Annotated in this window: 54 protein-coding genes, 1 tRNA gene and 2 pseudogenes (2 of these 57 cut by a window edge); 43 read left to right on the plus strand and 14 right to left on the minus strand. The window is 71.3% G+C overall.

All coding sequences use genetic code 11. The features are described from left to right. Positions 1 to 598: the 5' portion of a serine hydrolase gene (locus ACZ7L7_RS04855; RefSeq protein WP_285510939.1), read on the minus strand. 242 nt of this gene lie to the left of the window's left edge; only the first 598 of its 840 coding nucleotides appear in the window; the start codon lies at positions 596 to 598; its stop codon lies beyond the left edge, outside the window. A 225-nt stretch (positions 599 to 823) separates the two neighbouring features. Between ACZ7L7_RS04855 and ACZ7L7_RS04860 the strand changes: the two genes are divergently transcribed. Together ACZ7L7_RS04860 and ACZ7L7_RS04865 are read left to right on the plus strand one after the other, a co-directional pair. Then, positions 824 to 1624, plus strand: a complete 801-nt coding sequence (locus ACZ7L7_RS04860; RefSeq protein WP_285510938.1) for an endonuclease I family protein — start codon at positions 824 to 826, stop codon at positions 1622 to 1624. Positions 1625 to 1797: 173 nt separating this feature from the next. After that, a pseudogene (locus tag ACZ7L7_RS04865) lies at positions 1798 to 2430 on the plus strand (MmyB family transcriptional regulator); the annotation flags it as partial. Between the two features lie 161 nt (positions 2431 to 2591). On the opposite strand, the gene ACZ7L7_RS04870 reads toward ACZ7L7_RS04865, so the two are convergent. Beyond that, on the minus strand, positions 2592 to 4298 hold the full coding sequence (locus tag ACZ7L7_RS04870) for a thiamine pyrophosphate-binding protein (RefSeq protein WP_471591478.1): 1707 nt from the start codon (positions 4296 to 4298) through the stop codon (positions 2592 to 2594). Further along, complete coding sequence (speB, locus tag ACZ7L7_RS04875) at positions 4295 to 5263, minus strand: agmatinase (RefSeq protein ID WP_285510936.1); 969 nt, start codon at positions 5261 to 5263, stop codon at positions 4295 to 4297. Before speB ends, ACZ7L7_RS04870 begins: the two co-directional genes overlap by 4 nt. A gap of 141 nt (positions 5264 to 5404) precedes the next feature. On the opposite strand from speB, the gene ACZ7L7_RS04880 reads away from it, so the two are divergent. The 4 genes from ACZ7L7_RS04880 to ACZ7L7_RS04895 all read left to right on the plus strand — a co-directional run bounded on the left by ACZ7L7_RS04880 (position 5405) and on the right by ACZ7L7_RS04895 (position 10443). After that, complete coding sequence (locus ACZ7L7_RS04880) at positions 5405 to 6985, plus strand: helix-turn-helix domain-containing protein (protein ID WP_471591479.1); 1581 nt, start codon at positions 5405 to 5407, stop codon at positions 6983 to 6985. A gap of 97 nt (positions 6986 to 7082) precedes the next feature. Beyond that, entirely contained in the window at positions 7083 to 7874 is a 792-nt protein-coding gene (locus ACZ7L7_RS04885; protein WP_285510934.1) for a phosphatase, read from the plus strand. A 78-nt stretch (positions 7875 to 7952) separates the two neighbouring features. Next, positions 7953 to 9755 (plus strand): choice-of-anchor A family protein, encoded by a 1803-nt coding sequence (locus ACZ7L7_RS04890; RefSeq protein ID WP_471591480.1) that lies wholly within the window; start codon positions 7953 to 7955, stop codon positions 9753 to 9755. Positions 9756 to 9768: 13 nt separating this feature from the next. Continuing rightward, on the plus strand, positions 9769 to 10443 hold the full coding sequence (locus ACZ7L7_RS04895) for a L,D-transpeptidase family protein (protein ID WP_471591549.1): 675 nt from the start codon (positions 9769 to 9771) through the stop codon (positions 10441 to 10443). A 16-nt stretch (positions 10444 to 10459) separates the two neighbouring features. Here ACZ7L7_RS04895 and tesB read toward each other — a convergent pair whose 3' ends face one another. The 3 genes from tesB to ACZ7L7_RS04910 form a co-directional block, all read right to left on the minus strand. Further along, entirely contained in the window at positions 10460 to 11326 is an 867-nt protein-coding gene (gene tesB, locus ACZ7L7_RS04900; protein ID WP_471429081.1) for an acyl-CoA thioesterase II, read from the minus strand. Between the two features lie 8 nt (positions 11327 to 11334). Next, positions 11335 to 12492 carry an acyl-CoA dehydrogenase family protein gene (locus ACZ7L7_RS04905; RefSeq protein ID WP_250750144.1) on the minus strand — a complete coding sequence of 386 codons (1158 nt, stop codon included), beginning with the start codon at positions 12490 to 12492 and terminating at the stop codon, positions 11335 to 11337. A 96-nt stretch (positions 12493 to 12588) separates the two neighbouring features. Continuing rightward, positions 12589 to 13185 (minus strand): SACE_7040 family transcriptional regulator, encoded by a 597-nt coding sequence (locus ACZ7L7_RS04910; protein WP_285510930.1) that lies wholly within the window; start codon positions 13183 to 13185, stop codon positions 12589 to 12591. Between the two features lie 87 nt (positions 13186 to 13272). Between ACZ7L7_RS04910 and ACZ7L7_RS04915 the strand changes: the two genes are divergently transcribed. From ACZ7L7_RS04915 to ACZ7L7_RS04960, 10 genes and pseudogenes are all read left to right on the plus strand, one after another. Then, positions 13273 to 14889, plus strand: coding sequence for a carboxyl transferase domain-containing protein (locus ACZ7L7_RS04915; protein ID WP_453606716.1), 1617 nt, complete (start codon positions 13273 to 13275; stop codon positions 14887 to 14889). A 6-nt stretch (positions 14890 to 14895) separates the two neighbouring features. Continuing rightward, on the plus strand, positions 14896 to 16827 hold the full coding sequence (locus ACZ7L7_RS04920) for an acetyl/propionyl/methylcrotonyl-CoA carboxylase subunit alpha (RefSeq protein WP_471429078.1): 1932 nt from the start codon (positions 14896 to 14898) through the stop codon (positions 16825 to 16827). Further along, the gene (locus ACZ7L7_RS04925) at positions 16824 to 17768 is read left to right on the plus strand and encodes a hydroxymethylglutaryl-CoA lyase (protein WP_453606710.1); all 945 of its coding nucleotides are present in this window, start codon (positions 16824 to 16826) and stop codon (positions 17766 to 17768) included. Before ACZ7L7_RS04920 ends, ACZ7L7_RS04925 begins: the two co-directional genes overlap by 4 nt. Positions 17769 to 17773: 5 nt before the next feature. Continuing rightward, on the plus strand, positions 17774 to 18934 hold the full coding sequence (locus ACZ7L7_RS04930) for an acyl-CoA dehydrogenase family protein (protein WP_285510926.1): 1161 nt from the start codon (positions 17774 to 17776) through the stop codon (positions 18932 to 18934). A gap of 173 nt (positions 18935 to 19107) precedes the next feature. Continuing rightward, positions 19108 to 20151: an ABC transporter substrate-binding protein gene (locus ACZ7L7_RS04935; RefSeq protein ID WP_471429074.1), complete on the plus strand. Its 1044-nt coding sequence runs from the start codon at positions 19108 to 19110 to the stop codon at positions 20149 to 20151. Positions 20152 to 20157: 6 nt separating this feature from the next. Continuing rightward, a pseudogene (locus ACZ7L7_RS04940) lies at positions 20158 to 20262 on the plus strand (siderophore-interacting protein); the annotation flags it as partial. Positions 20263 to 20699: 437 nt separating this feature from the next. Beyond that, the gene (gene desA / locus ACZ7L7_RS04945; RefSeq protein ID WP_472074786.1) at positions 20700 to 22142 is read left to right on the plus strand and encodes a lysine decarboxylase DesA; all 1443 of its coding nucleotides are present in this window, start codon (positions 20700 to 20702) and stop codon (positions 22140 to 22142) included. Beyond that, on the plus strand, positions 22126 to 23409 hold the full coding sequence (locus ACZ7L7_RS04950) for a lysine N(6)-hydroxylase/L-ornithine N(5)-oxygenase family protein (RefSeq protein ID WP_472074788.1): 1284 nt from the start codon (positions 22126 to 22128) through the stop codon (positions 23407 to 23409). The genes desA and ACZ7L7_RS04950 overlap by 17 nt, the downstream gene beginning before the upstream one ends. Beyond that, positions 23406 to 23939, plus strand: a complete 534-nt coding sequence (locus tag ACZ7L7_RS04955) for a GNAT family N-acetyltransferase (protein WP_285510923.1) — start codon at positions 23406 to 23408, stop codon at positions 23937 to 23939. Before ACZ7L7_RS04950 ends, ACZ7L7_RS04955 begins: the two co-directional genes overlap by 4 nt. Further along, positions 23936 to 25708, plus strand: a complete 1773-nt coding sequence (locus tag ACZ7L7_RS04960) for an IucA/IucC family protein (RefSeq protein ID WP_453605877.1) — start codon at positions 23936 to 23938, stop codon at positions 25706 to 25708. The genes ACZ7L7_RS04955 and ACZ7L7_RS04960 overlap by 4 nt, the downstream gene beginning before the upstream one ends. A gap of 85 nt (positions 25709 to 25793) precedes the next feature. Here the strand turns inward: ACZ7L7_RS04960 and ACZ7L7_RS04965 are convergent, their stop codons facing one another. The 4 genes from ACZ7L7_RS04965 to ACZ7L7_RS04980 form a co-directional block, all read right to left on the minus strand. Then, positions 25794 to 28766 carry a hypothetical protein gene (locus ACZ7L7_RS04965; protein ID WP_472074790.1) on the minus strand — a complete coding sequence of 991 codons (2973 nt, stop codon included), beginning with the start codon at positions 28764 to 28766 and terminating at the stop codon, positions 25794 to 25796. 2 nt (positions 28767 to 28768) lie between these two features. Beyond that, complete coding sequence (locus ACZ7L7_RS04970; RefSeq protein WP_472074792.1) at positions 28769 to 30604, minus strand: HSP90 family protein; 1836 nt, start codon at positions 30602 to 30604, stop codon at positions 28769 to 28771. A gap of 53 nt (positions 30605 to 30657) precedes the next feature. Then, the gene (locus tag ACZ7L7_RS04975; RefSeq protein ID WP_471591487.1) at positions 30658 to 31641 is read right to left on the minus strand and encodes a hypothetical protein; all 984 of its coding nucleotides are present in this window, start codon (positions 31639 to 31641) and stop codon (positions 30658 to 30660) included. A 116-nt stretch (positions 31642 to 31757) separates the two neighbouring features. Next, positions 31758 to 33371, minus strand: coding sequence for a beta-N-acetylhexosaminidase (locus ACZ7L7_RS04980; protein ID WP_472074794.1), 1614 nt, complete (start codon positions 33369 to 33371; stop codon positions 31758 to 31760). A gap of 85 nt (positions 33372 to 33456) precedes the next feature. Here ACZ7L7_RS04980 and ACZ7L7_RS04985 point away from each other — a divergent pair, with 85 nt between their 5' ends. The 3 genes from ACZ7L7_RS04985 to glmS all read left to right on the plus strand — a co-directional run bounded on the left by ACZ7L7_RS04985 (position 33457) and on the right by glmS (position 36660). Further along, positions 33457 to 34344 (plus strand): DUF4429 domain-containing protein, encoded by an 888-nt coding sequence (locus ACZ7L7_RS04985; protein ID WP_471591489.1) that lies wholly within the window; start codon positions 33457 to 33459, stop codon positions 34342 to 34344. Positions 34345 to 34570: 226 nt separating this feature from the next. Further along, positions 34571 to 34828 (plus strand): hypothetical protein, encoded by a 258-nt coding sequence (locus ACZ7L7_RS04990; RefSeq protein WP_285510916.1) that lies wholly within the window; start codon positions 34571 to 34573, stop codon positions 34826 to 34828. Between the two features lie 14 nt (positions 34829 to 34842). Continuing rightward, positions 34843 to 36660 carry a glutamine--fructose-6-phosphate transaminase (isomerizing) gene (gene glmS, locus ACZ7L7_RS04995; RefSeq protein WP_093721227.1) on the plus strand — a complete coding sequence of 606 codons (1818 nt, stop codon included), beginning with the start codon at positions 34843 to 34845 and terminating at the stop codon, positions 36658 to 36660. Between the two features lie 185 nt (positions 36661 to 36845). Here glmS and ACZ7L7_RS05000 read toward each other — a convergent pair whose 3' ends face one another. Beyond that, entirely contained in the window at positions 36846 to 37412 is a 567-nt protein-coding gene (locus ACZ7L7_RS05000) for a GPR1/FUN34/YaaH family transporter (protein WP_472074796.1), read from the minus strand. 151 nt (positions 37413 to 37563) lie between these two features. Continuing rightward, positions 37564 to 38091 carry a universal stress protein gene (locus ACZ7L7_RS05005; RefSeq protein ID WP_285510914.1) on the minus strand — a complete coding sequence of 176 codons (528 nt, stop codon included), beginning with the start codon at positions 38089 to 38091 and terminating at the stop codon, positions 37564 to 37566. A gap of 316 nt (positions 38092 to 38407) precedes the next feature. On the opposite strand from ACZ7L7_RS05005, the gene ACZ7L7_RS05010 reads away from it, so the two are divergent. The 5 genes from ACZ7L7_RS05010 (at position 38408) to ACZ7L7_RS05030 (ending at position 42592) form a co-directional block, all read left to right on the plus strand. Continuing rightward, positions 38408 to 38665, plus strand: coding sequence for a hypothetical protein (locus ACZ7L7_RS05010; RefSeq protein ID WP_453605866.1), 258 nt, complete (start codon positions 38408 to 38410; stop codon positions 38663 to 38665). 377 nt (positions 38666 to 39042) lie between these two features. Continuing rightward, positions 39043 to 40266, plus strand: a complete 1224-nt coding sequence (locus tag ACZ7L7_RS05015) for a helix-turn-helix domain-containing protein (RefSeq protein WP_453605864.1) — start codon at positions 39043 to 39045, stop codon at positions 40264 to 40266. Positions 40267 to 40385: 119 nt separating this feature from the next. Further along, positions 40386 to 40988, plus strand: a complete 603-nt coding sequence (gene orn / locus ACZ7L7_RS05020) for an oligoribonuclease (RefSeq protein ID WP_453605862.1) — start codon at positions 40386 to 40388, stop codon at positions 40986 to 40988. Positions 40989 to 41104: 116 nt separating this feature from the next. Beyond that, positions 41105 to 41177 (plus strand) — tRNA-His (locus tag ACZ7L7_RS05025). Positions 41178 to 41299: 122 nt separating this feature from the next. Further along, entirely contained in the window at positions 41300 to 42592 is a 1293-nt protein-coding gene (locus ACZ7L7_RS05030) for a tyrosine-type recombinase/integrase (protein ID WP_472074798.1), read from the plus strand. A gap of 62 nt (positions 42593 to 42654) precedes the next feature. On the opposite strand, the gene ACZ7L7_RS05035 is transcribed toward ACZ7L7_RS05030, so the two are convergent. Together ACZ7L7_RS05035 and ACZ7L7_RS05040 are read right to left on the minus strand one after the other, a co-directional pair. After that, the gene (locus ACZ7L7_RS05035) at positions 42655 to 42909 is read right to left on the minus strand and encodes a hypothetical protein (RefSeq protein WP_472074800.1); all 255 of its coding nucleotides are present in this window, start codon (positions 42907 to 42909) and stop codon (positions 42655 to 42657) included. A gap of 155 nt (positions 42910 to 43064) precedes the next feature. Then, positions 43065 to 43505: a hypothetical protein gene (locus ACZ7L7_RS05040; RefSeq protein WP_472074801.1), complete on the minus strand. Its 441-nt coding sequence runs from the start codon at positions 43503 to 43505 to the stop codon at positions 43065 to 43067. Between the two features lie 261 nt (positions 43506 to 43766). Between ACZ7L7_RS05040 and ACZ7L7_RS05045 the strand changes: the two genes are divergently transcribed. The 19 genes from ACZ7L7_RS05045 to ACZ7L7_RS05135 all read left to right on the plus strand — a co-directional run. Next, positions 43767 to 44042, plus strand: coding sequence for a hypothetical protein (locus ACZ7L7_RS05045; protein WP_472074803.1), 276 nt, complete (start codon positions 43767 to 43769; stop codon positions 44040 to 44042). After that, the gene (locus ACZ7L7_RS05050) at positions 44039 to 44314 is read left to right on the plus strand and encodes a helix-turn-helix domain-containing protein (protein WP_472074805.1); all 276 of its coding nucleotides are present in this window, start codon (positions 44039 to 44041) and stop codon (positions 44312 to 44314) included. Before ACZ7L7_RS05045 ends, ACZ7L7_RS05050 begins: the two co-directional genes overlap by 4 nt. Before the next feature lie 91 nt (positions 44315 to 44405). Next, positions 44406 to 44918, plus strand: coding sequence for a hypothetical protein (locus tag ACZ7L7_RS05055; RefSeq protein WP_472074807.1), 513 nt, complete (start codon positions 44406 to 44408; stop codon positions 44916 to 44918). After that, on the plus strand, positions 44915 to 45490 hold the full coding sequence (locus ACZ7L7_RS05060; RefSeq protein ID WP_472074809.1) for a hypothetical protein: 576 nt from the start codon (positions 44915 to 44917) through the stop codon (positions 45488 to 45490). The genes ACZ7L7_RS05055 and ACZ7L7_RS05060 overlap by 4 nt, the downstream gene beginning before the upstream one ends. Then, positions 45487 to 45765: a hypothetical protein gene (locus tag ACZ7L7_RS05065; protein ID WP_472074811.1), complete on the plus strand. Its 279-nt coding sequence runs from the start codon at positions 45487 to 45489 to the stop codon at positions 45763 to 45765. Before ACZ7L7_RS05060 ends, ACZ7L7_RS05065 begins: the two co-directional genes overlap by 4 nt. Further along, positions 45756 to 46364 carry a hypothetical protein gene (locus ACZ7L7_RS05070; RefSeq protein WP_472074813.1) on the plus strand — a complete coding sequence of 203 codons (609 nt, stop codon included), beginning with the start codon at positions 45756 to 45758 and terminating at the stop codon, positions 46362 to 46364. Before ACZ7L7_RS05065 ends, ACZ7L7_RS05070 begins: the two co-directional genes overlap by 10 nt. A 328-nt stretch (positions 46365 to 46692) precedes the next feature. Continuing rightward, on the plus strand, positions 46693 to 47241 hold the full coding sequence (locus ACZ7L7_RS05075; protein WP_472074815.1) for a hypothetical protein: 549 nt from the start codon (positions 46693 to 46695) through the stop codon (positions 47239 to 47241). Then, positions 47238 to 48122, plus strand: coding sequence for a hypothetical protein (locus ACZ7L7_RS05080; protein ID WP_472074817.1), 885 nt, complete (start codon positions 47238 to 47240; stop codon positions 48120 to 48122). Before ACZ7L7_RS05075 ends, ACZ7L7_RS05080 begins: the two co-directional genes overlap by 4 nt. Positions 48123 to 48360: 238 nt before the next feature. Beyond that, positions 48361 to 48837 (plus strand): hypothetical protein, encoded by a 477-nt coding sequence (locus ACZ7L7_RS05085; protein WP_472074819.1) that lies wholly within the window; start codon positions 48361 to 48363, stop codon positions 48835 to 48837. Between the two features lie 80 nt (positions 48838 to 48917). Continuing rightward, complete coding sequence (locus ACZ7L7_RS05090) at positions 48918 to 49622, plus strand: VWA domain-containing protein (protein ID WP_472074821.1); 705 nt, start codon at positions 48918 to 48920, stop codon at positions 49620 to 49622. Further along, on the plus strand, positions 49619 to 49909 hold the full coding sequence (locus ACZ7L7_RS05095; RefSeq protein WP_472074823.1) for a hypothetical protein: 291 nt from the start codon (positions 49619 to 49621) through the stop codon (positions 49907 to 49909). The genes ACZ7L7_RS05090 and ACZ7L7_RS05095 overlap by 4 nt, the downstream gene beginning before the upstream one ends. A gap of 12 nt (positions 49910 to 49921) precedes the next feature. After that, positions 49922 to 50320: a hypothetical protein gene (locus ACZ7L7_RS05100; protein WP_472074825.1), complete on the plus strand. Its 399-nt coding sequence runs from the start codon at positions 49922 to 49924 to the stop codon at positions 50318 to 50320. Between the two features lie 25 nt (positions 50321 to 50345). Continuing rightward, complete coding sequence (locus tag ACZ7L7_RS05105) at positions 50346 to 52130, plus strand: zinc finger domain-containing protein (RefSeq protein ID WP_472074827.1); 1785 nt, start codon at positions 50346 to 50348, stop codon at positions 52128 to 52130. An 8-nt stretch (positions 52131 to 52138) separates the two neighbouring features. Then, positions 52139 to 52972, plus strand: a complete 834-nt coding sequence (locus tag ACZ7L7_RS05110; RefSeq protein ID WP_472074829.1) for a DNA adenine methylase — start codon at positions 52139 to 52141, stop codon at positions 52970 to 52972. Beyond that, positions 52972 to 53319, plus strand: coding sequence for a hypothetical protein (locus ACZ7L7_RS05115; protein WP_472074831.1), 348 nt, complete (start codon positions 52972 to 52974; stop codon positions 53317 to 53319). The genes ACZ7L7_RS05110 and ACZ7L7_RS05115 overlap by 1 nt, the downstream gene beginning before the upstream one ends. Beyond that, on the plus strand, positions 53316 to 54467 hold the full coding sequence (locus ACZ7L7_RS05120; protein ID WP_472074833.1) for a WhiB family transcriptional regulator: 1152 nt from the start codon (positions 53316 to 53318) through the stop codon (positions 54465 to 54467). Before ACZ7L7_RS05115 ends, ACZ7L7_RS05120 begins: the two co-directional genes overlap by 4 nt. Next, a complete protein-coding gene (locus tag ACZ7L7_RS05125) occupies positions 54464 to 54676 on the plus strand; it encodes a hypothetical protein (protein WP_472074835.1) in 213 nt (70 codons plus the stop codon). Before ACZ7L7_RS05120 ends, ACZ7L7_RS05125 begins: the two co-directional genes overlap by 4 nt. Before the next feature lie 25 nt (positions 54677 to 54701). Next, positions 54702 to 54899: a hypothetical protein gene (locus ACZ7L7_RS05130; protein WP_472074837.1), complete on the plus strand. Its 198-nt coding sequence runs from the start codon at positions 54702 to 54704 to the stop codon at positions 54897 to 54899. Positions 54900 to 54995: 96 nt separating this feature from the next. Next, positions 54996 to 55065: the 5' portion of a hypothetical protein gene (locus ACZ7L7_RS05135; RefSeq protein WP_472074839.1), read on the plus strand. The gene runs 554 nt beyond the window's last position; the window shows 70 of its 624 coding nt (coding positions 1–70); its start codon is at positions 54996 to 54998; its stop codon lies beyond the right edge, outside the window.

Consider the following 55065-nt stretch of genomic DNA (forward strand, 5'->3'; position numbering starts at 1 on the left):
CCACCTTGCCCATCAGCTCGCGCACGTACTTGCGGGAGGCGTCGGTGAGCACCGTGTTCTTCGCGATGAGCAGCTTCATCAGCTTCTGCTCGTCGGTGACGGTGATCTGGGTCAGGCCCCAGTAGCCGTTGGCACCCGGCTTGGTCTGGGTCATGCCGGCCGCGGTGAGGAACTTCTTCACCTTGGTGACGCCGAGCTGGTTCCACAGGGTGGTGGTCGAGGCGTTGTCCGACTTGGTGATCATGGCCGTGGCGAGGGACTTCTCCCGGCTGGTGAGGGAGCGTCCGGTCTTCTGCGCGTCCCACAGCAGGGTGGCGAGGACGGTGACCTTGACCACGCTGGCCGAGTCGTAGGCGGTCGAGGGGCGCAGGGTGCACGTGGTGTCGGTGGACCGGTCGTAGAGCCCTACCGCGATGGTGCCCTTGCGGTTGGCGAGCGCGGCGGTGATGTCCTTCTTCAGCTTCTCGGCGAGTCCGGCCTTGGCGGACGTGCAGCTGACGGTGGGCGTCGCGGCGCTCGCGGGGGTGACCGCGGCCACGGAGGCGAGCAGCACGCCGCCCGCGACCCAACGGGCCCGTCTGGATATGCGGTGAGTCATGCCCGGTTGACCCGCGGGCGACGGGGGTGGTTGTAGGCGTTGGGCAAGGGTTGTACAAGCCGTTATCGCGCCGTGGCCGTTTCACGTGTCAACTCGCGGGGACAACACCCGATTTGCCGATTCCGGACACCCAATCGACACGTGACGTCCATTTACAGCCCCTCATGTGCATGTCACTCTCACTGGTGCCGCCTTCAATCAACCCGCGTAGATGGGACTCCCCACATGCTGGCGACACGCATACCCCGCGTCCGGCAGGTGGCCCTCGCCACCGCCACCGTCCTGGTCGCACTGAGCGCCCCCGCCCTCACCGCGACCCCCGCCGCGGCGACCACGACCGCCTACGACAGCACGTACTACAAGAACGCGATCGGCAAGTCCGGTACGAGCCTGAAGAGCGCCCTGCACACCATCATCAAGTCCCAGACCAAGCTGTCGTACTCGGCCGTCTGGGAGGCGCTGAAGGTCACCGACCAGGACCCGAACAACAGCAACAACGTCAAGCTGCTGTACTCGGGCATCTCCCGCAGCAAGTCGCTCAACGGCGGCGACGTGGGCGACTGGAACCGGGAGCACGTCTGGGCGCAGTCCCACGGCAACTTCGGCACCTCCGCCGGCCCCGGCACCGACCTGCACCATCTGCGCCCCGAGGACGTACAGGTCAACAGCACCCGTGGCAACAAGGACTTCGACAACGGCGGCAGCAGCTTCACCAACTCCGGCGGCAGCCTGACCGACTCCGACTCCTTCGAGCCCCGCGACGCCGTCAAGGGCGACGTGGCCCGCATGATCCTCTACATGGCCGTCCGCTACGAGGGCGACGACGGCTGGCCCGACCTGGAGCCCAACGACGCCATCAACGGCAGCGTGCGCTTCCACGGCCGCCTCTCGGTGCTCAAGCAGTGGAACGACGAGGACCCGCCGGACGCCTTCGAGGAGCGCCGGAACGACGTCATCCACACCAACTACCAGGGCAACCGGAACCCGTTCATCGACCACCCGGAGTGGGTCGAGGCCATCTGGTGATCCGACCGGCCGCACCGGCCCCGTCTCAGGGCTCCCCAGTGGCCCTGAGACGGGGCCGGTGAACCGTCCGCCACCGACAGAGCGGACGGCGTCGTTCCCGACCGGTCCGACGGAGAGTCTCACCCGCCCCCCGCCCCGCTTTCCACGTGCGGTTATTGCAGATAATGCGAGCCATGCGACTCACCACTGGCGACCGTGCCGCACTGAAGAAGGTGCTTCAGGAGCGGCGGGCTGCGATCGATCCCGCGAGCAAGGGGTTTCCGCGGCGGGCCGGCGGGCCCGGGAGGCGGGCCAAGGGGTTGAGCCAGGAGCAGATGGACGATCTGCTGGCCCGCGCCCGGGGGACGTACAACAGGTTCGAGAACGGTCAACTGCGGCGGCCGCCCGCCGACTTCCTCACCGCGGTCGCGAAGAGCCTGAACCTCAGCGAGCAGGAGTGGATGTTCCTGTGGCAGCTCACCCGCAGGCAGAACCCGCCCCGCGCGCTGCACGACCACTCCGGGACAGCGCTTTCCGGGATGTGGCAGGAACTGCTGGACCGGCTCGGCGGGGCGCTCGCGTACGTCAGTGACGCGGAGTTCGACATCGTCGCGCACAACGAGGAGTTCCGGCGGTTCTTCCCGGCCGGACACATCCCCACCAACGTGATGCGCGGGCTGCTGCTCGACCCCGTGATACGCACCACATCGCTGCGGGACTGGAAGACCACCTGGGCCCCGGCCATCATGCCGTTCCTCAAGCAGGCCGTGCAGTTGCGGCCGGGCAGCGCCGGGCTCGCCGCCCTGGAGCGCGATGTCCTCGCCGACCCGGAGGCCGGCCCGCTCTACCGCGCCTCCGCCTCCGTGCCCCTCCCCCATGCCGACGGCTCCGAACTGCCCGTCAACCACGCGGTGCACGGCCCCGGTTGGCTCGCCACCTGCCTCGCCGAGCCCGTGGTCGCCCCCGGCGCGCGCATCAACCTCAGCTTCTACCGGGCCGACTCCGGCGCCGCATCCCCATGCGTCGGCGCGAACAGCCGCAGCACGGCGGGGAGTACGACGACGGAGGGGCCGGGTGCGGACAGGGCCTTGGACAGGTCGGCCGCCAGTGCCTCCGGGCTTGTGCGTACGGCGGGCACGCCGAAGGACTCGGCCAGCGCCACATAGTCCGGGCGGGTCAGCTCGGTGCCCGTGGTCCGGCCGAAGGCGTCCGTCATGTACTCGCGCAGGACGCCGTAGCCGCCGTCGTCGACGATCAGCCAGGTGACGTCCAGGTCGTACTGGCGGGCCGTGGCCAGTTCCGCGATCGAGTACAGGGCGCCGCCGTCCCCGGAGACCGCCAGCACCGGGCGCGTCGGGTCGGCCACCGCCGCGCCGAGCGCCGCAGGGAAGCCGTAGCCGAGACCGCCCGCGCCCTGCGCGGAGTGCATGTGGTTGGGGCCCTTGGCGTCGAAGGCGGACCAGGCCCAGTACGCCAGGATCGTCATGTCCCAGAACGACGGCGAGTCGGCGGGCAGCGCCTTGCGGACCGCCGCCAGCACCTGCCGCTCCAGGGTGAGTTCCTGCGCCGCGATCCGCGCGGCGACCTTGGCCAGCAGCTCCCGCACCCGCTCCGGCGCCGTGTCGTCGGTGCGCTCGGACACCGTCTCCAGCAGCGCCTGCAGGGCGAGCCGGGCGTCTGCGTGGATGCCGAGCGCGGGGTGGTTGGACTCCAGCTTGCCGAGGTCGGCCTCGATCTGGATCACCCGGCCGCGCGGGGCGAACGTGTGGTAGTTGGAGGAGAGTTCACCCAGTCCGGAGCCGACCACCAGCAGGACGTCCGCGTCCTCCAGGAAGTCGGTGGTGTGCCGGTCCTCGATCCAGGACTGGAGGGACAGCGGGTGCTTCCAGGGGAAGGCGCCCTTGCCGCCGGGGGTCGTGACGACCGGCGCCTTCAGCCGCTCGGCGAGCTGCTTGAGCTTGCCGCTCGCGTCGGCGCGTACGACACCGCCGCCCGCGATGATGGCCGGGCGCTCGGCGCGGGAGAGCAGGTCGGCGGCGAGCGCGGTCAGTTCGGGCCGGGGCGGCAGTTCCTCGGGGAAGGCGTCCACGCCGGTCACCACCGGCAGGGAGGTCTCGGCGTTCAGCACGTCCTGCGGGATCTCCACCCACACCGGACCGTGCGGGGCGGAAAGCGCCGACTTCCAGGCCGCCGCGATCGCGGACGGGATCTGCGACTGGGCGCGCACGGTGTGCACGGACTTCACCACGCCCCGGAACGAGGCCGCCTGGTCGGGCAGTTCGTGCAGATAGCCGCGCCGCCCGCCGCCCAGGCCCGCGGTCGGGACCTGGCTGCAGATGGCCAGCACCGGGGCGGAGGCGGCCGCCGCCTCCTGGAGCGCGGGCAGCGAGGTCAGCGCGCCGGGGCCGGTGGACAGCAGCAGCGGGGCTGCCTCGCCGGTGATCCTGCCGTACGCGTCCGCCGCGAAACCGGCGTTGTTCTCCACGCGCAGGCCGATGTAGCGCAGATCGCTGCGGCCCACCGCGTCGAACAGGCCGAGCGCGTGCTGGCCGGGCAGCCCGAACACGGTCGTCGCGCCGAGCCCGGCCAGCGTCTCCACGACCAGGTCCCCGCCGGTACGCCCGGGCGGCGGATTGAGCGCCGCCTCCGTCTGGGCGGCGGTGGGGCGGAGCACCAGGTCGTGGTCGTGGGTCACTGCGCGCGTGCCTCTGCAATCTGGCGGGACATGATCGTGGTCAGCTCGTACGCCGTGTGGGAGGCGGCGACCGAGGTGATCTCCGCGTGATCGTACGCGGGCGCGACCTCGACGACGTCCGCGGAGACCAGGTTGCAGGAGGCGAGTCCGCGCAGGATCTCCAGCAGCTCGCGGGAGGTCATGCCACCCGCCTCGGGCGTGCCGGTGCCCGGCGCGTGGGCGGGGTCGAGGCAGTCGATGTCGATGGAGATGTACAGCGGGCGGTCGCCGATGCGCTGGCGCAGCTGGTCGGCGACCTCGTCGGCACCGCGGCGGTAGATGTCCGCGGAGGTGACGATGCCGAAGCCCATCTTCTCGTCGTCGGTGAGGTCCTGCTTGCCGTAGAGCGGGCCGCGGGTGCCGACGTGGGAGAGGGCGGAAGTGTCGAGGATGCCCTCCTCCACGGCGCGGCGGAACGGGGTGCCGTGGGTGTACTCGGCGCCGAAGTAGGTGTCCCAGGTGTCCAGGTGGGCGTCGAAGTGGAGCAGGGCTACGGGTCCGTGCTTCTTGGCGACGCTGCGCAGCAGGGGCAGGGCGATGGTGTGGTCGCCGCCCAGGGTCATCAGACGGGCGCCCGTACCGAGGAGCTCGTCGGCGGCGGCCTCGACGGTCTCCACGGCCTCGTTGATGTTGAACGGGTTCACCGCGATATCGCCGCCGTCGGCGACCTGGGCGAGCGCGAAGGGGGAGGCGTCCTGCGCGGGGTTGTAGGGGCGCAGCAGACGGGAGGCCTCGCGGATGGCGTTGCCGCCGAAGCGGGCGCCGGGGCGGTAGGAGACACCGGAGTCGAAGGGCACGCCCACGACGGCGACATCGGCACGGCCGACCTCGTCGAGGCGGGGCAGCCGGGCGAAGGTCGCGGGGCCGGCGTACCGGGGGATGCGCGAGGAGTCGACGGGGCCGCGGGGCGTCTCGTTGCTGCTCATGGGGACTGCCTTCTTTCCTACGCTTTCGGCGCGTATATCCGTCTCAGTCTGCCGGTCCGGACCGACCCTAAGCGGGCGGAAAGCACCTGCGAAGTGTACGTTTTATCCATTGCGGTGGTACGGAATGGAGGGAGTGCACATATGCCGGACCCGTCCGTGCCACCCACCCCACCCGTCCCGCTGTCGGCGCTGCTGGCCCGGGAGGACCTGGGCCTGCGCCCCATCGCCGCCGTGCCCGACCCGGCCGCCGTGCAGATCCACTGGGCGCACGCCTCGGAGATGGCGGACCCGTACCCGTACCTGCTGGGCGGCGAGCTGCTCCTCTCCGCGGGCGTCCACATCCCCTCCCCCGACACCCCGGGCGCGTACTTCGGCACCTACGTCTCCCGGATCGTCGCGGCGGGCGGCGCCGCCCTGGGCTTCGGGCTGGCCCCGGTCCACGACACGGTCCCGCCGGCCCTGGTGGCGGCCTGCGAGACCCACGGCCTGCCCCTCCTGGAGGTCCCGCCCCGGACCCCGTTCTCGGCGGTGGCCCGAGCCGTCTGGCAGCTCATGGCCCAGGCCCGCCTCTCCGAACTCCGCCGCGTGACGGAGGCCCAGCAGAGCCTCGCCGCAGCGGCGTCCCGCCCGGACCCGGTCCCGTCGGTCCTCCGCCAGCTGTCGCAGCGGGTCGGGGGGTGGGCGGCGCTGTACGGGCCGGACGGCACCGCACTGTCAACAGCGGGCCGCAGTCCGAGGCCGGAGGCGAGGAAGGCCCTGGCGGAACTGACGGGGGTGGTACGGCCTTCTGACAGAGCTGTGGGCAGTCGTGCCGCTGGGGCAGCCCCCACAGCCAGAGAGGCGGCACCCCGCAAGCGCGGGCAAGCGAACCCCACCCCGCCCCCAGCCACCGGCGCCGCCGCACCGGCACCCGCCTCGGCCACCGACACAGTCGCCGGCACCCACCTCGCCGCATACGCCCTCGGCCCGACCCCCGGCTTCGTACTCGGAGTCGCGACCACCCACACCGACCAGGCCACCCACACCATCGCCTCGGTGGCCGCCGTCCTCCTCACCCTCCTCACCGGCGAACAGCAGACCGGCACCGGCGCCGCCCGCACCTCCGCCCTGGTCCGCCTCCTCCTCGGCGCCGAACCGAAGGACGTCGCCCCCCTCCTGGGCCCCGGCGCACACGTGGTCGTGCACGCCCGCCCCGACCCCCACACCACCCCCGACCCCCTCACCGCCTCCGCCCTGGGCACCGCCCTCGGCTCCCCCCTCGTCGACCTCGCCCCCGAGACGGACGTCGTCCGCGTCCTGGTCCCCGCCGACCGCGAGATCACCCCCCAGCCCGGCTGGACCCTGGGCGTCAGCGACCCGGTGCCCCCCGACCAGTGGCCCGCCGCCGACACCCGCGCCGCCCGCGCCCTCGCCCGCGCGAAAGCGACCCGCACCCCCCTGGTCCGCCACGGCGCCCGCACCGGCCTCGCCCATCTCGTCCCCGACGACGCAGTCGAGGCGTACGCCCGTACCCTCCTCCAACCGATCGCCGACACCCCCGCGCTGGTGGAGACGCTGGGCACCTGGCTGTCCCTGCACGGCAGTTGGGACCGCACCGCCGTGGCCCTCGCCGTGCACCGCAACACCGTCCGCCAGCGCATCGCCCGCTGCGCCGCCCTGCTCGGCACCGACCTCGACGACCCGGACGTCCGCATGGAACTCTGGTTCGCCCTACGGCAATGACCGGGCCATGGCCTCGGCCACGACCCGGCAGTGACCCACGTCCCAGCACCCAGGGTCGCCCCGCGCGCCCGCGGGGGTCTGCCGCACAATGGGACACATGCCGATACCCGGGACACCCAGCCGCGCCGAGCTCGTCGAACACCTCGTCAGAACCCGTATCGCGGGGGATGTCGCCACCCCCCGTGAGAACAACCTCTCCCACTACCGCAAGCTCGCGAACGGCGACCGCAACTTCTGGCTCGGCCTGGAGCTGGGTGACCGCTGGACCGACGAGCAGGACGTGCTCGCGGTGATGGCCGAGCGCGTCGGGGTGAACGACGACCCCGAGTACCGCTTCGGCCAGGACACCATCGACCCCGAGCTGACCGTCGCCGGTCTGGAGCGCATGGCGAGCCGGCTGCGCAAGGCGGCCGACGCGGGCCAGCGGGTGCTGTTCGCCACCGGCCACCCCGGCGGTCTGCTGGACGTGCACCGCGCCACCGCCGCCGCCCTGCGCGCGGCGGGCTGCGACATCGTGGTGATCCCGGACGGACTGCAGACGGACGAGGGCTACGTCATGCAGTTCGCGGACGTGGCGGTGCTGGAGCACGGCGCCACGCTCTGGCACACCCATTCGGGCGAGCCGATGAAGGCGATCCTGACCGCCCTGGAGCGGATCGGCAGGCCGCTGCCGGACCTGGTGGTCGCCGACCACGGCTGGGCGGGCTACGCAGCACAGCACGGCGTCGAGGCGGTCGGCTACGCGGACTGCAACGACCCGGCCCTCTTCCTCGCCGAGTCCGAGGGAACGCTCCAGGTGGCGGTCCCGCTGGACGACCACGTGGTCAGCCCCCGCTACTACGACCCGATGACGGCGTACCTGCTGGCCGAGGCGGGACTCTCCGGCTGACCCGTCGACTGGTCCGACGGAGTGACTCGAACGGGTCGGTCCGGGCGGTAGGCAAATCAGGCCATAAGACTCCGAAAAATGAGTCACCGCATTGCACAGCATCTGGCGCGCGGCGGGAGAAAGGCGCAGGCCACCGCTCTCGCCGCCGCGCTCACGGCAGCCGCCGTCCCCGTGTTCCTCGTCGGAACGGCGGCCCCGGCCGCCGCCGCGCCCCTGCCGGGCGGGCTCGGTCCCTGTGTTCCGGGCAGCTGCCCCTCGCCCTTCCCCGGTATCCACAACGGCACGATCGCGGGCCGGGACAACGCGATCAACATCTTCGTCGGCGACGACTTCCTGGTCCGCGGCAGGGCCGCGGAGGCGGAGGGCCGGGTCGTCGTCCTGGACGACTTCGACATGGCCAAGGACCCGATGGGCAGCCAGGTCTACAACGTCGGGCTGGTGGGCGTCGGCTCCCGGGTGCCGCCCCCTGTCGGCGCGGACTGGCTGACCACGGGCGGCGACATCACCGTCGCGCGGGGCCAGAGCGTACTGGCGGAGGACGGGGTCGTCCGGCATGCCGGGACGGTCACCGGCACGGTGACCGCCACCCTCCGGCAGGACGCGAACGCCACCGCCCCGTACGCGCAGTTGCGCGACCAGCTGACCGCCGCCAGCCGTTGCTACGCGCGCGTGGACGGGCAGCCGCGCACGGCCACCGGCACGGCGGTGAACCAGGGCGAGCAGACCCTGTTCACCGGTGACGGCGTCTCGGCGCTCCAGGTGTTCAACGTCGACTTCGACATGGTGGGCCCGAGCGGCAGGCAGCAGGGCATCGTCTTCCGGAACATCCCGGCGGGGGCCACGATCCTGGTCAACGTCCTCGGCACCGACCGCCGTATCAACACGTACAGCGGCGGCATCGCGGACAGCACCGACCCGCTCAACGCCCACCGCGAGCGGCTGCTGTGGAACTTCCCGGACGCCACCACGGTGGACCTCGTCGGCACCGGCCAGTTCCAGGGCAGCATCCTGGTCGGCGAGCAGTCCTCGCAGACCACGGTCTCCCTGCCGGGCGTCAACGGCCGTTTCTTCACCACCGGTTCGCTGACCCACACCAGCGCGAACACCGGCGTGGAGTTCCACGCCTACCCGTTCACGGGCGACCTTCCCGACTGCGGCAGCACGCCCGAACCGGTCACCGGCCGGATCGACGTCACCAAACGCGACGCCGAGACCGACGAACCCCTCGCCGGAGCCGTCTTCCAGCTCTGGAAGGAAACCAACGACACCCCCGGCCTCCAACGCACCGACACCCCCATCGGCGACCCCTGCACCACCCCCGCCAACGGCACCTGCGCACAGACCGTCGAAACCGGCATCTACTACTGGCAGGAAACCCAGGCACCCCCCGGCTACGACCTGCCCAACCCCGCCGTCTTCGGCCCCCTCGGACTCACCGAGGACAACGCCACCACGGGCGTCCACTTCGACGCCCACAACACCAAGACACCGGAGCCGGAACCGGACCCGGAGGGTTCGCTGAAGCTGGTGAAGTCGGACGCCAAGACCGGGCGGCCGCTCGCGGGGGCGGTGTTCGAGCTGTGGCGGGAGTCGAACGGGGTCGAGGGACTGCAGACCGGCGGAGCGCGGCCGGACACCCGGATCGGATCGGGCTGCGCCACGGACCCGCGGGGCGGGTGCACCTTCCGCGAGCTGCCGCTGGGTGAGTACTACCTGCGCGAAACCGACGTCCCCGAGGGCTATGTCCTGCCCCGGCCGAACGTGTTCGGGCCGTACGAGATCAACAAGGACAACGCGGACACGCCGGTCCGGGTGAGCATCACCAACAAGCGCGGGGAACCGTGCAAGGACGACGGCTACGGCAAGCACTGCAAGGACTGACGCAGTGGACACCGTGCGTACCGTGAGCGCCGCCACCGTCGCGGCGCTCGCCGCACTGCTGTGCGGCGCCCCGTCCGCCCCGGCCGCCGAGGACGGCCCCTGTACCGCGCCGACGGGCCCCTATCAGCGGCCCCTGGAGCAGTACCTGGGCCGTCCGGTGGACGGCGAGCAGTCCCCGCAGGACTGCGCCGCGATCCGGGCCTTCCAGCAGCGCGAGAGGCTGCCGCGCACCGACGGCTACGCCGATCTCGCCACGTACCGCACCACGGTCGTGATCCAGGCCCGGCCGAACCCCAACGCCGGGGGCCACTGCCCGGTCCGTGCCGCACGCGTCACCTGCGTCGACATGGACCGGCAGCTGCTGTGGGTGCAGACCGGGAAGAAGGTCGGCTTCGGCCCGGTCGCCGTCCGCACGGGCCGGGACACCGAGGAGACCCGGCCCGGCCTGCACCGGATCTACTGGCGCAACAAGGACCATTGGTCCACGCTGTACGACGTGCCGATGCCCTACGCCCAGTTCTTCGACGGCGGGCAGGCCCTGCACGGCCGGCACGGCAGTCTCTACGACGGCGGCGGTTCGGCCGGGTGCGTCAATCTCGCCCTGGAGGACGCCGAGGCCCTGTGGCGGCTGCTCGCCGTGGACGATCTCGTCTACGTCTGGGGCACCAAACCGGGCACCGACGACTGAGACCAGGGGGGCGGGGTCAGCGTGGGACGCGGACCACGCCCTCCTGGATGACCGACACCGCGAGCCGGCCGTCCTGGGTGTAGATGCGGGCCTGGCCCAGGCCCCGGCCGCCGGAGGCCGAGGGCGACTCCTGGTCGTACAGGAGCCATTCGTCGGCGCGGAAGGGGCGGTGGAACCACATGGCGTGGTCCAGCGAGGCGCCGACCACGTCACCGATCGCCCAGCCACCCCGGCCGTGCGCGAGCAGCACCGAGTCCAGCAGGGTCATGTCGGAGACGTACGTGGCGAGCACGACGTGCAGCAACGGGTCGTCCCCGAGCTTGCCGTTGGTGCGGAACCACACCTGGGAGTGCGGTTCGCGCGGCTCGCCGAACCTGCCGTAGGGCGGCTCGTCGACGTAGCGCAGATCGACGGCCTCGCGGGCGGAGAGGAAGTGCTCCACCACGCGCGGGTCGAGATGCGCGTAGCGGCGCAGCCGGTCGCCGGAGGTGGGCAGGGTCGCCGGGTCCGGCGCGGCCGGCATGGGGGCCTGGTGGTCCAGGCCCTCCTCGTGCGTCTGGAAGGACGCGGAGAGGGCGAAGATCGGACGGCCGTGCTGAACCGCGACCACCCGCCGGGTGGTGAAGGAGCGGCCGTCGCGCATGCGCTCGACGTTGTAGACGATCGGCGCGCCGGGGTCTCCCATGCGCAGGAAGTACGCGTGCAGGGAGTGCGGGGCGCGGTCGGCGGGGACCGTGCGCCCGGCCGCGACCAGCGCCTGCGCGGCCACCTGCCCGCCGAAGACGCGCGGGACGACGGCCGGCCGGGACTGGCCGCGGAAGATGTTCTCCTCGATCTGCTCCAGGTCGAGCAGATCGAGGAGATCCTGTAGTGCCTGGCTCACCTGTGTCCTTACAGGCCCATGTCCTTGGCGATGATCGTCTTCATGATCTCGCTGGTGCCACCGTAGATCCGGTTGACCCGGTTGTCCGCGTACAGGCGGGCGATCGGGTACTCGTTCATGAAGCCGTAGCCGCCGTGCAGCTGGAGGCAGCGGTCGATGACGCGGTGGGCGACCTCGGTGCAGAACAGCTTGGCGGAGGCGGCCTCGGCCGGGGTCAGCTCACCGGCGTCCAGGGCCTCCAGGGCGCGGTCGGCGACGGCCTCGGCGGCGTCCACCTCGGCCTGGCAGGCGGCCAGCTCGAACTTGGTGTTCTGGAAGGCGGCGACCGGCTTGCCGAAGACGGTGCGCTCCTGCACGTACTGCTTGGCGAACCGGACGGCGGCCTTGGCCTGGGCGTAGGCGCCGAAGGCGATGCCCCAGCGCTCGGAGGCCAGGTTGTGGCCGAGGTAGTAGAAGCCCTTGTTCTCCTCGCCGAGCAGGTCCTCGACCGGGACCTTGACGTCGACGAAGGCCAGCTCGGCGGTGTCGGAGGTCTTCAGGCCGAGCTTGTCGAGCTTGCGGCCGACGGAGTAGCCCTCGGACTTGGTGTCCACGGCGAACAGGGAGATGCCGTGGCGGCGGTCCTCGGCGGTGGGCGCGGCGGTGCGGGCGCAGACGATGACGCGGTCGGCGTGGACGCCGCCGGTGATGAAGGTCTTGGCGCCGTTGAGGATGTAGTGGGTGCCGTCCTCGGAGAGCTTGGCGGTGGTCTTCATGCCCGCGAGGTCGGAGCCGGTGCCCGGCTCGGTCATCGCCAGCGCCCACATCTCCTCGCCGGAGACGAACTTCGGCAGGTAGCGCTTCTTCTGCTCGTCGGTGGCGAGCATCTTGATGTACGGCAGGCCGAGCAGCACGTGCACGCCGGAGCCGCCGAACTGCACACCGGCGCGGGCGGTCTCCTCGTACATGACCGCTTCGAACTTGTACGAGTCGATGCCGGCGCCGCCGTACTCCTCGTCGACGCGGATGCCGAAGACGCCCAGCTCGGCGAGCTTGTAGTAGAAGTCGCGGGGCGCCTGGCCGGCCGCGAACCACTCGTCGTACACCGGTACGACCTCGGCCTCGATGAAGGCGCGGATGGTCTCCCGGAACGCCTCGTGGTCCTCGTTGAACACAGTACGGCGCACGCCGCCACCTCCACCTGCGTATGTCTAAGCGCTTGCTCACTCAACCGTACCGGCGAGTACGAAGCGCCGTCCAGGGGAACCGACCCGTAACGCTCGTCACTCCCCCGCCGCCGCGAAGGCCCCCTTCGCCATGCGGTGCAGCAGTTGGGAGGTGGCCCCGCGGCCGGGCAGGGAGCCGGGGCGGCCGAGGTGCGGGGTGGAGTTGAGCAGGCCGAAGACCGAGTGGACGGCGGAGCGGGCGGTGGGCTCGGTGAGCGCGGGGTAGGCCTTGCGGACCACCTCCACCCACAGCTCGACGTACTGGCGCTGGAGCTGGCGGACCAGCTTGCGGTCGCTGTCGCGCAGCCGGTCCAGCTCGCGGTCGTGCAGCGTGATCAGCGGGCGGTCGTCGAGCGCGAAGTCGATATGGCCCTCGATCAGGGAGTCCAGCACCGCCGCGGGCCCGTCCCCGTCGGCCTCCGCGAGCCGCCGCTTGGCCCCCGTCAGCAGCTGGCCGCTGATGCCCACCAGCAGCTCCGCCAGCATCGCGTCCTTGCCCGGGAAGTGCCGGTACAGACCGGGGCCCGAGATGCCGACGGCGGCACCTATCTCGTCGACCCCCACACCGTGGAACCCGCGCTCGGCGAAGAGCCGCGCGGCCTCCTTGAGGATCTGCTCGCGCCGGGTGGGTGCGTCGGTTCTGGTGGCTGCCATGCGAGCAATTCTAGACAGGGAGGTTAGCGGTCGTTAACCTGATGGAAATGCGTTAACGCTCATTAACAAGGGTGAGGGGACCGCAGGATGCACGAGGCACCCGAGCTGACGAGCGCGGCAGATCCCGCGTCGGCGGCCTGGCAGGCCAACGAGGAGGCGCAGCTCGCGCTGGTCGAGGAGCTGCGCGGCAAGCTCGCCGCGGCGCGGCTCGGCGGCGGCGAGAAGGCACGCGCGCGGCACACGGCGCGCGGCAAGCTGCTGCCCCGGGACCGGGTGGACACCCTCCTGGACCCCGGCTCCCCCTTCCTGGAGCTGGCGCCGCTCGCGGCGGACGGCATGTACGACGGACAGGCCCCGGCGGCCGGGGTGATCGCCGGGATCGGCCGGGTCAGCGGGCGCGAGTGCGTGATCGTCGCCAACGACGCCACCGTCAAGGGCGGCACGTACTACCCGATGACGGTGAAGAAGCACCTGCGCGCCCAGGAGGTGGCGCTGGAGAACAGGCTGCCGTGCCTGTACCTGGTCGACTCCGGCGGCGCCTTCCTGCCCATGCAGGACGAGGTCTTCCCCGACCGCGAGCACTTCGGGCGGATCTTCTTCAACCAGGCCCGGATGTCCGGCGCGGGCATCCCGCAGATCGCGGCGGTCCTCGGCTCCTGCACGGCCGGCGGCGCGTACGTCCCGGCGATGAGCGACGAGGCGGTCATCGTCCGCAACCAGGGCACGATCTTCCTCGGCGGCCCGCCGCTGGTGAAGGCGGCCACCGGCGAGGTCGTCACCGCCGAGGAGCTGGGCGGCGGCGAGGTCCACTCGCGCGTGTCGGGCGTGACCGACCATCTCGCGGAGGACGACGCGCACGCCCTCAGGATCGTGCGGAACATCGTCTCCACGCTCCCCGCGCGCGGGCCGCTGCCCTGGCAGGTGCTGCCCTCCGTCGAGCCCAAGGTCGACCCCTACGGCCTGTACGGCGCCGTCCCGGCCGACCCGCGCACGCCCTACGACGTCCGCGAGATCATCGCGCGCGTGGTCGACGGCTCCCGGTTCGCGGAGTTCAAGTCCGAGTTCGGCCAGACCCTGGTCACCGGCTTCGCCCGGATCCACGGCCACCCGGTCGGCATCGTCGCCAACAACGGCATCCTGTTCTCCGAGTCCGCCCAGAAGGGCGCCCACTTCATCGAGCTGTGCGACCAGCGCGGCATCCCGCTGGTGTTCCTGCAGAACATCTCCGGGTTCATGGTCGGCCGCGACTACGAGGCGGGCGGCATCGCCAAGCACGGCGCCAAGATGGTCACCGCGGTCGCCACCACCCGCGTCCCCAAGCTGACGGTCGTGGTGGGCGGTTCGTACGGCGCGGGCAACTACTCCATGTGCGGCAGGGCCTATTCGCCGCGCTTTTTGTGGATGTGGCCGGGCGCCAAGATCTCCGTCATGGGCGGCGAGCAGGCCGCGTCCGTCCTCGCCACCGTCAAGCGCGACCAGCTGGAGGCGCGCGGCGAGCAGTGGCCGGCCGAGGAGGAAGAGGCGTTCAAGGCGCCGATCCGCGAACAGTACGAGCGCCAGGGCAACGCCTACTACGCGACCGCCCGCCTCTGGGACGACGGGGTCATCGACCCCCTGGATACCCGGCAGGTGCTGGGCCTGGCACTGACCGCCTGCGCGAACGCGCCACTGGGCGACCCCCAGTTCGGCGTCTTCCGGATGTGAGGACCCATGTTTGACACAGTGCTCGTCGCCAACCGCGGTGAGATCGCCGTCCGGGTGATCCGCACCCTGCGCGCCCTCGGCGTCCGCTCGGTCGCCGTCTTCTCCGACGCCGACGCCGACGCCCGGCACGTCCGCGAGGCCGACACGGCGGTACGGATCGGACCGGCGCCCGCCACCGAGAGCTACCTGTCGGCGGAGCGGCTGCTGGAGGCCGCCGAGCGCACCGGCGCCCAGGCCGTCCACCCGGGGTACGGATTCCTCGCCGAGAACGCCGCCTTCGCGCGCGCCTGCGCCGAGGCGGGCCTGGTCTTCATCGGGCCGCCCGCCGAGGCGATCTCCCTGATGGGCGACAAGATCCGCGCCAAGGAGACCGTGAAGGCGGCCGGGGTGCCGGTCGTCCCCGGTGGCCGTGACCCCGAACTCGCCGCCGCGGCCCGCGAGCTGGGCGCGCCGGTGCTGCTCAAGCCCAGCGCGGGCGGCGGCGGCAAGGGCATGCGGCTGGTGCGGGACCTGGCGGTGCTGGGCGAGGAGATCGCGGCGGCCCGGCGCGAGGCGGCGTCCTCCTTCGGCGACGACACCCTGCTGGTCGAGCGGTGGATCGACCGCCCCCGGCACATCGAGATCCAGGTGCTGGCCGACGGCCACGGCCATGTCGTCCACCTCGGCGAGCGCGAGTGCTCCCTCCAGCGGCGCCACCAGAAGATCATCGAAGAGGCGCCCTCGGTCCTGCTGGACGAGGAGACCCGTGCCGCGATGGGCGAGGCGGCCGTGCAGGCGGCCCGCTCCTGCGGCTACCGGGGCGCGGGCACCGTGGAGTTCATCGTGCCCGGCGGAGACCCGTCGGCGTACTACTTCATGGAGATGAACACCCGCCTCCAGGTGGAGCACCCGGTCACCGAGCTGATCACCGGGATCGACCTGGTGGAGTGGCAACTGCGGGTCGCGGCCGGGGAGAAGCTGGCCTTCGCGCAGGACGACATCCGCCTGACCGGCCACGCCGTCGAGGCCCGCGTCTGCGCCGAGGACCCCGCGCGGGGCTTCCTGCCCTCCGGCGGCACGGTGCTGCGGCTGCGCGAGCCCGCCGGGGACGGCGTGCGCACCGACTCCGGGCTCACCGAGGGCACCGAGGTCGGCAGCCTGTACGACCCGATGCTTTCCAAGGTCATCGTGCACGCCCCGGACCGCCCGACGGCCCTGCGCAAACTCCGCGCGGCACTCGCGGAGACGGTGACGCTGGGCGTGCAGACCAACGCCGGGTTCCTGCGCCGCCTGCTGGCCCATCCCGCTGTGGTGGCCGGGGAGTTGGACACCGGGCTCGTCGAGCGCGAGGTCGACTCCCTGGTGTCGACGGAGGTCCCGGAGGAGGTGTACGCGGCGGCGGCGGCCGTACGGCTGGACGCGCTGAAGCCCGCAGGCGACGGCTGGACGGACCCGTTCTCGGTGCCGAGCGGCTGGCGCCTCGGCGGTACGGCCAAACCGCCCGCGTTCCCCCTGCGCGTACCGGGCCTCGACCCCGTCACCCAGGAGGCGCCCGGCACCGGCACGGTCACCGACGACGCCGTCTCCGTCACCCTCGACGGCGTCCGGCACACCTTCCACCGCGCCGCCGACTGGCTCGGCCGCGACGGTGACGCCTGGCACGTGCGCGACCACGACCCGGTCGCCGCCTCCCTCACCCGCTCCGCCCACTCCGGCGCCGACTCCCTCACCGCGCCCATGCCCGGCACCGTGACCGTGGTCAAGGTCGCCGTCGGGGACGAGGTGAGCGCCGGTCAGAGCCTGCTGGTGGTCGAGGCGATGAAGATGGAGCACGTCATCTCCGCCCCGCACGCCGGCACCGTCGCCGAACTGGACGTCAAGCCCGGCGCCACGGTCGCCATGGACCAGGTGCTCGCGGTCATCGCCCCGGCGGAGAGCGACGAGGAGGAATCCGCATGAGCACCCTGGACCTCGGCCTCCCCATGACCGTCCCCGCGCCCGGACTGCCCGCGCGGGTGCGCATCCACGAAGTGGGCGCCCGCGACGGACTGCAGAACGAGAAGGCGACCGTGCCGACCGAGGTGAAGGCGGAGTTCGTCCGCCGCCTCGCCGACGCGGGCCTGACCACCATCGAGGCGACCAGCTTCGTGCACCCCAAGTGGGTGCCCCAGCTCGCCGACGCCGAGCAGCTCTTCCCGCAGGTCTCCGACCTCCCGGTGGACCTGCCGGTGCTGGTGCCCAACGAGCGCGGCCTGGACCGCGCGCTCGCCCTCGGCGCGCGCCGGGTCGCCGTCTTCGCCAGCGCCACCGAGTCCTTCGCCAAGGCCAACCTCAACCGCACGGTCGACGAGGCGCTCGCCATGTTCGAGCCGGTGGTGGCCCGCGCGAAGGCGGAGGGCGTCCATGTGCGCGGCTATCTGTCGATGTGCTTCGGCGACCCCTGGGAGGGGCCGGTGCCCGCGGCCCAGGTGGTCCGGGTGTGCACGGCGCTGCTCGACCTGGGCTGCGACGAGCTGAGCCTCGGCGACACCATCGGCGTGGCCACCCCGGGCCAGGTGACCGCGCTGCTCACCGCGCTGAGCGCGGAGGGCGTGTCCACCGAGGCGCTGGGCGTGCACTTCCACGACACCTACGGACAGGCGCTGGCGAACACCCTCGCCGCGCTCCAGTACGGCGTCAGCACCGTCGACGCCTCCGCGGGCGGCCTGGGCGGCTGCCCGTACGCCAAGTCCGCCACCGGAAACCTCGCCACCGAAGACCTCGTGTGGATGCTGCACGGCCTCGGCATCGACACCGGGGTCGACCTCGGCCGTCTCGTCGCCACAAGCGAGTGGATGGCCGACCGACTGGGCCGCCCCAGCCCGTCCCGCACCGTACGAGCCCTCTCCCACAAGGAGTGACCCCCATGGACCACAAGCTCTCCCCCGAGCTCGAAGAACTGCGCCACACGGTGGAGGAGTTCGCGCACGACGTCGTGGCGCCCAAGATCGGTGACCTGTACGAGCGCCACGAGTTCCCCTACGAGATCGTCCGTGAGATGGGCCGCATGGGCCTGTTCGGGCTGCCCTTCCCCGAGGAGTACGGCGGCATGGGCGGCGACTACATGGCGCTCGGCATCGCCCTGGAGGAACTGGCCCGGGTCGACTCCTCGGTGGCCATCACCCTGGAGGCGGGCGTCTCGCTGGGCGCCATGCCGATCCACCTGTTCGGCACCGAGGAGCAGAAGCGCGCGTGGCTGCCCCGGCTGTGCACCGGCGAGATCCTCGGCGCCTTCGGACTGACCGAGCCGGACGGCGGCTCCGACGCGGGCGCGACCCGGACGACGGCCCGGCTGGACCCGGAGACCGACGAGTGGGTGATCAACGGCACCAAGTGCTTCATCACCAACTCCGGCACCGACATCACCGGTCTGGTCACGGTCACCGCCGTCACCGACCGCAAGCCCGACGGCCGCCCCGTGATCTCCTCGATCATCGTCCCGTCCGGCACCCCGGGCTTCACGGTCGCCGCCCCGTACTCGAAGGTCGGCTGGAACGCCTCCGACACCCGGGAGCTGTCCTTCGTCGACGTGCGGGTGCCGAAGGCGAACCTGCTGGGCGTGGAGGGCCGGGGCTACGCCCAGTTCCTGCGCATCCTCGACGAGGGCCGGATCGCCATCGCGGCGCTGGCGACGGGTCTTGCGCAGGGCTGTGTGGACGAGTCGGTGAAGTACGCCAAGGAGCGGCACGCCTTCGGCCGTCCGATCGGCGCCAACCAGGCGATCCAGTTCAAGATCGCCGACATGGAGATGAAGGCCCACACCGCCCGGCTGGCCTGGCGGGACGCGGCCAGCCGACTGGTGACGGGAGAGCCGTTCAAGAAGGAGGCGGCGCTGGCGAAGCTGTACTCCTCCACGATCGCGGTGGACAACGCCCGCGACGCCACCCAGATCCACGGCGGCTACGGCTTCATGAACGAGTACCCGGTGGCCCGGATGTGGCGGGACTCCAAGATCCTGGAGATCGGCGAGGGCACCAGCGAGGTCCAGCGGATGCTGATCGCGCGGGAGCTGGGGCTGGTGGGGTAAGCGCTCCGTTCCTGGCAAGGCCCCAGGCAGAGGCCCGATTTCCGTCCGGTGGACGGGAGTTGGGCCTCTGTGCGTGCAGGGCGTGACCCCGCCCCTGGACATCTGATGAGGTTAGGCTAACCTACCTTCGAATTGTCCGGCGCAAGATCGCCCTGTTCGAAAGCAGCGTACCCATGCCCAACGCAGCCACCCACCTCACCCGCCGTGGCATCCTCGCCGCGGGCGGAGCCCTCGGCCTCGGTGCCGTGCTCGCCGCCTGCGGGGACGACGACGCGAAAAGCGGTGGCTCCGGCGAGGAGAAGGCCGCCGCGAAGTCCGGCCCCTGGACCTTCAAGGACGACCGCGGCGAGACCGTGAAGCTCGACAAGGTGCCGGCGAACATCGTCGCGTTCACCGGCGTCGCCGCCGCCCTCTTCGACTACGGCATCCAGGTCAAGGGTGTCTTCGGCCCGACCACGACCAAGGAGGGCAAGCCCGACGTCCAGGCCGGCGACCTCGACGTCAGCAAGGTCACCGTGCTCGGCAACGAGTGGGGCAAGCTCAACATCGAGAAGTACGCGGCCCTCTCCCCCGAGGTGCTCATCACCACCACCTTCGACGACGCCGGCACCCTGTGGTCGGTGCCGCTGGAGTCCGCCGACAAGATCGCCAAGCTCGCCCCGGACGTCGCGATCTCCGTATTCGACCGCCAGCTGAGCCAGCCGCTGGAGCGCATGTGGGAGCTGGCCGAGTCGCTGGGCGCGGACATGAAGTCCGACAGGATCGCCGACTCCAAGAAGAAGTTCGAGGCCGCCGCCGCCCGGCTGCGCGCCGCCGCCAAGGCCAAGCCCGACATCAAGGTGCTGGCCGGTTCCGCCTCCCCGGAGATCTTCTACGTCTCCGGCACCAACTTCTCCATCGACCTGGAGTACTTCAAGGCCCTCGGCGTGAACTTCGTCGAGCCCTCGGAGAAGGCCAAGGAGGCCAACGGCGGCTGGTTCGAGTCGCTGAGCTGGGAGCAGGTCGACAAGTACGACGCGGACATCATCATCATGGACGACCGCTCCTCGACCCTCCAGCCCGCCGACATCACCGAGGCGACCTGGAAGAAGCTGCCGGCCGTCAAGGCGGGCCAGGTCATCCCACGTTCGCCGGAGCCGATCCTGTCCTACGACAAGTGCACCCCGCTGCTGGAGAACCTGGCCGAGGCGCTTGAGAACGCCAAGAAGGTTTCCTGACCTGCCATTGCCACGACCGTAGCCGTCTCGTTCCGTTTCTCCGCCCTTGAGGTCGTACGGACGAGGCGGCTCGGTCCGTCCCTGGTCCGGGTGTCCTGGGGCAGCCTGGACGGAGGGTCACGGGGTACTCCGTGGCGCCGCTCTTGAACTGCACCGGCGTGTCGCCCCCCAGGGGCGCGGGGAACTGCGCGAGCAACCCCCACCCACCCGCACCCGAAAGGCGACCGGCCACCCCCCAGGGGCGCGGGGAACTGCGCGACCAGCCCCCACGCACCCGCACCCGACACACAACGCCCCCGGGGTCGAAGGGGCAGAGCCCCTGGGGGAGGGACGGGTAAGGGCGGCGGGGGCGAAAGAAGGCACCCCTCGAACCCGCTGCCGGGGATGCAGCGGTGAGTGGAGCGGTGGACGTGACGACCGTCACGGGCGGGGGCGGGTTCGGTATGCGCAACGCGTGATCGAATTAGGTTAGGCTTACCTAAGTCGACACCACGTCACTCGTCCCCACTCCCCCCACTCCGCACCGGTTTCCCCTCGGAGGACCCCCCATGCGCTCGCACCTGCTCAACGACACGACCGCGGAGCAGTACCGCCGCTCCGTGACCGAAGGCATAGAGCGGGTGGCCACCAAACTCGCCACCACCAAGCGCCCGTTCACCGGGGTCACCGTCGACTCCCTCGCCCCCGTCATCGACGCGATCGACCTCGACAAGCCGCTGCACGACACCGCCGCCGTGCTGGACGAACTGGAGGACGTCTACCTCCGGGACGCGGTCTACTTCCACCACCCCCGCTACCTCGCCCACCTCAACTGCCCCGTGGTGATACCGGCGGTGCTCGGCGAGGCCGTCCTGTCCGCCGTCAACTCCTCCCTGGACACCTGGGACCAGTCGGCCGGCGGCACGCTCATCGAGCGCAAGCTCATCGACTGGACCACGGCCCGTATCGGCCTCGGCCCCGCCGCCGACGGCGTGTTCACCTCCGGCGGCTCCCAGTCCAACCTCCAGGCCCTGCTGCTGGCCCGCGAGGAGGCCAAGACCGACTCCCTGGCCAAGCTGCGGATCTTCGCCTCCGAGGTCAGCCACTTCAGCGTGAAGAAGTCCGCCAAACTCCTCGGCCTGAGCGCGGACGCGGTGCTCTCCATCCCCGTCGACCACGACAAGCGCATGCAGACCGTCGCCCTCGCCCGCGAGCTGGAGCGCTGCGTCGAGGCCGGCCTCGTCCCGATGGCCGTCGTCGCCACCGCCGGCACCACCGACTTCGGCTCCATCGACCCGCTGCCCGAGATCGCGGAGCTGTGCGGGCACTACGAGACCTGGATGCACGTGGACGCCGCCTACGGCTGCGGGCTGCTCGCCTCGGTGAAGTACCGGGACCGGATCGACGGCATCGAGCGCGCCGACTCGGTCACCGTCGACTACCACAAGTCCTTCTTCCAGCCCGTGAGTTCCTCCGCCGTGCTGGTCCGGGACGCGGCCACCCTGCGGCACGCCACCTACCACGCCGAGTACCTCAACCCGCGCCGCATGGTGACCGAGCGCATCCCCAACCAGGTCGACAAGTCCCTGCAGACCACCCGCCGCTTCGACGCGCTGAAGCTGTGGATGACCCTGCGTGTGATGGGCGCCGACGGCATCGGGCAGCTCTTCGACGAGGTCGTCGACCTCGCCGCCGCGGGCTGGAAACTGCTCGCCGCCGACCCGCGCTTCGACGTGGTCGTCCAGCCGAGCCTGTCCACCCTGGTCTTCCGCTACATCCCGGCCGCCGTCACCGACCCGGCCGAGATCGACCGCGCCAACCTCTACGCCCGCAAGGCCCTGTTCGCCTCCGGAGACGCCGTCGTCGCGGGCACCAAGGTCGCGGGCCGCCACTACCTGAAGTTCACCCTGCTCAACCCCGAGACCACGACGGCCGACATCGCCGCCGTCCTCGACCTGATCGCCGGCCACGCCGAGCAGTACCTGGGAGAGTCCCTTGACCGCGCTTGCTGAATCCCCGAACAAGACCTACGACCTCGTGGGAATCGGGCTCGGCCCGTTCAACCTCGGCCTGGCCTGCCTCACCGAGCCCATCGACCAACTGGACGCCGTCTTCCTGGAATCCAAGCCCGACTTCGAGTGGCACGCCGGCATGTTCCTCGACGGCGCCCACCTGCAGACCCCGTTCATGTCGGACCTGGTCACCCTCGCCGACCCGACCTCGCCGTACACCTTCCTGAACTACCTGAAGGAGAAGGGACGGCTGTACTCCTTCTACATCCGCGAGAACTTCTACCCGCTGCGCGTCGAGTACGACGACTACTGCCGCTGGGCCGCGAACAAGCTGAGCAGCGTCCGCTTCAACACCACCGTCAGCGAGGTGACGTACGACGAGGCCGAGGGGCTGTACGTCGTCGGCACCACCGGCGGTGACCGCTACCGGGCCAAGCACCTGGTCCTCGGCACCGGGACCACCCCGCACTACCCGGAGGCCGTCAAGGGCCTGAGCGGCGACTTCTTCCACAGCTCCCGCTACGTACAGCACAAGGCGGAGCTGCAGAAGAAGGAGTCGATCACGATCGTCGGCTCCGGCCAGTCCGCCGCCGAGATCTACTACGACCTGCTCTCCGAGATCGACGTCCACGGCTACCGGCTGAACTGGGTGACCCGCTCCCCGCGCTTCTTCCCGCTGGAGTACACCAAGCTCACGCTGGAGATGACCTCGCCGGAGTACATCGACTACTTCCGCGCGCTGCCGGAGGCGACCCGCTACCGGCTGGCCGCGCAGCAGAAGGGCCTGTTCAAGGGCATCGACGGCGACCTCATCAACGAGATCTTCGACCTGCTGTACCAGAAGAACCTCGGCGGCCCGGTCCCCACCCGGCTGCTCACCAACTCCTCGCTGAACGCGGCCCGTTACGGGAACGGCACCTACACCCTCTCCTTCCGCCAGGAGGAGCAGGAGAAGGAGTACGAGCTCCAGACCCAGGGCCTGGTCCTGGCCACCGGATACGCCTACGCCGAGCCGGAGTTCCTGAAGCCGGTGCAGGACCGGCTGGTGCGCGACGAGCACGGCAACTTCGACGTGGCCCGCAACTACGCCATCGACGTCACCGGCCGGGGCGTGTTCCTGCAGAACGCCGGGGTGCACACCCACAGCATCACCAGCCCCGACCTGGGCATGGGCCCCTACCGCAACAGCTACATCATCCGTGAGCTGCTCGGCAGCGAGTACTACCCGGTCGAGAAGACCATCGCGTTCCAGGAGTTCGCCGTATGACCTTCACCTTCCGCCCGCTCGACCCGCTGAGGGACGCCGAGCTGCTGCACCGCTGGGTCACCCACCCCAAGGCGGCCTTCTGGATGATGCAGGACGCCCGTCTGGTGGACGTGGAGCGCGCCTACATGGAGATCGCGGCCGACGAGCACCACCACGCCCTGCTCGGCCTCGACGAGCACGGCACCCCGGCGTTCCTCATGGAGAAGTACGACCCCGCCCACCGCGAACTGGTCGGCCTCTACGAACCGCAGCCCGGCGACATCGGCATGCACTTCCTCACCCCGCCCACCGACCGGCCCGTGCACGGCTTCACCCGGGCGGTCATCACCGCCGTGATGGCACACCTCTTCGAGGACCCCGCCGTGCGCCGTGTGGTCGTCGAACCGGACGTCTCCAACAAGGCCGTGCACGCACTGAACGAGGCCGTCGGCTTCGTCCCCGAGCGGGAGATCCAGAAGCCGGAGAAGCGGGCCCTGCTCAGCTTCTGCACCCGCGAGCAGTTCCTGGCCGCGACGGGGGTGGCCGCATGAGCCTCGCCGACTCCGTCGCCCATCTCTCCCCCGAACGCTGGGCGGAGGCCAACCGCAGGCTCGTGCGCAAGGCGCTCGCCGAGTTCGCGCACGAGCGGCTGATCACGCCCGAGGCCACGGCCGACGGCGGCTTCGAGGTGCGCGCCGACGACGGACGGACCGTGTACCGGTTCACCGCCGTCCGCCGCGCCCTCGACCACTGGCAGGTCGACGCCGCCTCGATCTCCCGTCACCGGGACGGCGCCGACCTGCCCCTGGCGGCACTCGACTTCTTCATCGAGTTCCAGAAGTCCCTGGGCCTGAGCGACGCGATCCTGCCGGTCTACCTGGAGGAGGTCTCCTCCACCCTCTCCGGCATCTGCTACAAGCTCACCAAGCCGCAGGTCCCGGCCGCCGAACTGGCCCGCGCGGGCTTCCAGGCGATCGAGACCGGCATGACCGAGGGCCACCCCTGCTTCGTGGCCAACAACGGGCGGCTCGGCTTCGGCATCCACGAGTACCTGGCGTACGCGCCGGAGGCCGCGAGCCCGATCCGGCTGGTGTGGCTGGCCGCGCACCGCTCGCGGGCCGCGTTCACGGCCGGCGTCGGCATCGACTACGAGTCCTTCGTCCGCGCCGAGTTGGGCGAGGCGACCGTCGAGCGGTTCCACGCCGTGCTGCGCGAGCAGGACCTGGACCCCGCCGACTACCTGTTCATCCCGGTCCACCCCTGGCAGTGGTGGAACAAGCTGACCGTCACCTTCGCCGCCGAGGTGGCCCGCAAGCACCTGGTGTGCCTGGGCGAGGGCGACGACGAGTACCTGGCCCAGCAGTCCATCCGGACCTTCTTCAACACCTCCGCCCCCGAGAAGCATTATGTGAAGACGGCTCTGTCCGTGCTCAACATGGGCTTCATGCGCGGTCTTTCGGCGGCGTACATGGAGGCGACCCCGGCCATCAACGACTGGCTGGCCCAGCTGATCGAGAACGACCCCGTGCTCCGGGAGACGGGCCTGACGATCATCCGCGAGCGCGCGGCGGTCGGCTACCGGCACCTGGAGTACGAGGCGGCGACGGACCGCTACTCGCCGTACCGCAAGATGCTGGCCGCGCTGTGGCGGGAGAGCCCGGTGGGCTCCCTGACGGAGGGCGAGACGCTCGCCACCATGGCCTCGCTGGTCCACCAGGACCACGAGGGCGTCTCGTTCGCTGCGGCGCTGATCGGGCAGTCGGGGCTGACGCCCGTGGAGTGGCTGCGCCGCTACCTGAGGGCGTACTTCACCCCGCTGCTGCACAGCTTCTACGCCTACGACCTGGTGTTCATGCCGCACGGCGAGAACGTGATCCTGGTCCTGAAGGACGGTGTCGTCCAGCGCGCGGTCTACAAGGACATCGCCGAGGAGATCGCGGTCATGGACCCGGAGGCGGTCCTGCCGCCGGCGGTCGAGCGGATCCGCGTGGACGTCCCCGAGGACACGAAACTGCTGTCGATCTTCACGGATGTCTTCGACTGCTTCTTCCGCTTCCTCGCGGCGCACCTGGCCGAGGAAGGTGTCCTCACCGAGGACGAGTTCTGGGGCACGGTCGCCGAGGTCACCCGCGAGTACCAGGCATCCGTGCCGGAGTTGGCCGAGAAGTTCCGCCAGTACGACATGTTCGCCCCGGAGTTCGCCCTGTCCTGCCTCAACCGCCTCCAACTGCGCAACAACCAGCAGATGGTGGACCTGTCGGACCCGGCGGGCGCGCTCCAGCTGATCGGCACGCTGAAGAACCCGATCGCGGGCCGGTAGCGGCCGCACAGACCGGCGGGCGCCCCAGGAGTACGGTCCTCCTGGGGCGCCCGTCAGCGTTTCCGTTCCCGTCCCAGTCCTCGTCTCAGTTCCCGTCGCGCAACTGGGCCGCCAGCTCCGTCAGCGGCTCGATGTCCTCGGTGAGGCCGAGCGGGGTCAGCCGGGTGATCGCCGCGTCCAGGCGGGCCAGCGCGGGGGCGGTGCGCTCCAGGTAGATGCCCTCCAGCGCGGAGGCGAGACGGACGCACTCGGCCCACTCGCCCGCCTTCGCCGCGTCCTCGCCCGGCTCGCCGAGCAGGGCCATGGCCTTCTCCAGCGCCACGATCCCGTCCTCGTAGGCGCGGGCGTGGGCGTGGACCCTGCCGTACTCGTAGGCCAGCGCGGTGTCCAGGGAGCGCCCGTGGGCCTGGAACCCGGCCTCGCGCGCCTCGTCGGCGACCCGTCCGGCGTCCTCCAGGAACCCGAGGGCGGCGGGCAGACCGTCCGGCCCCTGCCGCTGCGCCTGGAGCCGGGCGAGTTCGCGCAGACAGTTGCTGAGCTGCTCGAAGCGCGGTTCCCGGGCGTGCGCGGCGAGGGCCTGGTCGGCCGCTTCCCGGGCGCGGTCGAACTCCCCGGACTCGGCGAGCAGTACGGCCGTCTCCGCCGCGATCATGGCGTGGCTGCCGGGGTCGTCGTCCCACTTCGCCGACTCGGCAGCGAGGGCGACGAACTCGGCGGTGGCGGCCTTCAGGTCCTCGCCCGCGTGCAGGGCGCGGGCCCGGGTCAGCCGGAGCTGGGCGAGCAGCCGGTCGTCCAACTCACCGACCTTGGCGTCCGGTTCGGCGAGCACGGAGTCGAGCAGCGCGATGCAGTCCTCGACCCGGCCCAGGTCCAGGGTGAGCCGGGCGGCGTTGCTGTACGTGCAGAACGCGTCGAAGCGGCTGCCCGCGCGCAGCTCCAGCTCGGCGCACCGGGTCAGGTGCCGCAGTGCCTCGTCGGGGCGGCCCAGGTGCAGGCACGCCTCGGCCAGGTCGTTGTGCAGGCGGGCGACGCCGAGCCCCACGGTGGGCCACTCGGCGCTCACCCGCAGCGCCTCGGACAGATCCGCGTACGCGGCCTCGGCGTCCCCCATCCCGAGCTGCGCCTTGCCGCGCAGTCCGAGCACCCGGGGCAGGTGCCAGGCGGGGCCCTGTTCCCTCAGCCGGCCGAGGAGCGCGTCGAGTTCGGTGACGGCGGTGGGCAGATCGCCGGAGATGGCGTAGGTGGTCGCCCGCAGCAGCACGGCACCGGAGATCTGCCCGGGGATGTCGTGCCGGGTGGCGAACTCGTGCAGCCCCCCGACCTCGGCGAGGACCTGCTCGGCGTGCTCCGGATCGCGCGAGATCTGGAACCGCAGCGCCTGCGCGGTCGCCCGCATCCGCAGCAGCCGCGCCTCGTGGACGGGCCGCAGCCCGCAGACCTGCTCGTGCAGCCGGACGATCGCGTCGTACGCCTCGCCCAGGGCCTTGGCCTTCACCGCGTCCTCGGTCTCGGCGGAGGCCTTCTCGCCGGAGGCGTCCTCGGCGGCGGCGTCCTTCCCGGACAGCTCCGCCTCGGCCAGCAGGGCGCCGGCGCGGGCGACGGCCGCGAGGCCCGGTTCACCGTCGGCCTCGTACAGCTCCGCGGCCTCCTGGAAGCGGGCCGCGGACTCGGCGTAGGCGTCGCGTTCGCCCAGGCGGTTGCCCTCGTCCTCCAGCAGGTCCGCGCGCAGCCGCGTCAGCGAACCCAGGGCCGGGTCGTCGGGGTGGGTGTAGCCGGGCTCGGCGACCAGGGCGCGCAGCCGTTCCCAGCAGGCGCGCGAGTCCGGGTGGCCCTGCTCGTCCAACTCCCGTGCCCGTGCGATGAGTTCCGGCAGTTCCTCCGGGACGGAGGCGGTCGCGGGGGTGGCGGCGGGCACGACGGGGGCGGCCGGGGCCACGTCCTCCAGGGTGCGGGTGCGCAGGGTCAGTTCCAGCGACTCCAGCAGCGGCGCCCGCTCCAGCCGGGCCCGGCGCCGCTCGATGTGCGTGCTGGTGCCGTTGCGGGCGTCGAAGCGGGCGGCCAGGTCGTCGGCGCGGCCCTGGATCTCGGCGCGCAGGGTGGCCACGGTCCAGGTGCGCCCGGCGTACCCGGCGGCGGGCAGGTCCCCGTGGCCGAGTTGCTCGACGCGCCGGAGCAGGACCTCCACGCCGGTGAGGAAGTGGAGCTGGTCCAGCGGCGAGTCGACCTCCGCGAACAGGTTCCGGTTCTCGGCCAGCAGCTCCAGACCGCGCGCCTCGTTGCCGGTGAGCGCGCAGAACTCCAGGTGCCGCCCGACCTCCGGCGCCATGGAGGGGTTGCGGCGGCAGCCGCGGTACCCGGCGAGGTGCAGCTCGCGTGCCTGGTCGGTGCGGCCGGTGCGCAGGAGGGGCAGCAGCGCGTACGACACGGAGCGGGCGGGCTCCTCCTGGCAGGACTCCTTCCCGGACAGGACGGGCTCCCAGATCCGCAGCGCCCGCTCGTCGTCGCCCGCCGCGAGGTGGTACAGCGCCCGCTCGCAGATCTCGCACGCCTCGCAGTCGCTCAGCTCGGTGCGGGTGCGGCCCGCCCACAGCTCGTAGGCGAGCGCGGTGTCCTCGCCCACGTGCGCGGCGAGCTGGTAGGCCTGCCCGTAGTACGGCTGGAGGCCGAGGCCCGCCTTCTCGTAGCGGTCGCGCATCTCCGTCTGCCACTGGCGCAGGCTGGCCAGGGGTATCTCGGGCAGCTGGCGCAGGGCGTTGGCGACCCACTTGAACCGCCAGAACAGCATGTGCCGCAGCCGCCCGTCGAAGACGTCGGGCTGCTCGTCGAAGAGGTTCAGCAGCCGGGCGAAGACGACCGGCGACTTACGCGGCTCGGAGCCGTAGGTATAGGCCTCCTGGAGCTCCAGCAGCGCGTGGATCAGGGGTTCGTGCTCGCCGAACTGTTCGGCGGCGTCGACGAGTTCCTCGGCGGTGAGGGTGCGGGTGCGGCCGTAGGGGCGGCGGTCGTTCTCGCGCAGCGCCTCGTACAGCTCGTCGGTGGTCTGGGGTGCGGTCGGCATCGTCAGCTGTCCTTGCGCAGGGCGTGGGCGAGAAGGTCGAGGAAGGAGCGGTTGATCAGGCTCGACTCGGCGGGCCTGAGCGGGCGGCGGGAGAGCATCGCGGCCTGCCCGTAGAGGGCTTCGGCGCTGGTGCGGGCCAGCTCGGGTTCGTCGATGGTCAGGGCGGTGCGCACCAGCGGGTTGAGCTGGTTGAGGATGAGCTGGGCGCGCGGGGCCTCCTGGCGCAGGGCGCCGAGGATGTCGCCCCAGATGCCGCCCTCCTGTTCCCGGGCGAGCTGGGAGCGGGTGCGCTCGTGGCGGGCCTCGCGGCTGTCCATGAGCAGGGCGGGCGCGGAGGCCGGCTGGAAGGTGCGCAGCGCGACGTCGACGTCGAAGACGGCGAGGGCGTCCCGGGCCTGGGCGAGGTAGGCCGCGGCGGCCAGCTCGGTCTCCCGGTCGACCGGGTCGAGGTGGGCGGTGAGGGTGGCCGGGTCGAGGTCGGCGACGCTGATCTCGGGCCGTACCTCGGGCAGCCGGTGCACCAGGTCGCGGTCGTAGGTGTAGCCGCCGTTGACGACGCCGAGTCCGGCGGCGGAGGCGATGGCGGCGATCTGCCGGAACTCCTCCACGGTGGAGGTGACCAGCACGGTGCGGTGGGTGCGCGCGAACTCGTCGAGGGTGCAGTGCCCGTCGGTGGTCTCGAACGGCAGCCAGGGCAGCAGCATCCGCAGGATCTCGTCGTCGTGCACGGCGAGCGACTTCACCGCCAGGTGGTGGGCCTGGAGGAAGCGGCCGAGCAGGTCGGGGTCGCTGGCGGCGGCGCGGGCGATCCAGGCGCGCAGCCGCTCGGCGAGCGCGTCGCGGACGGCGGCGAGGGTGTCGTCCTCGTACAGGGACTCGCGGGAGGCGGTGGGGCGCAAGCTCTCGGCGTCGACGACGCAGCGGACGAAGAACGCCCACTCGGGCAGGATCTCCTCGGCCTGCTCGGACAGCAGCATGCCCTTGACGTGCACCCGGTGCCCGTGGCGGCGCCCGGCGGGTACGGCCTCGGGCAGCACGCAGGCGATGCCCTTCAGGCCGACGGCGGGCAGGTCCAGTTCGATGGTGTCCAGCGGCTTGAAGCCGAACACCTCCTCGCCGTACGCGGCGAGCGCACGGGCCCGGGCGCCCGGGGTGGGGTGGCTCTGCGCCCAGGGCGCGGGCTCGGGGTTGACGGGCGCGGCCGGTCCGGCGGTGCCGTCGTCGAAGGTGACCGGGTGGCGCAGCAGGGACCCGAAGTGCCGGGCCAGGGAGTGCACCTGGGCGGGTCGGGTCCACTCGGCGGCGTCCGCGCGCGGGGTCAGCGTGACCGTCGTACCGGGGCGGGGCCGGCTGGAGGCGGGCAGGGTGCGCACGCTGTACGAGCCGTCCCCGCGGCCCCGCCACTCCACGGCCGGGGCGTCGGGGGTGCGGGCGGAGCGGCTGACGACGTGGATCTCGTCGGCGACCAGGAAGCAGGACAGCAGACCGATGCCGAACTGGCCGATGAAGTCGGCGCGCTGCTCGGCGATCTTCTCGGCGCGCTTGCTGCTGCGGCCGATGGTGGCGAGGAAGGTGTGCACATCGGCCTCGGTGAGACCGACGCCGTCGTCCTCGACGCGTACGACGGAGCCGTCGGCGTACAGCCGGATGCCGAAGGCGCCCGCGGGGGCGTCGGGTTCGAGGGTGTGCCGGGCGGTGAGCGCGTCCACCGCGTTCTGCATCAGTTCACGCAGGTAGACGCGGGGGCTGGAGTAGAGGTGGTGGGAGAGGAGGTCGACGAGGCCGCGCAGGTCGACCTGGAAGGTGCGGTCGGCGGCGGCGTTCGCGGGCAGAGTCATCGGCAGTTCCGGTAATCGGGGCGCGGGCGGCGGGGTGACGGGGTGCGGCGGGCTCAGAAGGCCTTGCGGAAGCGCGCGTACACCTTCTGCGGGTCCGACATGTACGTCCAGGGCCACTCGGTGTACACGCCCTCCAGCTCGCGGAAGACGTTCGAGGCCGTGCTGCTCCCGGCAAGGGAGAGGGCCATGGCGAACATGTTGTAGTCGCCCTGCCAGCCGAGGCGCCGCTCGTAGGCGTGGTGCAGGATGCTGCGCTCGGCGGCCTGCCTCAGCTCGGTGCGGATCCGGGGCTGCTGGAGGCAGTTCTTGTCGTCGGACTCCACCCACTCCTCGATGTACGCCATGGCCAGCACGCAGCCGAGCCGGTGCCCGTCGGGTGCGGCGGCGTACGCCTCGCGGGCGTACTCCAGGGCCTGCCCCGGCTCGCCGCCCCAGCGGGGCTGGAGCTGCGAGAGCCAGGCGAGGTGGGTGTCCAGGTCCAGCGGGTCACGGCGCAGCGCGGCGTCCCGCCGGGCCTCGGCGACCGAGGAGTCGAGGGACATGCCGCGCGCGGAGGTGAGCAGGTGGCGCCAGGGCGTGATCCACTCCGGGCGCAGTTCGGCCGCCTCCAGCAGGTGTTCCTCGGCGATGCGGAGCCGCTCGAAGAAGGTCTGCCACTGCTCCCGTGAGACGTTGGCGGCACGGTCGGCGGTGCGCGCCTCCCAGCCCCAGTGGATGTGTCGGATACCGGATATCAGCAGGGCGGTCGCCCGGTGCTCCTTGTCCTCCTCGACGGCCCGGACGATCCAGTCCTGCACCCCGTCGAGCTCGGCCAGTTGGCCGATGACGGCGTGGTCGCGGCCCGGGTCGAAGGGGTCGAGCGCCGCCTTGACGGCCGCCCAGTCGCCCGCCTGGGCGGCCTCGATCAGGGTGAGCACCCGGGTGTCGCCGAGCGCGACCAGCTCGTACGTGCCGTTCTTGCGCTTGCGCGGAGCGGGGAGAGCATGCGGATCGCCGTCCGTTCTCTCCCCGCCCCTGCCGAACAGACTGCCGAACATTGCGCGCCCTCCCCTGATCCACGTGATCGTCGCGGTGCAGCATAAGGGCACCCTCCGACATCGCTTCCACAGGGTTTTCGCGGGACGCACACGTTTTCGGGCAGCTCGGTGACGTCCTACTCAGCGGGCCAAGGCACCTGCGGTGACCGGTGGAAGCCGATCCCCAGTGCCTCCCAGCGCGGTGCCTGGGCGGCGAGACGCACCCGGTAGTCCTCCCAGTCGTGCGTCCCGGCGGGCGACCAGCCGAGCTCCGCCACCCCGGCCGCGCGCGGGAACGCCATGAACTCGATGTGCTCGGAGTTCTCCAGCGTCTCGCTCCACAGCGGCGCCTCGACCCCGCGCACCGCGGACTGCGGCACCCCCGGCAGATAGGTTCCCGGGTCCCAGTCGTAGGAGCGTCGTACGTCGACATAGCCCGCCCAGGACAGGCCGAGCGGGGTGTTCGCGTCGTACTTCATGTCCAGGTAGATCCGGTCGGCGGGCGACAGGATCAGCCCGGTGCCGTTCCGTGCCGCCGCGGCCACCTGGGCCTTCTCCTCGGCGCCGGTCCCGTCGAGCCCCCAGTACTGGGCGAGCGCCCCCTGCACCGGGGAGGCGCCGGTGAGCTGGTGCCAACCGACCACCGTCTTGCCGTACTTGGTGACGGTCCGCTGGGCGCGCTCCATGAACGCCAGGTAGTCCTCGTGCGGGGTGGAGTGCGCCTCGTCGCCGCCGATGTGCAGATAGCGGCCGGGTGTGAGCGCGGCCAGTTCCCGGATCACGTCGTCGACGAAGTCGTACGTGATCTCCTTGCCGACGCACAGCGAGCTGAAGCCGACCTCGGTGCCGGTGTAGAGCGGCGGCGCCACTGAGTCACAGTTCAGTTCGGCGTACGAGGCGAGGGCCGCGTTGGTGTGGCCGGGCATGTCGATCTCGGGGACGACCTCCAGGTGCCGGGAGGCGGCGTAGCGGACGATCTCCTTGTAGTCGGCCTTGGTGTAGTAGCCGCCGGGGCCGCCGCCGACCTCGGTGGAGCCGCCGTAGGTGGCAAGGCGCGGCCAGGAGTCGACGGCGATGCGCCAGCCCTGGTCGTCACTGAGGTGCAGATGCAGCCTGTTGAACTTGTACAGCGCCAACTGGTCGATGTACCGCTTGACTTCGCCGACGTCGAAGAAGTGCCGGGAGACGTCGAGCATGGCGCCGCGCCAGGCGTAGCGCGGCCGGTCCTCGATGGTGCCGCCCGCCACCGGCCAGGGGCCGGGCTGCACGGAGTCCTTCTCGACGGCCGCGGGCAGGAGCTGGCGCAGGGTCTGGACGCCGTGGAAGAGGCCGGCGGGCTCGGCGGCGGTGATGACGACGCCCTCGCGGCCGCTGTCGAGGCGGTACCCCTCCGCGCCGAACGGGCCCTTCTTCAGGCGCAGTTGGATGCCGCCCGCGCCGTGGGTGGTGACGGGGAGGCGGTAGCCGGTGGAGGGGCGCAGTATCCCGGCGAGGTACTCGCCGACGCGGCGCGTCTCGCGGGAGGCGTCCACGCGGATGTGGGTGGCGCGGGTGATGCGGTAGGGGGAGCCGCCCGGTTGGGCCGAGGCGGGCGCGGGGACCACCCGGTCGAGCGGGATGGCGGTCGCGGACGCGGCCGGTGCGGGGGCGGCGCCGGTGAGCGAGGCGCCCGCCGCGATCAGCAGCAGGGATCCGAGAAGGCGAAGCGTTCTGTGGTGCTGTCTCACAAAACCGTCCCTTCCATGAGCCATGGCCTGTGGCCGGTGTCCATAAGCCATGGAACCCCCAAAGAGGTCTGGACCACTCTCTCGTGAGACAGATGAAACAATCCACCCCATGGCGGAAATCATCCAGAAGGACGGCACCTGGGCCTTCGACGGGGACGCACTGCGGCTGACGCCCGGACGGGACAAGAACGTCAGCCTCCTCCGCAAGACCCTGGGTGAACTCGTCGTCCCCCTGGGCGCGTTGGCGGGGGTCTCGTTCGAGCAGGGCAAGAAGGCGGGGCGGCTCCGGCTGCGCCTGCGGGACGGCGCGGACCCGCTGCTGCACGCCACCGGCGGACGGCTCACCGAACCCCACGACCCGTACCAGCTGATAGTCGAACCCGGCCGCTACGGCGTGGCCGAGTACTTCACCGAGGAGGTGCGCACCGCCCTGATGCTGGACCAGGTCCCCTCGGACCCGGTGCGCGAGTACCTCCTGCCGGGCCCGCCGGTCCCGCTGTCGGTCTCGGCCGGGGACGGCACCGCGAGCTTCGACGGGGAGCGGATCCGACTGGAGTGGAACTGGAAGACGGAGGACGCCAAGGCGGCGGCCGGGGCCCGCACGCTGAACCTGGAGGACATCACCGGGGTGGAGTGGCTGCCCGCCGCAGGCCTGGAGAACGGCCACCTGCGCTTCATCGTGCGGGGCGCCCCGACCGAGGCCCCGCCGAAGTACGACCCGAACGCGGTGGAGCTGTGGGGCTTCAAGAAGGACCCCCTGATGGCCCTGGTCGCGGCAGCCGTCCAGGCCCGCCTCCCGCACCCGGCGGCGCCCCCGGACGACGTACGGCACCCGGACCCCGAACCGGACCGCACCGCGCTGCCCCCGGCGCCCGCCGAGGACGACCACGACGCCCTGCTGCGCCGTCTGCGCGAGCTGGGCGAACTCCACCGCACGGGAGTCCTCACGGACGAGGAGTTCGCCCTCGCCAAACAGGCCGTCCTGAAGCGCATGTGACACCCGCCCCGGGGACCCGCCAGGGGGAGCCCGTCACCCGTTCGACGCGCCGCCCTTCACGGCCGGACTGCCCCAGGGGGCGGGCCTCCCGCGAACAATTCCCAGCCCCGACCCCGGTGCTCATGTACACCGGCCCCTTAGCACCTTTCGGGCTCCCCGACACACCCCTGCCCGAAATCGGGCAGAATTCTTGCGAAAGCCGTGGCGGTACCTCAGGATCTACCGGGTGCACGACGAACTCGTTGATCATCTGACGCGCACCACCCCCCTGAACCGGGGCGAGGCGCTGCGGGTGATCCAGGACGTGCTCGCCTACTTCGACGAGACGACCGAGGAGTTCGTCCGTCGCCGCCACCGCGAGCTCCAGGCCCAGGGCCTGGTGAACGCGACGATCTTCGAACGGATCTCGGCGGACCTGAAATACCGGGCGGTGGCACCGCCGGAGCTGACCCTCCGGCAACTGCGCCGCATCGTCTACGGCTAGGGATACCTCTATATATGTGCGGAATCGTCGGATACATCGGGAAGCGTGATGTGGCTCCCCTGCTGCTGGAGGGCCTGCAGCGGCTGGAGTACCGCGGCTACGACTCAGCCGGCATAGCGATCACCTCCCCGAAGACGGCCGGGCTGAAGACGGTGAAGGCCAAGGGCCGGGTCCGCGACCTGGAGGCCAAGGTCCCGGCGCGCTTCAAGGGCACCACCGGTATCGCCCACACCCGCTGGGCCACCCACGGCGCCCCCTCCGACGTGAACGCCCACCCGCACCTGGACGCCGAGGGCAAGGTCGCCGTCGTCCACAACGGCATCATCGACAACGCCGCCGACCTGCGCCGCAAGCTGGAGGCGGACGGCGTGGAGTTCCTCTCCGAGACCGACACCGAGGTCCTCGTCCACCTCATCGCCCGCTCGCAGGCCGAGAAGCTGGAGGACAAGGTCCGCGAGACCGTCCGGCTGATCGAGGGCACGTACGGCATCGCCGTGCTGCACGCCGACTTCCCGGACCGCATCGTGGTGGCCCGCAACGGCTCCCCGGTCGTCCTCGGCATCGGCGAGAAGGAGATGTTCGTCGCCTCCGACATCGCCGCCCTGGTCGCCCACACGCGGCAGATAGTCACCCTCGACGACGGCGAGATGGCCACCCTCAAGGCCGACGACTTCCGCACCTACACCACCGAGGGCACCCGCACCACCGCCGAGCCCACCACCGTGGAGTGGGAGGCCGCCTCCTACGACATGGGCGGCCACGACACCTACATGCACAAGGAGATCCACGAGCAGGCCGACGCCGTGGACCGCGTGCTGCGCGGCCGGATCGACGACCGCTTCTCCACCGTGCACCTCGGCGGCCTCAACCTGGACGCCCGCGAGGCGCGCCGGATCCGCCGCGTGAAGATCCTCGGCTGCGGCACCTCGTACCACGCGGGCATGATCGGCGCCCAGATGATCGAGGAGCTGGCCCGTATCCCCGCCGACGCCGAGCCCGCCTCGGAGTTCCGCTACCGCAACGCGGTCGTGGACCCGGACACCCTCTACATCGCGGTCTCGCAGTCCGGTGAGACCTACGACGTCCTCGCGGCCGTCCAGGAGCTCAAGCGCAAGGGCGCGCGCGTCCTCGGCGTGGTCAACGTGGTCGGCTCGGCCATCGCCCGCGAGGCGGACGGCGGCGTCTACGTGCACGCGGGCCCCGAGGTCTGCGTGGTCTCCACCAAGTGCTTCACCAACACCACGGTCGCCTTCGCGCTGCTCGCCCTGCACCTGGGCCGCACCCGGGACCTCTCGGTCCGCGACGGCAAGCGGATCATCGAGGGCCTGCGCAAGCTGCCCGCCCAGATCTCCGAGATGCTGGAGCAGGAGGACGCGATCAAGAAGCTGGCCGAGGAGTACGCCCAGGCCCGCTCGATGCTCTTCATCGGCCGCGTCCGGGGCTACCCGGTGGCCCGTGAGGCCTCCCTGAAGCTCAAGGAGGTCTCCTACATCCACGCCGAGGCCTACCCGGCCTCCGAGCTCAAGCACGGCCCGCTGGCCCTGATCGAGCCGGCCCTCCCCACGGTCGCGATCGTCCCCGACGACGACCTGCTGGAGAAGAACCGCGCCGCGATGGAGGAGATCAAGGCCCGCAGCGGCAAGATCCTGGCGGTGGCCCACCAGCACCAGGAGAAGGCGGACCAGACCATCGTGGTCCCGAAGAACGAGGACGAGCTGGACCCGATCCTGATGGGCATCCCGCTGCAGCTCCTCGCCTACCACACGGCCCTCGCCCTGGGCCGGGACATCGACAAGCCGCGCAACCTCGCCAAGTCGGTGACGGTCGAGTAGCCGACACCTCCCGGACGACCGAACAGCCAACGCCTTCCGGACGGTTGGGCGGCGGGCGCCTCCCGGACGGTCGAGCGGCCGGCACCCGCCGGACATGGGACGGCCCCCCACGTGATGCCACCACTCACGCGGGGGGCCGTTCGGTCGGCCGGGGCGCGCCCAACACCCCGGCCTCGGCTGCCCTATCAGCCGGTGGCCGTCACCCCCCGGCCGGCAGCCCGCCGAGAAATCGACGTGGGCCAGTGGGCCAGTGCCGCCGTGGCGGCGTACCAGGCCACCGCGCCCGCGGCGACCGCGCACCAGCCGCCGACCTTCGCCAGTCCGTCGTTCTCGGCGAACATGGCGATGGACAGCAGCAGCAACGACAGGGAGAACAACCCGTAGGCGCCCTGGCCGAGTTGATCGCCGCCCGCGAGGGTCAGCGAGAGCGCCACCAGGGCGAACAGCAGCAGGAACAGCCCCGCCGCGTTCGCGGAGACGGTCGCGTCGGCGGAGACGGCCCAGGTGAACCACAGCGCGCCGAGCGCGGTGAAGGCCGTACCGGAGGCGTTGTCGTGGTCCCGGAATGCCAGCAGACCGGCGACGAAGAGGGCAACACCGCCCACGTACTGGGCGATTGAGACGGCGTCAGCGGCCGAGACACCGTCGATGACTTCGGTGTACCCGAGGCCGAAGGCCAACAGGGTTATTCCGAGGGCGAGTCGGCCGACCACGGTGGTGGTCCCGCTTCCCGCGGAGACGTCTTTGTCCACGGCGGGCTCCCTTCATGCATGTTCAGTTGCGCGGTGAACCATATATGCCCTTCACAAGAGCACAAACACCTCTACGCGCCAGTAGATTCATGCGTACGGGAGGGGGGTCGGTGGATCGCCGACGGCACATCTCACCTGGAACGACGGCGAGTTACGGAATGACGACGACGGGCCGCTGCGCCCGCTTGGCGAGCCGCCCCGCCACGGAGCCGAAGATCCGCCCCACGATGCCATGGGTGGAGCCCACCACGATGGCGTCCGCCTCGTACTCGCGGCCCACCTCTTCGAGCTCGTGGCAGATGTCGCCGCCGCGCTCGACCAGGATCCAGGGCACCTCGGCCAGATAGTCCGCGCAGGCCAGCTCCAGGCCCAGCACCTCGGTGCGGTGATCGGGCACATCCACGAAGACCGGCGGCTCGCACCCCGCCCAGACGGTGGTGGGCAGCCGGTTGGCCACATGCACGATGATCAGGCCGGAGCCGGAGCGGTGGGCCATACCGATGGCGTAGGCCAGGGCGCGCTCACTGGAGGTGGAACCGTCGAAACCGACCACGACGCCGTGCTTGAAGGCGGGGTCGCAGGAATGGCGTGACTCGTCCGCCGCCAGGGGCTCGGCCGCCGTGGGGTCGGCGACGGGCCGCTTGCGGTCCGCGGGTTCGAAGAATTCGTGACCGGCCATGGCTGTCTCGGCGTTGTGATCCTTGTGTGGGTGGGACGACAGTGTGTGGTCGGAGCTGTGTCCGGGAAACATCTTCCCAACCCCATACCCCCAAGGGTACGGCGGCACGCCTCCTTAGCCCAGATCCCGCGGGGTGCTCCAGCGGGGGTTCCAGGGAGCATGCACGAGGGTGCGCCCGTAACGCAATGGTTGCTGCCCTGTACAGGCGGTTTGCACAGGAAGCGGGCCACCGCGGACGTCACGGGCGGGCCGCGGACAGTGACCGACGGCTCGAACACGCGTTGATCCCGGCGAACCGCCGAACAGGGAGCACGCGATGCCGGGACAGCAGCCCCACGACTCCACCACCGACGTGGTCCGCTGGGCGGCCTTCTCCTGCGTCCTCGTCCCGGTCCTCCTCCTCTGGTACGGCACCTCACTGGCCGGCGCCACCGGGACCGCGCTCGGCCTCGCCGCCGTCACCGCCGTCTGCCGGATCCTGCTGCGCCGGTCCGAGCGCGGGGCGGCCACCGCACCCGGCGCCGGCTCCGCCCGGCGCGGACGGCACTCCGGGGGAAATACACCGGGCGGCTGACCGGTTTCCATGCCCCCGGGCGATTCTTTTCAGCCAACTTCCGGCGACCACGCATCCCTACCCCGAACCACCCCTCAACCCCCGTTCGACCTGCACGAAAAGGGTCTGAGGGGTGTCGCGCACCCTACGTGGTTTGGCCACGGCGACAAGGCGCACTTCCCTGCACGGCCCCTGAGTGCAACGCTTCGTGATCGAATGCTTCACGCCAAGTTGCCAAGTCGACAATGTGCCGAATGCCGAACCGGCCACTGAGGCACAACGCGACACAGTAGATTCGATCTTGACTGTCTACGGCGGGGGACTCGTGCAGGACCGAGGGGAAACGTGCAGGAGCGACACAACCGAGGAGCCGCGACCACCGAGGGGGGCTTAGCAGTATGAGCCACGACTCCACTGCCGCGCCGGAAGCCGCGACCCGGAAACTCTCCGGGCGCCGCCGCAAGGAGATCGTCGCGGTGCTGCTGTTCAGCGGCGGCCCCATTTTCGAGAGTTCCATACCGCTGTCGGTGTTCGGGATTGACCGCCAGGACGCCGGCGTGCCGCGCTACCGACTGCTGGTGTGCGGCGGCGAGGAAGGCCCGCTGCGGACCACAGGGGGCCTGGAACTCAGCGCGCCACATGGGCTGGAGGCGATCTCACGGGCGGGCACGGTTGTCGTGCCGGCCTGGCGCTCGATCACCTCACCGCCACCGGAGGAAGCGCTCGACGCGCTGCGCCGGGCGCACGACGAAGGGGCCCGCATCGTAGGGCTGTGCACCGGCGCGTTCGTGCTCGCCGCTGCCGGCCTGCTGGACGGCCGCCCCGCGACCACCCACTGGATGTACGCGCCGACGCTGGCCAAGCGCTATCCGTCGGTGCACGTGGATCCACGGGAACTCTTCGTGGACGACGGGGACGTGCTCACTTCGGCCGGTACGGCCGCGGGCATCGACCTCTGCCTCCACATCGTGCGGACCGACCACGGCAACGAGGCGGCCGGTGCGCTGGCCCGCCGTCTGGTCGTCCCGCCGCGCCGGACGGGAGGCCAGGAACGCTACCTGGACCGCTCTTTACCAGAAGAGATCGGCGCCGACCCGCTGGCCGAGGTCGTCGCCTGGGCGCTGGAACACCTCCACGAGCAGTTCGACGTGGAGACCCTCGCGGCGCGGGCGTACATGTCCCGCCGCACGTTCGACCGCCGCTTCCGTTCACTGACGGGATCGGCGCCGCTGCAGTGGCTGATCACCCAGCGGGTGCTGCAGGCACAGCGGCTGCTGGAGACGTCGGACTACTCGGTGGACGAGGTCGCGGGGCGCTGCGGCTTCCGCTCGCCGGTGGCCCTGCGCGGGCACTTCCGGCGCCAGCTCGGCTCGTCGCCCGCCGCCTACCGGGCGGCGTACCGGGCCCGGCGCCCGCAGGGTGACCGGCCGGCCGCGGACGCCGACACCGCCCCCGGCCCGACGCCCGCGCTCCACCCGGAGCCCGGCCCGGTCCCGCTGCAGACCCGCCGCACCCCCGCGCCGACGTCGATGGGCCAGGCCCTCGCCGCGGCGGCCGCGGAGAGCGGCCGGGAGAGCTACGTGGCGCGGGCCACACTGCCGGGACAGCGCAGCGGCAGCTGAGCCCCGGACGTACGACGGACGCCGGGCAGGTGTACGAACCTGCCCGGCGTTTCGTGTCCGCGGAGCCCGGGAGCCACCGCGAGGCCCACAAACGGTGACGTCAGCTTTAGGGTGGTCGCATGAACGATCGCATGGTGTGGATCGACTGCGAGATGACCGGCCTCTCGCTGTCCGACGACGCGCTCATCGAGGTTGCCGCCCTCGTCACCGACTCCGAGCTGAACGTGCTCGGCGACGGTGTGGACATCGTCATCCGCCCGCCGGAGTCGGCGCTGGAGACGATGCCGGAAGTGGTGCGTCAGATGCACACCGCGTCCGGCCTGCTGGACGAGCTGGCCGGCGGTACGACGCTGGCGGACGCCGAGGCCCAGGTGCTGGCGTACGTACGCGAGCACGTCAAGGAGCCCGGCAAGGCGCCGCTGTGCGGGAACTCGGTCGGCACCGACCGCGGCTTCCTGCTGCGGGACATGCCGACGCTGGAGGACTACCTGCACTACCGGATCGTGGACGTCTCCTCGATCAAGGAGCTGGCCCGGCGCTGGTACCCGAGGGCGTACTTCAACAGCCCGGAGAAGAACGGCAACCACCGGGCGCTGGCCGACATCCGCGAGTCGATCGCGGAGCTGAAGTACTACCGCGAGGCCGTCTTCGTACCCCAGCCGGGCCCGGACACCGAGACCGCCCGGGCCATCGCCGCGAAGTACGTCGTACCTGCTCAGTAGCGGTTCCGGGGGTCCCTCCGGGGACCCCGGGAAAAGGCGGGCGCGAGCACCCCTTCGGACCCTGTACACTTTTTCTCGGCCGGTCGGTGAACCACCAAGGGAAACCGCCGGTCATGGTGGGTGTAGCTCAGCTGGTAGAGCACCTGGTTGTGGTCCAGGATGCCGCGGGTTCGAGTCCCGTCACTCACCCTTAATGATCAAGGGCTGACCTGTGGAAACAGGTCAGCCCTTCGTCGTCCTCAGCCCTTTGGGAACAATCGGGAACACCGCCCCCTCCCGAGCGCCCGTTTCGGGCCGTATCTTCCCCTGTCATGGCGAGCATCGTTCCGCGCCCGAAGAAGTCGGGCGACATCACGTATCAGGTGAAGTGGCGCCAGGACGGCGCGTGGCAGACCGAGAACTTCGGGGGCGAGGAGGGCCAGGCGCAGGCCGAGCAGTTCCGCCAGCTCGTCGAGGCCCACGGCAACCGGTGGCCGTACGGCTGGGTCAAGGGCCAGGGATTCGTGGAGCCGGACAGCCACCCCGACGACGTGGACCTGATCGCCTACGCGCACGAGTACGCCGACAAGCTCACCGGCATCGACGAGCGGACACGCAGGGACTACAAGCGTGAGATCGACCGGCACTTCGCCGGCCTCCTCTTCACCCGCGCCGACGGCACCGGGGAGCGCCTCGGCGGTCTCCGGCACACCCCCGCTGGCGGCGGCCCGGCCGTCCCCGCGACGGTCTGCAACGTGACGGCCGACGACATCCGGGACTGGATCCGCCAGCAGGAGCAGGGCGTGCCTCACCCGGAGAAGGAAGGCGAGTGGCTGCGCAGGAAGGCCAGCCCGAAGTCCATCGCGAACCGGCACGGTCTGCTCTTCTGCGTGTTCCAGGCAGCCGTGGACGCGGCAAGTCCGCTGCGCGAGGACAACCCCTGCCGCAAGTCGAAGCTGCCGCGGACGGACGACGGGATCACGGAGGAGATGACGTTCCTGGAGCACGACGAGTACGCGCGGATCAGCGCGTGCATGCGTGAGTTCGACCCCGACGCCGCTGACCTGGCCGACTTCCTCGTGGGTACCGGGCTGAGGTGGGGCGAGGCGACGGCACTGCAGGCCCGCGACGTGAACCTGGCCAGGCGGACCATCAACATCCAGCGCGCGTGGAAACGGCGCGGGGACGCGGCCACGTTCGAGCTGGGCCCGCCCAAGACGCGGAAGGCACGGCGCACCCTGGCGCTGTCGCAGAGCCAGGTGGACATGCTGCGTCGGCATCTGGTGGGCAGGCAGCCGGAAGACTTCGTGTTCCGAGGTGGCATGGGCGCGGCGTGGCGGCACTCGAACTTCTTCCACCGCAAGTGGCAGCGGGCAGTGAAGGCGGCGATCGAGCGGGGGCTGACAAAGCGGCCGAGGCTGCACGATCTTCGGCATACACACGTGGCGTGGCTGATCGAGAAGAACATCCCGCTGCCGGCGATCCAGGCCCGGCTGGGGCACGAGTCGATCACGACGACAGTGGACCGGTACGGGCATCTGGTGCGGGCGCTGGACGGTGAGATCGCTGCGGCAGTGGATGCGGCGATGAGTGTGCCGTCGCCGAGGTCGTTGCAGGCGGTGTGAGAGATGACGGCGGGGCCGCGCGGTGCGCGGCCCCGGATGGTGAGGGAACGGTTCTTCGCTGTTCAGGTGAGCTGACGCTCACCGCTCCAGTTCTGGACCCACATGCCGCTGCCCACGATGTGGGTCAGGTAATTGCGCATTTCGGTGAAGCACTGCTGCGTCATGGCGCCTTCCGCGACGAGCCACACGAACTTGCCTTCGCGCTCGGCTGGGAAGACTGCCCTTCCGTCTGGGAGGTGCGGTACGAACTGCATGTCGACCTCGGCCACTCGGCCATTGTTCTTGCTCTGGGACTCCCCCGAGTCGTCCAGTGCCATGTATCTGGCCCCCTTGCTGCACACGCACGCACACCTGCCCCCTCATGCAGGCATGAGTGACCTGGATGAGTGAAACCGCTTCCCAGGCGGATCACCGACTGTGCCACACAGGCCAAGTTGTGACCAGAGTTGAACGAGAAAGTTACGCTTTGTAGTCACCCCTGGCCAGAGCCTGAGTGCGGGGGCGCGTCCCCGAGGGCGATGTCGGCCAGCTTGGACAGGCGTTCGAGTTCCTGGTCATCCATCTCGTCGATGCGTGCGACGAGGATGCGGGCCCTCTCCGAGCGGTTCCAGCGCTCGGCGATATAGCCCTGATACTGGGCCGCGACGGCACGCTGGACCGCGGTAAGGGGGAGCTTGAAGGCGGCATGCAGGGCACGGCACTGCGCCTCACTGGGGGCGCGGGCGACCTGGTTCTTGAGGAGGTTCTCAAGGGTGCCGCGCTTGTAGAGCGGGCCGGCCTCCGGGTTGCGCGGATCGATGGTTGCGTCCGCTGCGCTCCTGATGGACAGGCCGAGCTCAGCCATGCGGTTACGCAGGAGGTCCGACAGGTCGGTCCTCTCGGTGCCTTCGGCAGCCTTGTCGGCCGTCATCATCCTCGTCTCCTGGTCACGTAGGCCGTGGGGTGCCCATGTGTCGCATGGTGCGGCTGATGCAAATGCCCTGCTCAAACGGTCAACCACCCACGTTACATAGCCACAGTGTCCAAGATTTCGGCGCGCTCGCGCCAGTCCTCGCCGCAACCTTGACCAAATCCCCCACAATTCCGTGTCCAGAATTCCTGGACACCACGCCCAATCTCGTGCCACTCTGGAGCTGCCCAACTTTTCTGGACGCACTGCCCAAGAGGTTTGCACGTGACGCGAGAACCCAGATATCGCCTGCTCAAGCCGCACACGCTGCGCGATCTCATGAGCCGTACCGGCGACGGATCTGAGATCAGCGGCCGCGCTCTGGCCCGGGAGGTCGGAGTCCCGCACGGCACCATCGAAGGGCTGCTCAACGGCACGACCGCGACGCAGCCCGCGTGGGTGGCCCGGGAGATCTGCCGGGTGATCGGCATCGACGTTGGCTGCCTGTGGGCCGAGACCGGCCGCAAGGTTGCCGACGAGAGCGCCGAGGCAGCGGCATGACCCGCCGGATGCCGTACGCCACGGCCGCCGAGGAACTCGGAGTCGAGGAGTCCTGGCTGCGCCGGCACATCAAGCAGCTGCCGCACTCCAAGCTCGGCCGGACCGTCTACTTCACGGACGCCGACCTTGAGCGCATCGACGCGCTGTTCCACCACGAGCCGGCCACCGGCCCGATGGCAAACACCACCGCGCCGAAGTCCGCGGGCACTCACCCGCTCGCGGGCCTGCGCCCCCTGCCGCGCCGCGGCCAGGCGCTCTCAAACGTCTCCTGACCGCGCAAACGGGACCGCCACGGACCTGCCCGTCCGTAACGGCCCCGTTCGAGACGTCACCTCACATCAACCAACCTGAAGCGAGGGTCACATGGACCAGGCTACTCAGCCCACCGCCCCGCCCGCACCGACGACAACCGAACAGGCCGGGCTCCGCGCCTCCTACGAGCGGGCGCGGGCCCTGGCCGACCAGCTCATCGCCCGCGCCCAGGTGCTGCCCGACAGCGTCGAGACCCGCCGCGAGATCGGCCTCGACGTCTTCGGTGTCCGCCTGCACTTCGGCACCGGTCTGGCCGCCGGCCGCGGCGTGCTGGCGACGGCCGCCGCCGCCGACACCGAGGTGATCCGCGAGGACATCGACCGCGGCGGCGAGATCAGCAGCGTCTGGATCGAGGCGCGCACCACCTACCAGGGCGTGCGTCTGATCGCCCGGGCCCTGACCACGGCCGCCGACGCCGACACCCTGCTGCAGCCCGCGTCCAGTCAGGACACGCAGCCCATCCCCGCCATCGGCACGGCCTCACCGGCCCCGGCCTCCGTCGTGCCGGTCGTCGCCGTCATCCCGATCACGGCCAAGGCCGCCGCCACGGGGGACGCGCAGTGAGCCGGGACCTGCAGCAGTGGCTGCGCACCCGCATCGAGCTGGCCTCCACGGTGCTCGAACTGCCGCTGGACGCCGGGCACATCGAGCTGCTGGCCCTTGAGCTGGCCCCGGCCGTGAAGGCGCTGCTCGCCGAGCAGGCCGACGCCCACGGCGAGACCACGCCCGTACCGTACGACGTCGTCAGCCCTGGCCCGGCCGCAGACATGAGTGTGCGCACGACCGCGTTCGCCCCCTGCGTCTCCCGCATCGGCACGGACGTCGACGAGAACTCGCCCGCCGCGTTACTCGCCGCCTACTTCCGCAGGTCTCAGCCCGACGTGACCGCCACCGACGTGCCGACCGGCGCCTACCTCGGCCTGACCGTACGGCCGCAGTCCCTGCACGCCTGGCGGTGGTGGCTCGACACCCTCAACGTCGAGCCCGGCGACGTCACTCTGCAGGGCAGCGCCGCGTACGCCGTGGGCCTGAAGGACGGTGTCGCCGTCCAGCTCCGCGGCGACGGCGTCCCGGCACTGCTGACCGACGAACCCGCCGCCCGCCTCATGGGGCTGCTCGCCCCGGACCCGCGGTGAGCTCCGCCGCGAGCGTCGCGGACTGGCTGCGCGCCGGCGGTATCGGAGTCGGCGCGTGGGCGGTCATCGCGGTGGCGGTCAAAGCCACCGTCGACACCCGCAGCACCAGCCCGGCCCCGGCCGCGGAGGCCGAGCCGACCGGCCCGGCCTCCGCGGTCCCGCCCCACCCGGCACACCCGCCGTCGACCGCCCGGCACGCACCGCGCCCGCCCGTATCTCCCTCCTGCGTGCAGCCGCACCGCGCACGCCACCGCAAGGAACCAGCATGGAACTGATCACCGAGACCTACTTCGGGTGGGACCCGCTCACCCATGCCGCGGACTGCCCCGCGCCGTCGTGGGACGTGGCCGAGCTGCGGCGCGCGGACGGCGTCCGGCCGCGGTCCACGGGTGCCGCCGCCCACGCGTGCACCAACGAGATCTGCGGCCACGCCGACACGTTCGGGCGCGTGCAGCTGCGGCTGCTGTGCCAGGACTGCGGCACCGTCCGCATCATCAGCGGCGAGGCCCTGACCGAGGCCGTCACGCACACCTCGCTCACCGGCTGGGGCCAGGCCCCCATCCAGGCGGGCGGGGTGTGGCTGTGGCCCGGCCGCCCCGTCGTCCCCGGCGGCGAGCCGCACCAGTACCTCGTCACCCTGCAGGCCGCCTCTCTCACCCGAGCCACCGTGTACGGGATCATCACCGCCTACCGCGACTCCGTCGGTGAACGCCGCTGGATCGCGGGCTGTGCCCCCGACCCCGAGGGTGCGCACCAGATCTGCACCATGCGCTGGCGGTACACCTCCAACGCCTACGACTCCGTCGAGGACGCGGCCGAGTTCATCGACATCACCGCCCGCTTCCCGCAGCGTCCCGTGATGGTGGCCGTCTGATGGGCAGCGCCAGCCAGCCGAAGCGTGCGCGATCCCAGCGGCCTCGCCTGCCCGAGGCCAGCGCAGCCCAGCGCAAGGCGCGCCTTGCGTGGAATGGCGGCAAGACCGGCACGTCCCGCTCTGCCACGGACACGCCCGCCGTCGAGGCGTGCGCGGTCGACGGCTGCGGCAGCTACGCCAACCGGCCCCGGCCGAACACTGAGATGGTCCGCGTCCACGTGCCCGGCTCCCGCGAGCCCGCCCGCTGGTACTGCCCCGGACGCTGCGCCGCCATCGGCCGCGCCCGCGCCGACCTCGCCACCATCACCACCCGGGGCGGTGCCGCCGTATGACGAGCCGTACGGACGTCATCGCCAGCGTCCTCCGCCGCCCTCGCCCGCAACGCCCTGTGCTCGGGCACGAGCTGCGCGAGCGCCTGGTCCAAGGACTCGGCCCGGGGAGCACGGACGTCGAGTGGACGCTGACGGTGCCCCAGCTCACCGAGGCTCTCGACACCGCCCTGACCGAGGCGGAGCGCAAGGAGAAGGGCACCCGCCGCAGCAGCCTGCTGCGGTCGGGCGGGTCCACTGCTCGCGCCGAGATCCTCGCCGTCCTGCAGGAGGCGGGCTACAACGCCCCGGCCGCCGCCGAGCTGCTCGGCCGCGCCTTCCGCGAGCCCCACGCCACCGAGCAGAACGACGAGTTCACGGAGACCCTCGCCGGCGGCCACGCCCTGATCGTCGAGTACGGCGACTGCGAACTCTACGGCTCCTGCCAGTGCGGCCGACGCCTGGGCCGCATCACCCCGGACAAGCGCCTCGACGCGCTCGCCGTCCCGTGGGAGCGCCACACCTGCACCGAACTCCCCGTCCCTGCCCGCCTGAACGGAGCGTCATGACCGAGCCCAGTCCCGAAGCGCCGACCGTGCCGGACCTTGAGAAGATCTTCCAGGCACCCGCTGTCACCTTCCTCGCCCGGGCGAACGAGGTCCGCCTCGGTGACGTCGTCGACAGCGCCCACGGCCTGGTCCACGTTCGGGAGATCGTCGAGCGCCAACAGTGGTGGGATCTCGCTGGTGACCCGCCCGGCCACTACATCCCCGCACACCGCCTCCGGTGGAACGGGTCACCCGAGCCGCTGATCCGCCGCCGCCTCATCGGCACCGCCCTGATCCGCGTCCGCCGCAAGGTGACCGCCTTCGGCCGGCTCGCGGGCCACAGCAAGAACGTGCACTCGCACGCCCCGGTCAAGCGAGGCTGGTACACCGACCCGGGAGGCTACGACGCCGAGTGCTCCTGCGGCTGGAAGAGTGCCCAGCAGTACGCGTCGAAGCCCGGGGCCGCGCACGGGTGGCTGGCGCACAAGGCCGGCCAGCTGACCGAGACCGCCTACGCGGACAACAGCGCGCTGCGTTTCCTGGACACCGTCACAGTCGCCAACCGCCATCTGCCGCCCATGCCGTGGTCCTTCAAGAAGATCACCCACGGGCCGCGCAACGGCGGCGGCTACGCCGAAGCAAGCCTCGACGCGCTGACGTTGGGCCAGGCCCGCGAAGCGGTGGACGCATGGCGGACTGTGCCCGGCCTCACTGAGGTCAGCTTCGAGGAGTACCGCTACGAAGGTCGCGACCATCCCTTCTACAGGGAGCGTCGCGGCGGCACCGCCCTCGACTTCAGCGCGAACGGCCCCGACCGTTCACACCTCCGGATCTTCGCCCGCATCGACGACCCGGATCCCCAGTCCCCGGCGTCCACGAGCGAGCCGGACAGGCCGGAGTGAGCCGCGGCGACCGCAGCCCGGGCACCACGGGGCTCTGCGGAGTCCAGGCCGACGAACACGCACCTGGAACCCACCCCTACCCCTGCGGCTGGCGATGCGACCTTCACACCCCGAACGCCCTCGCAGGCCGGCCAGAGCCTCCGCCGGGTGAGGGCTGGCCCATCCACCGCCAGCCCTCACCCGTCACCGCCCCCAAGCCCGACGGCCGCACCGGCACCGAGCACGAACAGGACCCGTCATGACCATCCCGACTCCGGCTGACCTCGCCGCCCGGTCCAAGCCCTCGACCCCCGCCGCGTCGGCTCCCGCGCGGCGGGCACTCAGCCCGGCCGAGACCATCGCCCCCGGCAAGCTCCGCGAGGACGAGACCTTCCGGCAGTCCTTCCGCCAGGCACTCATCATCAGCGGACTGCTCCCTCACGCCCGCCTGGTCGCCCACGACCTGCTCTGGCGGGCGGAACACCGCACCGGGCGCATCGGTACCGGCTACCAGCCCACCGTCGAGCAGCTCGCCGCGGCCACCGGGCTCGCCCCCGCTCAGGTCAATGTCGCCCTGCAGGTCCTCGCCACCCGCGGCTGGCTCACCTACCGCCGCCCCTCTACCGCCGACGACGGGCGGACCGGCCGACGCCTGTACGACCTGGCGATCCCCGCCTGGGCCCTCGAAGAAGCCCGCGCCCGGCGACCCAAGCGCCGCAAGAAGCCTCGGCGCTGACCGACCTGCCGGGCGGGCGCCGGCCATTCGCGCCCGCCCGGCATCCCACACCGCAACCCGTATCGCGTCTGGAGACCACCGTGATCCCGTTGGAAAAGGTCCAGCAGCAGGCCCCCGGCCTGATCAGCCTCGCCAAGACCGCCAGCGTCAGCCTCACCAAGCACGGCCTGGCCGGGCAGCGCGCGGCCGTCTACCTCGTCATCGACCGCTCGCTGTCGATGAGCGGCTACTACCGAGACGGCAGCGTGCAGCACCTCGCCGAACAGGCCCTCGGTCTGTCAGTCAACCTCGACGACGACGGCATCGTGCCCCTGATCATGTTCGACTCCCGCCCGTACCCGACGGTCGGAGTCCACCTCTCCGACTACGAGGGCGTGGTCGCCGAGCAGCACCAGCTGCACGGCGGCGCACGCACCATGGGCGGCACCCATTACACGATCGCCATGCACCGCGTGATCGAGCACTACCGGTCCTCCGGCAGCAGCGACCCGGCGCTGGTGATCTTCCAGACCGACGGCGCCCCGCAGGACAAGGCAGACACCCAGGTCCGCCTCGCCATGGCGTCCAAGCTGCCGATCTTCTGGAGCTTCATCGGGTTCGGCTCGCGCGAGGTCGACTTCCTCAAGCGCATCGACACACTCGCCGGGCGTCTCGTCGACAACGCCTCGTACTTCCACGCCGGTGTCAGCCCGAAGAGCATCCCCGACGCCGATCTGTACGACGGCATCACCGGCGAGTTCTCCACCTGGCTGCACGCCGCCCGCAGCGCCGGAGTCCTCGCGTGAGGCGCGCCCTCGCCATGCTCGGCGCCGCGCTGACCGCAATGGCCCTGCTGCTGACTGGCTGCTCCGACAGCTACGAGCAGGGCCCGAGCGGGCGGGTCGTGTCCAAGGAACGCGACTACGAGTGCACCGCAAGCGGCTCCGGCAAGAAGACCCGCCGCGCCTGCCACTGGGAGTACGAGCTCACCACCCGCGACCGAGAGGGCGAGGAGCACGAGTTCGAGGTCCCCTCCGCGGTCTACGACAGCTGCCGCCGCGGTTCCGCCTACCCCTCATGCATCACCCGCTGATCGGAGAGCCTCGTGGAATTCAGGCGCACCACGCCCAGCCGGATCTTCGCCGTCACCAACAGCGGCGCCGGTCTCAACTTCACCCATCCCTGCGCGCACGGCACCCCCACCATCAGCCTTCACCTGTTCAGCAAGCACGACGGAAAGACCGACGACATCGGCGTTCTCCTGCCGACATGTACGGCGCCCGCGCTGTTCGGAGCCGTCCTCGCCGCCATCGATGTCGGCCTCGGCAGCGACGCCGCCGACGAGTTCCTGCAGCAGATGCTCCGGGCGCGCGACGCAGGCCGGGAGACGTTCGCCGCCGGTATGGCCGAACGCAGGGCCCTTGAGGACGCCTGCTGCGAGGCCGGCTTCCGCACCAACGGCAGCGAGCACACCTGCCGCCCCGACGTCGACACCGCCTCCTGACCGCCCTCGCCTGAAGGAAACCGTCATGTCCGCCGCCGCGCTCGCAGCCTCCCCGGCTGCACCGCACACCCAGCCGCCCCGCGCGGCCGTGGGTGCGCGCCCGCGCGGCGCCGGCCTGACGGTCAAGGTTCCCCTGCGCCTGGTCGTAGGCGCTCAGTACGCCGATGTGGCCCTGAGCGTCTACGTCAAGATCGCAGCACTCTGCCAGGGCCGGATGTGCGAGGCCCGCGTCGAGACCATCGCCGCATACCTGGGTATCTCCAAGTCCGCGGTCGAGCGGGCCCTGAAGATCCTCACCCACCCCGACCCCGTGGAAGGCATCGTTGAGGTGCCGTCCCGCCGCCGCGCCTACCGCGACGGCCGCGGACGCTCCGCCGAGCGCAGCGTCCGCCCGCTCGACCAGGGCGAGTTGTGGGTGCGGATCCCGGTCCGCGCGGCAGAGACTCTCACGCCCCGGCTGCTGCGCCTGTACGCGCTGCTCGCCTACGCCACCGCCCGCCGCATCCCGGCGACAGTGGCCGAGCTCGGCGAGATGCTCTACCACCACACCGGCAAGCGCGCTGGAGAATCCCTCGGCGAGCGCCAGGTGCGCCGCCTGGTCGACGAGCTTGAGGCCACGGGCTGGCTGGCAGTGCGCCGTCGTGAGGGTGCGCGCGGCCGCCACGCCTACGAGACCCGCCGCCACCCCCTGCGCACCGTGCCTACCGCGCCGGAGGCTGTGGCCCCCGAGGACCAGGCGCCCGAGCAACTCCCGCTGTGGGACGGGCCGTCACCGGTCATCCATGACGGATCGGGTCCGGATCTTGGTGACGGATCCCTCGCGTCTGAGGAAGACCACGGGACTGACCGACGTGACGAGACGAACCCTGTGGGGGTTTCCCGCCGTAGGCGAGGTGACCGTAAGTGGCACGCGGCCCCTGTGGAAAACCCCGGCCCCGCAGTACCGGACACGTTCCGGCCGGGCACGTCTCGCGCTCCGCGCGGGAACCGCCCTCAGCCCACCACCGGCAGCAAGACGTACAGCGGGCCGGAGCTGTGCTGGACCCAGCGCATCCACGACAGCCTGGCCCCGGTCCGTCATCTCCTCGACGGCGTCAACCGGTTCATGCTGCGGCGGGTCGCCCGCGCGATCGGCCAGCAGCTCGACGCCGCCGCCGTGAACCTGATGACCCCGGAGCGAATGGCCGCCCGGATCGCCGCCCGCTACCGCGACGCCCGCACCATCCGCGACGTCGGTGCCTGGCTGCTCACCGTGGCGATCGTCCCCAAGGGCTGCGGCCAGCCGCTGTGCGAGGACGGCCGCACCTGGCCCAGCGGCGAGCGCTGCGAGACCTGCGCCCTCAACCGGCAGGTCACCCGCGCCCAGTGGCAGCAGGCCCACGCCCTCGACAACCAGCCCGCACCCCAGCCCGTCCCGCTGCCCAAGGCGACGTACCGGGAACGCACGGCGGTCGGCGCGGACGAGGTCCTGGCGGTCGCCGCCGAGCACGGCCCGGCCGCCGCACTGCACCGCTACGGCGTGCTCGCCGCCGGTCCCGTCCTGCGCGCCGCGTACGGCCGCCTGCCCGACCCCAACCCCGCGCCTCTGCCCGCCATCGAGGAGACACCGATGCGCGACGACTACATGCCCGCGTCCTTCCGGTCCGCCGTCGGACGGGACGCCCCGACCGGTGCGCTGCAGGTCGCCTGCCCACAACCGGGGTGCACCGCAGGCGAAGGAGAGCCCTGCACCACCGGCCGCGGCCGCCAGCGCGCGCCCCACACCGCCCGTGTGACCGCCGCCGAGCAGCGCGGAGAGGAAACCAAATGAAGCCGCCCATGCCGTACTTCGGAGGCAAGCAGTCCCTGGCACCGTGGATCGCCAGCCTGCTGCCCGCCCACCAGCACTACGTCGAGCCGTTCGCCGGCGGGCTGTCAGTCCTGATGGCGAAGTGGCCGTCCGCCATGGAGACCGTCAACGACTTGGACGGTGACCTCGTCAACTTCTGGCGCGTCCTGCGGGACCAGCCCGAGGACCTGGTCCGTGCCTGCGAGCTGACGCCCCACTCCCGGGCCGAACTGGCAGGTGCGTGGGACGCGACCTCGGATGACGTTGAACGGGCCCGCCGGGTGTGGGTGCGCCTCACCCAGGGGCGCGGCGCCATGATGCGGCGCAGCGGATGGCGGCACTACACCACCACCTCGCAGTCCAGCTTCAGCATGCCCGACCACCTGGACGCCTACCGGACCCGTCTGCTGCCGGCCGCAGACCGTATCGCCGCGGTGAGCCTGGAGTGCCTTCCTGCCCTGACGATGATCGGCAAGTACGGCGCAGCATCAGACGTCTTGCTGTACGTCGACCCTCCCTACCTCGGTACGACGCGCAGCCATCGCGACCGCTACGGCGTGGAGATGCGTAGCGAGGCGGACCACCAGGAGCTGGCGGAGGCCCTTGCAGACTGCCGCGCCGCAGTCGTGCTGTCTGGCTATCACAGCCCGCTCTACGACGAGCTCTACGCCGAGTGGCACCGCTACGAGCAGCAAGCCACGACCGGCAACGGCAGCGAGCGGGCGCGAACCGAGGTCCTGTGGTCGAACCGTCCGCTTGAGAACGAGGGCCAGCCTGGTCTCTTCGACGCCTGCATCTCCGAGAGCGGAGAGGACGGCCTCTGATGCCCGCCACCCCGCACCCCACGCAGGGGGTGACCGCCTGCACGCGATGCGGCGCCCGTATCCGCTGGGCCACCGGCACCAACGGCTCCATCAAGGGCCGCCGCATCGCTCTGAACGCCCTCCCGTCCCCGGCAGGGATGTTCGCCGCGTGGACCCCTGGGCACGGCGGCCTGCTCGTGCGTGAGCTCGACGCCGACCGCCCCAACCCCGAACTGCTGGAGTGGAAGGCCACCGCGCACCGGGACTCCTGCACCGGCAGCCGCCAGCAGAGCCCGGCCCAGCCGACCCGCTCCAGGCCCGCGCGGCGCCGGCCGACCGTCCAGCCACCGCTGTGGGGGCAGCGGTGACCGCGCAGGCCCAGCCCGGCGTGAAGGCCGCGAGCTCGCCGGGGTCGTTCTGGTGGGAGCGCGCGGCCTGCTCCGGCATGGACACCGAGGCCTTCTTCAGCTCCAACTCCGGTCGCGCGCAGGCAGTCTGCGGCGGGTGTCCGGTGCGCGCCGAGTGCCTGCAGGACGCGCTCGCCCACGGTCCGGACACGCACGGGGTGTGGGGCGGAGTGGGCCGGCGCGAGCGCCTTCGGATGCTGCGGGACGCCATGCCCGTGGCTATGGAACGGGGGCCGGGCGGGCGTATCCCCGCCGAGGCCCGGCCCGCGATCGAGACGGCAACCATCGAGCTGCTCCGCGCGGGCGCCACCACCGCCCAGGTAACAGAGCAGGTCGGCATCAGCTACCCGACGATCGTCAAGATCCGGGACGCGGCCGGCCTGCCCGCCCCCGGGGCCCGCAACGGCGCCCCAGCACGCACCAGGGCTAAGGCGCTCGCCGAGCACACCGAGCCATACGGCGACGGGCACATCAGGTGGACCGGACCCATGGCCGGGCGCATGCAGCAACTCCACGCCGACGGCCGCCAGCTCAACGCCCGCCGCGTCGCCTTCGAGCTCCACCACGGCCGCCCCCCGAAAGGCCGTGTGCACATCACCTGCGAAGAGCCCGGCTGCCTTGCCGGCCTGCACCTGGCCGACAGCATCCTCCGCGGCACCTCGCCCCACCAGACCAGCACACCTGCCCAACCTGCAGAAGGACACGCTGAGATGCTCGAAACCGAGACCGCCCAGGCCATCGCTGCCGCCCTGCCCGTCGAGGACCTCCTCGCCTGGGGCGACGCGCACACCGATACCGATATCCAGGACCAGGCAGCCCGGGCCCGCGCCGCCCTGACCGGGCTGCGCACGCGGCACGCGGCCGACGCTGAACTCGCCGCCCTCACCAAACGCAAGAGCGCGCTTGAGGAGGAGCTCGCCGCCCTGCAGGCCCGGGAGGCAGAACTCGCCCCGGCCAAACCCAAGAAGGCCCCGGCCTATCCGGCGGCTGAGGTGAGGGCGTGGGCGCGCACCAACGGTGTGGACTGCCCGGCCTCGGGACGTGTGCCCCGCGCGGTGGTCGACGCCTGGCGCGCTGCCACCGGCCAGACCGATGGCAGCGCCCGGTGAGCGAGCCCGCCGAGTGCGTGCTGTGCCACAGGCCCGTCCGCTCCCGCGCCTCACGGGAACGGCGGGTCGGGTCCGGCTGCTGGCGCACGCTCACCCCAGCCCAACGGACCGCGATCCGCCGCAGCCCGGACCGTATCCGCGCCGTCCTCAGCCAGCCCGTGCCCGCAGCCGACGGGCAACTCCCCCTCGACGAACAGGACGACCAGTGACCTTTGCCTCTCGGGCGGCCGTGTCATGACGGCCGTGCTCATCTACGTGCTCACGGTCGTGGCTCTGGCCGCCGGCCTGTGCGGGCACGCCGGACAGCCGTTCCCGCTCCGAGGCTGGTGGCGGGCCCGAGCGCGGCGCCGCCAGTACCGGCCCGCGTGGGCGCGCGGCCGCCGTCCCTACATAGACCGCCGCACCCGTGACCGGTTCCGGAGGGCCGCGTGATCGCCACCGCCGTGGGCGTCGCCTGCCCCCTGATCTTCCTGGCCGCGACCGGCGGCGTCCTGTACCTGCTCCGCCGCGACCAGCAGGAGTGACCGCATGCCACCGCCCCGCTGCGGCAACGACCCGCGTGCCCAACTCACCGACCAGGACCGGCAGGCCATCGCCG

The sequence above is a fragment of the Streptomyces sp. NPDC110618 genome (assembly GCF_055657065.1).

What these genes read in the sequence shown, in the direction of transcription:
- ACZ7L7_RS04860 (WP_285510938.1), top strand. Translation starts at nt 824, where the DNA reads ATGCTGGCGACACGCATACCCCGCGTCCGGCAGGTGGCCCTCGCCACC.
- speB (WP_285510936.1), bottom strand. Translation starts at nt 5,263, where the DNA reads ATGAGCAGCAACGAGACGCCCCGCGGCCCCGTCGACTCCTCGCGCATC.
- ACZ7L7_RS04880 (WP_471591479.1), top strand. Translation starts at nt 5,405, where the DNA reads ATGCCGGACCCGTCCGTGCCACCCACCCCACCCGTCCCGCTGTCGGCG.
- ACZ7L7_RS04885 (WP_285510934.1), top strand. Translation starts at nt 7,083, where the DNA reads ATGCCGATACCCGGGACACCCAGCCGCGCCGAGCTCGTCGAACACCTC.
- ACZ7L7_RS04890 (WP_471591480.1), top strand. Translation starts at nt 7,953, where the DNA reads ATGAGTCACCGCATTGCACAGCATCTGGCGCGCGGCGGGAGAAAGGCG.
- ACZ7L7_RS04910 (WP_285510930.1), bottom strand. Translation starts at nt 13,185, where the DNA reads ATGGCAGCCACCAGAACCGACGCACCCACCCGGCGCGAGCAGATCCTC.
- ACZ7L7_RS04915 (WP_453606716.1), top strand. Translation starts at nt 13,273, where the DNA reads ATGCACGAGGCACCCGAGCTGACGAGCGCGGCAGATCCCGCGTCGGCG.
- ACZ7L7_RS04920 (WP_471429078.1), top strand. Translation starts at nt 14,896, where the DNA reads ATGTTTGACACAGTGCTCGTCGCCAACCGCGGTGAGATCGCCGTCCGG.
- ACZ7L7_RS04925 (WP_453606710.1), top strand. Translation starts at nt 16,824, where the DNA reads ATGAGCACCCTGGACCTCGGCCTCCCCATGACCGTCCCCGCGCCCGGA.
- ACZ7L7_RS04930 (WP_285510926.1), top strand. Translation starts at nt 17,774, where the DNA reads ATGGACCACAAGCTCTCCCCCGAGCTCGAAGAACTGCGCCACACGGTG.
- ACZ7L7_RS04935 (WP_471429074.1), top strand. Translation starts at nt 19,108, where the DNA reads ATGCCCAACGCAGCCACCCACCTCACCCGCCGTGGCATCCTCGCCGCG.
- desA (WP_472074786.1), top strand. Translation starts at nt 20,700, where the DNA reads ATGCGCTCGCACCTGCTCAACGACACGACCGCGGAGCAGTACCGCCGC.
- ACZ7L7_RS04955 (WP_285510923.1), top strand. Translation starts at nt 23,406, where the DNA reads ATGACCTTCACCTTCCGCCCGCTCGACCCGCTGAGGGACGCCGAGCTG.
- ACZ7L7_RS04960 (WP_453605877.1), top strand. Translation starts at nt 23,936, where the DNA reads ATGAGCCTCGCCGACTCCGTCGCCCATCTCTCCCCCGAACGCTGGGCG.
- ACZ7L7_RS04965 (WP_472074790.1), bottom strand. Translation starts at nt 28,766, where the DNA reads ATGCCGACCGCACCCCAGACCACCGACGAGCTGTACGAGGCGCTGCGC.
- ACZ7L7_RS04970 (WP_472074792.1), bottom strand. Translation starts at nt 30,604, where the DNA reads ATGACTCTGCCCGCGAACGCCGCCGCCGACCGCACCTTCCAGGTCGAC.
- ACZ7L7_RS04975 (WP_471591487.1), bottom strand. Translation starts at nt 31,641, where the DNA reads ATGTTCGGCAGTCTGTTCGGCAGGGGCGGGGAGAGAACGGACGGCGAT.
- ACZ7L7_RS04980 (WP_472074794.1), bottom strand. Translation starts at nt 33,371, where the DNA reads ATGGCTCATGGAAGGGACGGTTTTGTGAGACAGCACCACAGAACGCTT.
- ACZ7L7_RS04985 (WP_471591489.1), top strand. Translation starts at nt 33,457, where the DNA reads ATGGCGGAAATCATCCAGAAGGACGGCACCTGGGCCTTCGACGGGGAC.
- glmS (WP_093721227.1), top strand. Translation starts at nt 34,843, where the DNA reads ATGTGCGGAATCGTCGGATACATCGGGAAGCGTGATGTGGCTCCCCTG.
- ACZ7L7_RS05005 (WP_285510914.1), bottom strand. Translation starts at nt 38,091, where the DNA reads ATGGCCGGTCACGAATTCTTCGAACCCGCGGACCGCAAGCGGCCCGTC.
- ACZ7L7_RS05010 (WP_453605866.1), top strand. Translation starts at nt 38,408, where the DNA reads ATGCCGGGACAGCAGCCCCACGACTCCACCACCGACGTGGTCCGCTGG.
- ACZ7L7_RS05015 (WP_453605864.1), top strand. Translation starts at nt 39,043, where the DNA reads ATGAGCCACGACTCCACTGCCGCGCCGGAAGCCGCGACCCGGAAACTC.
- orn (WP_453605862.1), top strand. Translation starts at nt 40,386, where the DNA reads ATGAACGATCGCATGGTGTGGATCGACTGCGAGATGACCGGCCTCTCG.
- ACZ7L7_RS05030 (WP_472074798.1), top strand. Translation starts at nt 41,300, where the DNA reads ATGGCGAGCATCGTTCCGCGCCCGAAGAAGTCGGGCGACATCACGTAT.
- ACZ7L7_RS05035 (WP_472074800.1), bottom strand. Translation starts at nt 42,909, where the DNA reads ATGGCACTGGACGACTCGGGGGAGTCCCAGAGCAAGAACAATGGCCGA.
- ACZ7L7_RS05040 (WP_472074801.1), bottom strand. Translation starts at nt 43,505, where the DNA reads ATGATGACGGCCGACAAGGCTGCCGAAGGCACCGAGAGGACCGACCTG.
- ACZ7L7_RS05050 (WP_472074805.1), top strand. Translation starts at nt 44,039, where the DNA reads ATGACCCGCCGGATGCCGTACGCCACGGCCGCCGAGGAACTCGGAGTC.
- ACZ7L7_RS05055 (WP_472074807.1), top strand. Translation starts at nt 44,406, where the DNA reads ATGGACCAGGCTACTCAGCCCACCGCCCCGCCCGCACCGACGACAACC.
- ACZ7L7_RS05070 (WP_472074813.1), top strand. Translation starts at nt 45,756, where the DNA reads ATGGAACTGATCACCGAGACCTACTTCGGGTGGGACCCGCTCACCCAT.
- ACZ7L7_RS05075 (WP_472074815.1), top strand. Translation starts at nt 46,693, where the DNA reads ATGACGAGCCGTACGGACGTCATCGCCAGCGTCCTCCGCCGCCCTCGC.
- ACZ7L7_RS05080 (WP_472074817.1), top strand. Translation starts at nt 47,238, where the DNA reads ATGACCGAGCCCAGTCCCGAAGCGCCGACCGTGCCGGACCTTGAGAAG.
- ACZ7L7_RS05085 (WP_472074819.1), top strand. Translation starts at nt 48,361, where the DNA reads ATGACCATCCCGACTCCGGCTGACCTCGCCGCCCGGTCCAAGCCCTCG.
- ACZ7L7_RS05105 (WP_472074827.1), top strand. Translation starts at nt 50,346, where the DNA reads ATGTCCGCCGCCGCGCTCGCAGCCTCCCCGGCTGCACCGCACACCCAG.
- ACZ7L7_RS05110 (WP_472074829.1), top strand. Translation starts at nt 52,139, where the DNA reads ATGCCGTACTTCGGAGGCAAGCAGTCCCTGGCACCGTGGATCGCCAGC.
- ACZ7L7_RS05115 (WP_472074831.1), top strand. Translation starts at nt 52,972, where the DNA reads ATGCCCGCCACCCCGCACCCCACGCAGGGGGTGACCGCCTGCACGCGA.
- ACZ7L7_RS05130 (WP_472074837.1), top strand. Translation starts at nt 54,702, where the DNA reads ATGACGGCCGTGCTCATCTACGTGCTCACGGTCGTGGCTCTGGCCGCC.